This is a genomic window from Pseudomonas sp. LP_7_YM (assembly GCF_004364435.1).
Classification (GTDB): domain Bacteria; phylum Pseudomonadota; class Gammaproteobacteria; order Pseudomonadales; family Pseudomonadaceae; genus Aquipseudomonas.
The window spans coordinates 1-57,671 of the sequence record NZ_SOCT01000015.1 but is presented as its reverse complement, the minus strand read 5'-3'; the positions used below and the strand labels follow the sequence as shown (position 1 = coordinate 57,671).

44 protein-coding genes and 2 pseudogenes (1 of these 46 running past the window's edge) are annotated in these 57,671 nt (G+C 57.7%); 24 read left to right on the top strand and 22 right to left on the bottom strand.

Translation table 11 applies throughout. The features are described 5' to 3' along the window. Positions 1-583, top strand: partial view of a LysR family transcriptional regulator gene (locus tag EC915_RS22685; protein WP_133752745.1) — the 3' portion only. It extends 380 nt beyond the left edge of the window; the window shows 583 of its 963 coding nt (coding positions 381-963); its start codon lies beyond the left edge, outside the window; the stop codon is at positions 581-583. Positions 584-663: 80 nt separating this feature from the next. Here the strand turns inward: EC915_RS22685 and EC915_RS22680 are convergent, their stop codons facing one another. Further along, positions 664-1,572, bottom strand: coding sequence for a LysR family transcriptional regulator (locus EC915_RS22680; RefSeq protein WP_256658814.1), 909 nt, complete (start codon positions 1,570-1,572; stop codon positions 664-666). Between the two features lie 180 nt (positions 1,573-1,752). Here EC915_RS22680 and EC915_RS22675 point away from each other — a divergent pair, with 180 nt between their 5' ends. The 3 genes from EC915_RS22675 (at position 1,753) to EC915_RS22665 (ending at position 5,041) form a co-directional block, all read left to right on the top strand. Then, complete coding sequence (locus EC915_RS22675) at positions 1,753-2,514, top strand: class II aldolase/adducin family protein (RefSeq protein ID WP_133752744.1); 762 nt, start codon at positions 1,753-1,755, stop codon at positions 2,512-2,514. Further along, the gene (locus EC915_RS22670; RefSeq protein ID WP_133752743.1) at positions 2,511-3,437 is read left to right on the top strand and encodes a glyoxylate/hydroxypyruvate reductase A; all 927 of its coding nucleotides are present in this window, start codon (positions 2,511-2,513) and stop codon (positions 3,435-3,437) included. The genes EC915_RS22675 and EC915_RS22670 overlap by 4 nt, the downstream gene beginning before the upstream one ends. A 362-nt stretch (positions 3,438-3,799) precedes the next feature. Continuing rightward, positions 3,800-5,041: an OprD family porin gene (locus EC915_RS22665; RefSeq protein ID WP_133752742.1), complete on the top strand. Its 1,242-nt coding sequence runs from the start codon at positions 3,800-3,802 to the stop codon at positions 5,039-5,041. Between the two features lie 292 nt (positions 5,042-5,333). Here EC915_RS22665 and EC915_RS22660 read toward each other — a convergent pair whose 3' ends face one another. Together EC915_RS22660 and EC915_RS22655 are read right to left on the bottom strand one after the other, a co-directional pair. Further along, on the bottom strand, positions 5,334-5,678 hold the full coding sequence (locus tag EC915_RS22660) for a cupin domain-containing protein (protein ID WP_133752741.1): 345 nt from the start codon (positions 5,676-5,678) through the stop codon (positions 5,334-5,336). Positions 5,679-5,741: 63 nt separating this feature from the next. Beyond that, entirely contained in the window at positions 5,742-6,665 is a 924-nt protein-coding gene (locus EC915_RS22655) for a LysR substrate-binding domain-containing protein (RefSeq protein WP_133752740.1), read from the bottom strand. A 184-nt stretch (positions 6,666-6,849) separates the two neighbouring features. On the opposite strand from EC915_RS22655, the gene EC915_RS22650 reads away from it, so the two are divergent. Further along, positions 6,850-7,614, top strand: a complete 765-nt coding sequence (locus tag EC915_RS22650) for a sulfite exporter TauE/SafE family protein (protein ID WP_133752739.1) — start codon at positions 6,850-6,852, stop codon at positions 7,612-7,614. 53 nt (positions 7,615-7,667) lie between these two features. Here the strand turns inward: EC915_RS22650 and EC915_RS22645 are convergent, their stop codons facing one another. Continuing rightward, a complete protein-coding gene (locus EC915_RS22645) occupies positions 7,668-8,546 on the bottom strand; it encodes a LysR family transcriptional regulator (protein WP_133752738.1) in 879 nt (292 codons plus the stop codon). A gap of 138 nt (positions 8,547-8,684) precedes the next feature. On the opposite strand from EC915_RS22645, the gene EC915_RS22640 reads away from it, so the two are divergent. Together EC915_RS22640 and ggt are read left to right on the top strand one after the other, a co-directional pair. After that, complete coding sequence (locus tag EC915_RS22640) at positions 8,685-9,590, top strand: DMT family transporter (protein WP_133752769.1); 906 nt, start codon at positions 8,685-8,687, stop codon at positions 9,588-9,590. Between the two features lie 149 nt (positions 9,591-9,739). Continuing rightward, positions 9,740-11,407, top strand: a complete 1,668-nt coding sequence (gene ggt, locus EC915_RS22635; RefSeq protein WP_133752737.1) for a gamma-glutamyltransferase — start codon at positions 9,740-9,742, stop codon at positions 11,405-11,407. Positions 11,408-11,588: 181 nt separating this feature from the next. Here ggt and EC915_RS22630 read toward each other — a convergent pair whose 3' ends face one another. After that, entirely contained in the window at positions 11,589-13,172 is a 1,584-nt protein-coding gene (locus EC915_RS22630) for a peptide chain release factor 3 (protein ID WP_133752736.1), read from the bottom strand. A 333-nt stretch (positions 13,173-13,505) separates the two neighbouring features. Here EC915_RS22630 and EC915_RS22620 point away from each other — a divergent pair, with 333 nt between their 5' ends. The 5 genes from EC915_RS22620 to EC915_RS22600 all read left to right on the top strand — a co-directional run bounded on the left by EC915_RS22620 (position 13,506) and on the right by EC915_RS22600 (position 18,708). Continuing rightward, on the top strand, positions 13,506-14,219 hold the full coding sequence (locus EC915_RS22620; protein WP_133752735.1) for an ABC transporter permease: 714 nt from the start codon (positions 13,506-13,508) through the stop codon (positions 14,217-14,219). A 27-nt stretch (positions 14,220-14,246) separates the two neighbouring features. After that, the gene (locus EC915_RS22615; protein WP_133752734.1) at positions 14,247-15,203 is read left to right on the top strand and encodes a glycine betaine ABC transporter substrate-binding protein; all 957 of its coding nucleotides are present in this window, start codon (positions 14,247-14,249) and stop codon (positions 15,201-15,203) included. Continuing rightward, the gene (locus tag EC915_RS22610; RefSeq protein ID WP_133752733.1) at positions 15,200-15,853 is read left to right on the top strand and encodes an ABC transporter permease; all 654 of its coding nucleotides are present in this window, start codon (positions 15,200-15,202) and stop codon (positions 15,851-15,853) included. Before EC915_RS22615 ends, EC915_RS22610 begins: the two co-directional genes overlap by 4 nt. Continuing rightward, positions 15,850-17,016, top strand: a complete 1,167-nt coding sequence (locus EC915_RS22605; RefSeq protein WP_133752732.1) for a betaine/proline/choline family ABC transporter ATP-binding protein — start codon at positions 15,850-15,852, stop codon at positions 17,014-17,016. Before EC915_RS22610 ends, EC915_RS22605 begins: the two co-directional genes overlap by 4 nt. 528 nt (positions 17,017-17,544) lie before the next feature. Next, on the top strand, positions 17,545-18,708 hold the full coding sequence (locus tag EC915_RS22600) for a type III PLP-dependent enzyme (protein ID WP_133752731.1): 1,164 nt from the start codon (positions 17,545-17,547) through the stop codon (positions 18,706-18,708). 61 nt (positions 18,709-18,769) lie between these two features. On the opposite strand, the gene EC915_RS22595 is transcribed toward EC915_RS22600, so the two are convergent. From EC915_RS22595 to EC915_RS22575, 5 genes are all read right to left on the bottom strand, one after another. Further along, complete coding sequence (locus tag EC915_RS22595) at positions 18,770-19,543, bottom strand: hypothetical protein (RefSeq protein ID WP_133752730.1); 774 nt, start codon at positions 19,541-19,543, stop codon at positions 18,770-18,772. Positions 19,544-19,605: 62 nt separating this feature from the next. After that, on the bottom strand, positions 19,606-20,604 hold the full coding sequence (locus EC915_RS22590; protein WP_133752729.1) for an alpha-xenorhabdolysin family binary toxin subunit B: 999 nt from the start codon (positions 20,602-20,604) through the stop codon (positions 19,606-19,608). Position 20,605: 1 nt separating this feature from the next. Beyond that, positions 20,606-21,748, bottom strand: coding sequence for an alpha-xenorhabdolysin family binary toxin subunit A (locus tag EC915_RS22585; RefSeq protein ID WP_166651063.1), 1,143 nt, complete (start codon positions 21,746-21,748; stop codon positions 20,606-20,608). A 169-nt stretch (positions 21,749-21,917) separates the two neighbouring features. Then, positions 21,918-22,721, bottom strand: a complete 804-nt coding sequence (locus EC915_RS22580) for a tetratricopeptide repeat protein (RefSeq protein WP_133752728.1) — start codon at positions 22,719-22,721, stop codon at positions 21,918-21,920. A gap of 3 nt (positions 22,722-22,724) precedes the next feature. After that, positions 22,725-23,405, bottom strand: a complete 681-nt coding sequence (locus EC915_RS22575; protein ID WP_133752727.1) for a Fe2+-dependent dioxygenase — start codon at positions 23,403-23,405, stop codon at positions 22,725-22,727. 196 nt (positions 23,406-23,601) lie between these two features. Between EC915_RS22575 and EC915_RS22570 the strand changes: the two genes are divergently transcribed. The 4 genes from EC915_RS22570 (at position 23,602) to EC915_RS22555 (ending at position 30,702) form a co-directional block, all read left to right on the top strand. Then, positions 23,602-25,878, top strand: coding sequence for a TonB-dependent siderophore receptor (locus EC915_RS22570; protein ID WP_133752726.1), 2,277 nt, complete (start codon positions 23,602-23,604; stop codon positions 25,876-25,878). A 271-nt stretch (positions 25,879-26,149) separates the two neighbouring features. Next, a complete protein-coding gene (locus EC915_RS22565) occupies positions 26,150-28,711 on the top strand; it encodes a sulfite reductase flavoprotein subunit alpha (RefSeq protein ID WP_133752767.1) in 2,562 nt (853 codons plus the stop codon). 310 nt (positions 28,712-29,021) lie between these two features. After that, positions 29,022-30,191, top strand: a complete 1,170-nt coding sequence (locus EC915_RS22560) for an ADP-ribosyltransferase (RefSeq protein ID WP_133752725.1) — start codon at positions 29,022-29,024, stop codon at positions 30,189-30,191. Positions 30,192-30,333: 142 nt separating this feature from the next. Further along, on the top strand, positions 30,334-30,702 hold the full coding sequence (locus EC915_RS22555; protein WP_133752724.1) for a DUF6508 domain-containing protein: 369 nt from the start codon (positions 30,334-30,336) through the stop codon (positions 30,700-30,702). Between the two features lie 72 nt (positions 30,703-30,774). Here the strand turns inward: EC915_RS22555 and EC915_RS22550 are convergent, their stop codons facing one another. From EC915_RS22550 to EC915_RS22500, 11 genes are all read right to left on the bottom strand, one after another. Beyond that, the gene (locus EC915_RS22550; protein ID WP_133752723.1) at positions 30,775-31,749 is read right to left on the bottom strand and encodes a peptide ABC transporter ATP-binding protein; all 975 of its coding nucleotides are present in this window, start codon (positions 31,747-31,749) and stop codon (positions 30,775-30,777) included. Then, positions 31,749-32,717, bottom strand: a complete 969-nt coding sequence (locus EC915_RS22545; RefSeq protein ID WP_133752722.1) for an ABC transporter ATP-binding protein — start codon at positions 32,715-32,717, stop codon at positions 31,749-31,751. The genes EC915_RS22550 and EC915_RS22545 overlap by 1 nt, the downstream gene beginning before the upstream one ends. A gap of 10 nt (positions 32,718-32,727) precedes the next feature. Beyond that, on the bottom strand, positions 32,728-33,639 hold the full coding sequence (locus EC915_RS22540) for an ABC transporter permease subunit (protein WP_133752721.1): 912 nt from the start codon (positions 33,637-33,639) through the stop codon (positions 32,728-32,730). Positions 33,640-33,649: 10 nt separating this feature from the next. Continuing rightward, a complete protein-coding gene (locus tag EC915_RS22535; RefSeq protein WP_133752720.1) occupies positions 33,650-34,660 on the bottom strand; it encodes an ABC transporter permease subunit in 1,011 nt (336 codons plus the stop codon). A 73-nt stretch (positions 34,661-34,733) separates the two neighbouring features. Next, entirely contained in the window at positions 34,734-36,341 is a 1,608-nt protein-coding gene (locus EC915_RS22530; RefSeq protein WP_256658810.1) for an ABC transporter substrate-binding protein, read from the bottom strand. A 101-nt stretch (positions 36,342-36,442) separates the two neighbouring features. Continuing rightward, entirely contained in the window at positions 36,443-37,831 is a 1,389-nt protein-coding gene (locus EC915_RS22525; RefSeq protein ID WP_133752718.1) for an OprD family porin, read from the bottom strand. A gap of 156 nt (positions 37,832-37,987) precedes the next feature. After that, a complete protein-coding gene (locus tag EC915_RS22520; protein WP_133752717.1) occupies positions 37,988-39,589 on the bottom strand; it encodes an ABC transporter substrate-binding protein in 1,602 nt (533 codons plus the stop codon). A gap of 318 nt (positions 39,590-39,907) precedes the next feature. After that, the gene (locus EC915_RS22515; protein ID WP_133752716.1) at positions 39,908-41,536 is read right to left on the bottom strand and encodes an ABC transporter substrate-binding protein; all 1,629 of its coding nucleotides are present in this window, start codon (positions 41,534-41,536) and stop codon (positions 39,908-39,910) included. Between the two features lie 284 nt (positions 41,537-41,820). Continuing rightward, positions 41,821-43,419, bottom strand: a complete 1,599-nt coding sequence (locus EC915_RS22510; RefSeq protein WP_133752715.1) for an ABC transporter substrate-binding protein — start codon at positions 43,417-43,419, stop codon at positions 41,821-41,823. A 105-nt stretch (positions 43,420-43,524) separates the two neighbouring features. Beyond that, entirely contained in the window at positions 43,525-45,687 is a 2,163-nt protein-coding gene (locus tag EC915_RS22505; RefSeq protein ID WP_256658809.1) for a Het-C domain-containing protein, read from the bottom strand. 273 nt (positions 45,688-45,960) lie between these two features. Continuing rightward, on the bottom strand, positions 45,961-46,677 hold the full coding sequence (locus EC915_RS22500) for an SIMPL domain-containing protein (protein WP_133752714.1): 717 nt from the start codon (positions 46,675-46,677) through the stop codon (positions 45,961-45,963). Between the two features lie 262 nt (positions 46,678-46,939). Here EC915_RS22500 and EC915_RS22495 point away from each other — a divergent pair, with 262 nt between their 5' ends. From EC915_RS22495 to garD, 7 genes are all read left to right on the top strand, one after another. Then, positions 46,940-48,199, top strand: a complete 1,260-nt coding sequence (locus EC915_RS22495; protein ID WP_133752713.1) for an ATP-binding protein — start codon at positions 46,940-46,942, stop codon at positions 48,197-48,199. Then, positions 48,196-48,756: a response regulator transcription factor gene (locus tag EC915_RS22490; RefSeq protein WP_133752712.1), complete on the top strand. Its 561-nt coding sequence runs from the start codon at positions 48,196-48,198 to the stop codon at positions 48,754-48,756. Before EC915_RS22495 ends, EC915_RS22490 begins: the two co-directional genes overlap by 4 nt. 100 nt (positions 48,757-48,856) lie before the next feature. Further along, positions 48,857-50,593 (top strand): ABC transporter ATP-binding protein/permease, encoded by a 1,737-nt coding sequence (locus EC915_RS22485; protein WP_133752711.1) that lies wholly within the window; start codon positions 48,857-48,859, stop codon positions 50,591-50,593. A 115-nt stretch (positions 50,594-50,708) separates the two neighbouring features. Then, entirely contained in the window at positions 50,709-51,458 is a 750-nt protein-coding gene (locus EC915_RS22480) for a FadR/GntR family transcriptional regulator (protein WP_133752765.1), read from the top strand. A gap of 357 nt (positions 51,459-51,815) precedes the next feature. Beyond that, positions 51,816-52,727, top strand: a complete 912-nt coding sequence (kdgD, locus tag EC915_RS22475; RefSeq protein ID WP_133752710.1) for a 5-dehydro-4-deoxyglucarate dehydratase — start codon at positions 51,816-51,818, stop codon at positions 52,725-52,727. Between the two features lie 273 nt (positions 52,728-53,000). After that, a complete protein-coding gene (locus tag EC915_RS22470) occupies positions 53,001-54,371 on the top strand; it encodes an MFS transporter (RefSeq protein ID WP_133752709.1) in 1,371 nt (456 codons plus the stop codon). 11 nt (positions 54,372-54,382) lie between these two features. Then, positions 54,383-55,936, top strand: a complete 1,554-nt coding sequence (garD, locus tag EC915_RS22465; RefSeq protein WP_133752708.1) for a galactarate dehydratase — start codon at positions 54,383-54,385, stop codon at positions 55,934-55,936. A 481-nt stretch (positions 55,937-56,417) separates the two neighbouring features. On the opposite strand, the pseudogene EC915_RS25380 reads toward garD, so the two are convergent. Further along, a pseudogene (locus EC915_RS25380) lies at positions 56,418-56,653 on the bottom strand (IS630 family transposase); the annotation flags it as partial. A 683-nt stretch (positions 56,654-57,336) separates the two neighbouring features. Between EC915_RS25380 and EC915_RS22460 the strand changes: the two are divergent. Continuing rightward, positions 57,337-57,671, top strand: a pseudogene (locus EC915_RS22460) (AMP-binding protein); the annotation flags it as partial.

The window sequence follows — 57,671 nt, the reverse complement described above, 5'->3', positions numbered from 1 at the left end:
TTCCGACGCTGGTTCGCCACTGGTTGCAGCCCTCAAAGCCCTGCAGGAAAAGGCTCCGAAGGCTAGGGTCCGGTTGAACGTAGCGCCTCTTGAAGAGATCGAGCAAGGCATTCTGAAAGGCCGTTTTGCGGTCGGAATAGTGCCAGTTTACAGCGCCAGGGACGAGTTCAAGGTGGTGCCGTTATACGAGGAGAAGTCTGAGCTTTATTGTTCAAATACTCATCCTCTTTTCGCCATGGCAGATGAAGATATTGGCGAAAAGTGTTTGGCTGAGGCCCAATTTATCGATCACGCGTATGCCGTGCACAAAGAAAAATTGAAACTATTGGGGTTGCGCAACGTGACCGCTGTGGCAACTCAGGTAGAGGCCGTAGCCATCCTGATTATGACGGGGCGTTACCTGGGCTATTTGCCCACTCATTGGGCAGAAAGTTATGTACAGCGTGACATGATGCGCTCTATAAAGGCGCACGCATTTAGCATTGCGACGCCGGTCAAACTGCTCTGTAAGCCCAATGCGCCGCACAATCCGCTGCTCGAAGTTTTTCTTGAGACGATGCAAGGCCGTACTGAAAAGTTGTAAGGAAGTTACGGATTGTATATTAATGCCCTGTAGGAGGGCGTTACCGGAATTTCCACCGAATCATGCACCTGATTGGCTCATCAGGGCAAAACCTGCACATTCTGATGCACTGATCGCAGCCGTTGAAGGAAAGCAGTCTCAGCCATGGTCAGGCGCTGATCAAGGTGCCAGAGCAGGTTGATATCGACTTCGCAGACTGCGTCATCAGGCGGTAGTCGCCAAAGGCGTCCGGCGCTGATAGCGTCCTTACAGACATGCTCTGGCAGGCAGCCGATCCCGAATCCCGCCAGCACCAGACGCAACACCTCCTGGGTATTGGCCGACGAGGCGACGATGTGCCCGTTGAGGTTGTGGCGATCGCGAAACTCCGCCAGCGCCGACAGCGTTCCTCCCAGCAAATCACCCGTAAAGCTGATCAGGTTTTCCGCACGCAGGTCATTCAAGCTCAATCCGGGACGACCGAAAAGCGGATGCAGGTCACTGCAATAGAAGCCGTAACGCTCTCGGGTCAAACACTGCTGGCCGAGCCATGCATAGGCTGTGCGATTCACTGCCAGGCCAAAGGTGGCGGTTTTTTGTGAAAGCGCACTGATGATGGCATCGCTGGAGTGCACTTCGATTTCCAGCGTAATGCCGGGATAGTCGCGATGCAGCGTGGCCAGAAAATGGTCATAGGCGGTGCACTGAATGCCGCTGACGGTCAACAGGCGTATCTTGCCCACCACCTGGTCGCTGGACTGCTCCAGCGCGGCGTCAAGCTGGGCGAACTGACCGTAAACCTCGGTGGCCACGCGCAAGGTTTCGATACCTGACGGGGTCAGCATGAAGCGCGGTCCGTGGCGCTCTATAAGTGCGGTCCCGATCTGTTCCTCGAGTCGTTTGAGGGCCTGACTCACCGCTGGTTGAGAGAGGTGAAGGCGTACAGCAGCGCGGCTGATGCTGAGCTCCTGTGCCACCACCTGAAAGGTGCGCAGCAGGTTCCAGTCCACCCGCTCGCTCAGTGGGCGTGACGAGGTTCGAGGTGCAGGGGACGACGAGGGAGTCACAGCTTCAGGCCTTTATTGGTCGGAAAAATAATGAATATAAGCAATGGCACATTGAGTTGCTGGCGCGTTGCTCTTAAAAAGACTGCAGAAAACACGCCATGACCTCTTTCGACGGTAACCAAGATGTCTGAACTCCCCCCGGGAATGTGCCCTAAGGAATGGGCTGCGCGCTGCGAACTGGCGGCGCTGTATAGGCTCATCGCGCACTTGCGCATGACCGACTTGATCGACACCCACATTTCGCTACGCCTGGAAGGGCCTGAAGGGCACTTTCTGATCAACCGGTACGGCACGCTGTTCGAGCGCATGAAGGCGAGCACGTTGGTGAAGATCGACGGTGAAGGCAACGTGGTGGATGAGCACTATCCGGATCACCGGGTCAATCGTGCGGGGTTTGTCATTCACTCGGCCATTCATCTTGCCCGCCCCGATCTGCATTGTGTGATTCATACCCATACCGCCGCCGGTATTGCTGTCTCGGCGCAGGCATCAGGCTTGCTACCGCTGAGTCAACATGCACTTAAGTTCTACAACCGCCTTGCGTATCACGGCTACGAAGGTATTGCGACCCGTACCGCCGAGCGCGAGCAACTGGTCAAGGATCTTGGGCCCCGTCATAAGGCGATGATCCTGCGCAACCACGGTCTGTTGGCTGCCGGAGCGAGTGCCGCAGATGCGTTCATGACGATTTATTTTCTGGAACGTGCCTGTCAGGCTCAGGTTCAGGCGATGGCCGCAGGGGTTGAACTGGTCCAGCCGGATCCTGAAACCTGTGAGTTCACCGCGCGTCAGTTCGAAGCCGATGATGACGAGGGCATCGTGGCGCTGGCGTGGGAGGCGGCGCTGGAAATGATTGTCAGCCAGCGCCAGGAATACTGTTCATGACGCCTCTGGTGCTGCTGGGCAGTGGCAATGGTCTGGGCCGGGTGCGCGAAGCGATGCTTGCGCGACGCCCCGGATTGTCGATTGTCCGGGCAGACGAGGACGGTGCCTGCCAGGCGCAGGTCGCGCTGTGCTGGAACCCCTTGCCCGGTAGCCTGGGTGCCTTGCCGAAGCTGCAAATGATTCATTCCATCGCCGCCGGTGCCGATCAGATTTTCAAGGATCCCAGTCGCCCACCGGGCATTCCTGTGTGCCGTATCGTTGATCCCGATCACCGCTTGGGTATGGTTGAGTACGTGCTGTGGGGCGTATTGCACTATCACCGCAGCTTCGACCAGATGCTCGCCAGGCAGGCCCAGGCCATCTGGGACAGACCTGCCCAGCGACCGGCGCGTGATGTACGGATCGGCGTCATGGGGCTAGGTGAACTGGGTCGCGAGGTCGCACACCGATTGGCCAGCCTGGGGTTCTCAACCCGTGGCTGGGCTCGTCGTGCGCAAGCGCTGGAAGGTATCGAAACCTTTGAATACGCTCGTTTGGACGTCTTCCTCGACGGCCTGGATATGCTGGTTTGCCTGTTGCCGTTGACCCCGCAGACCGCCGGTATCCTGAGCGAAAAAACGTTTTCACGGCTCAACCATGGGGCGGTATTGATCAACTGTGGGCGCGGCGAGCATCTGGTCCGCGATGATCTGGTGGCCGCGCTGCGAAGTGGGCAATTACGAGGGGCATTGCTCGATGTATTCGAAGCCGAGCCCCTGCCGCAGGACGACAGCTTCTGGCGCACGCCATACCTGATCGTGACACCGCACATCGCCTCGTCGGCCTCCTATGAGGTCATAGCCGAACAGATTCTGCACAACCTTGATCGCCTGCATGCGGGCACCGAACTGGCCAATCAGGTCAACCCCGAACACGGCTACTGAGTCAGCAACCGAGCGAGCGGCTACCACGCCGGGGCATCAGACCCTCTCTCGCCGAACCTTCGGGCAGCCTGCCTGCCCGCCAGTGAGTGGCCTTCCTTGACAGGACGTCGAGAACGTTATCGCCACCCGCTGCGCCTCCTGTTTGCCTGCCCACGTTTGAACCCCTGAACCTGACCAACGAGATCACGGCCGCGTGCTGCCTGCTCGTCGGCGGCTGCGTGGGTTCACCTTTTTATCGCATGCCCCTAACAAAAACGTATCGCGAGCTGTATCGGCGAAAAGCTGCATTTGAACACTGCCCAATAACCGGGACTGTCGCCCAATGAAGGCGGCAGCCTGCGATCTCACCCAGGAGCAGCAGTATGAACGTGAACACACTCACCGTATTTGCATGGGCGGTTGCCGCCGGTGTCGTACCCACCGCGTTTGCCGATCAGCAATCTGAGGCGACAGGGTTTGTTGAAGGCTCGAAGCTGAAGATCAAGGCCCGTAACATGTACATGAACCGCGACAACCGTGCCGAGTCAGCGACCCAGAGCTATGGAGAGGAATGGGCACAGGGTTTCATCGGCACGTATGAGTCGGGTTTTACCCAAGGCACCGTCGGCTTTGGGCTTGATGCAATCGGCCTGCTGGGTCTCAAGCTCGATACTGGGGGTGGCCGTACCGGCGGTGGTACTGGCCTATTGGAACAGGACCATGATGGCGCTAAGGACAGCCAGTCGACCTTGGGCGCCGCTGTGAAAATGCGTGTATCCAACACCGTATTGAAGTTTGGTGATCAGATCGTCAACAACCCGGTATTCGCCACTTCCGACAGCCGACTGTTGCCGGAAACGGCGCAAGGCCTGTTGATCACCAGCAGCGAGATTGCGGGTCTCAAACTGCAGGGCGGGCACTTTACCGCGCTGAAAAATCGCAACCAGAGCTCCCACGACAGCGCGCGCCTGACCAGCATTGATTTTGGCGGCGGCTCTTACACATTCACCGACAACCTGCTGGCAAGCCTGTACTACTCGGACGTCGAGGACTACTGGCGCAAGTACTACGGCAGTCTGACCTGGGGCGTTCCTCTGAGCGGCAAAGATGGACTGAAGTTGGACTTCAATCTATACGACACCAAAAGTGTGGGTGAAAAGCTGGGTGGGGAGCTGAACAACCGGATCTGGAGCCTGACGGCTGCCTACACCTTTGGCGCTCACACGGTATTGGTTGGTCGCCAGCAGGTCAGCGGCACCGGCGATTACAAATACGGCGTTGATGGCAACAGTACCGTTTTCGTCGGTAACTCGATCCAGTATTCGGACTTTAACTACGCCGACGAAAAATCCTGGCAGGCACGTTACGATCTGAATATGGCGCCCTATGGCGTTCCGGGTCTGGGCTTCATGGCGCGCTACGTCAAAGGCACCGACTTCGACACCGCCACCACCAAAAACGGCAAGGCCTGGGAGCGCAACATCGAAGCCAGATATGTGGTGCAGTCCGGTCAGGCAAAAGACCTGAGCTTTCGTCTGCGACATGCCAGTTATCGCAGCGCCGATCGTGGCGGTGAAATCGATGAAGTGCGCCTGATCGCCGAGTATCCATTCAACATTCTTTAACCCACAACCTGCCCGGAAAAGCGCCTGAGCCTGCTCTCATCACGGGATCAGGCGTGGGGCCCGCGACCGGATTCGGTCGCGGTGTTGTCACGGTCCTGCGGTCCAGTATCACCAGGCATCGACTCTGCACGATGGCAGCCTGAAGAACCTGATTTCGTCGTGAGTCCGGCGCCGCCAATTCCTGGGTACCGACATAAATGCCTTCTCACGGATAAATTCGTCGCTACAGAAAAGCCACATTGCTGCCCGCTCCAGGGGAGAGCCATTGAGCTCGGCGCCAGGCGGTTAACCATCAAGCAAACACGAAGTACTTACGGACGGTTTCCAACACCTCCCACGTGCCTTTCATGCCCGGCTCGACGATAAATTTATCACCGGCCTTCAAGTGAATGGGCTCCTGGCCTTCAGGGGTGATGATGCAATAGCCTTCCTGGAAATCGCAGTATTCCCATTTAACGTATTCGACCAACCATTTGCCCGGCGTGCAGATCCAGGTGCCCATGATCTTTTGACCGTCGGCGCTTGTGTAGGCGTTGAGGTTGACCGTGTGCGGGTCGCCGCCGATACGCTCCCATTTGCAGGCGTCGACGACAGGCAGTGGCGTGGTGTCGCGAAGAACGGTGATCGGGTTGTTCATGACAGCTCCAGAGATCGATGGCGATAGTTAACGCTCGCACACCTTAAGGGCGGCTGCTTGGCGTCAGTTATCTGGGCTCGACATTGGGGTGTCCAGAAACGCGGTTTGTGCGCGCAGATGACGCACCAACACCTTGGCGTATTGGGGCAGTGTGTCGAAGTCCACAGCACACAAAAGCAGCGTCCGGTCGGCCCAGCTGTCGCTCAGTCGCGCTCGTTTCAATCGCCCGGCGTGGTTGAACCGTTCAACTGCCGCCATCGGCACCACGCCTAGCCCGGCGCCACCTGACACCATGCGCAAGACGCCGTCAAAACTTTCCGCCCGCAAGCGGGTTTTGATTCGTCGGCCCAGATGCAGCGCCTGCTCTTCCAGGTAAATGGCCATCGCGCTGTTCATGCCAAGGCCGATGAATTCGTGGTCCAGCGTCTGGCTGAAACGCAGGCTGGTGTGCCCGGCCAGCGGGTGATCGGTCGGCATGATCAAGGTCAGCGGATCGGCGCAGAAGGGCAGGGTCTGTAGGTGGCCGGTCTCCACTGCGTTGGAAATAATGCCCAGGTCTGCCGTACCGTGGCGCACGGCATGCAGGATGCGCAGGCTGGGGTGTTCTTCCAGATGGATATCGATGTTCGGATGGCCGACCAGGAATTCGGCCAGACGCTCGGGCAGGTATTCGCTCAATGCCGAGGTATTGCCCAGCAGGCGTACCTGACCCTTGAAGCCTTGAGCGTAATCGGTGAGGTCCGCTTGCAGGCGTTGAACCTGTTGCAGAATCAGCCGTGCATGTTGCGCCATGGCCTTGCCCGCTGCGGTTGGAGTGACGCCACGTCGGCCGCGATCGAGCAGCGTCATTCCCAGTGACGTTTCCAGCCCGCGAATCCGGGCACTGGCAGACGCTAGCGAAAGATAACTGCGAGCGGCACCGGCCGTGATGTTGCCGGCTTCGGTTACGTTGAGGAAAAGCTTCAGGTCGATCAGGTCGAAGTGCATGGCTGCTCGCTTAATGCGTTCCCGGAATGACTGACTGCACGATGAACCCTCGTGGGAGCGAGCTTGTTCGTTCCCACTGGCAACGGATTCAGCTGATTTTCATCGTTCTGGCTATGTGCAGGCCGAAGGCAGGCTCAATATATCGCAGATTTTCCGTCACGCCGATCCGGGTCAGCATAGGCCCATGACAACCTTCTTTTCGCTGTATCAAACCATCGGATGGCACCTGACTGTGCTGGTCCTGTTTGCCTTTCTGCTGGCCGGAACGGTGAAGGGCGTGATCGGTATGGGCCTGCCTACCATTGCCATGGGCCTGCTGGGCGTGGCTATGTTGCCGACGCAGGCTGCAGCGCTGCTGCTGATTCCATCGACGGTGACCAACTTCTGGCAACTGGCTGCCGGTGGGCATCTGCGCACGGTGTGCAAACGGCTGTGGCCGCTGCTCGCAATGATCGCCATAGGCACCGGGATTGGCTCCTGCATGCTCGGCATGGGGAGTGCGCATGGCATGGGCCGGGCATTGGGTGCTGCGCTCTTTGTCTATGCGCTGTGTGGACTGTTTCTGCCGACGCTCAAGGTGCCGCCTTGCGCGGAAACCTGGTTGGGGCCTTTGTGCGGTTTGATTACCGGGCTGATCACTTCGGCGACCGGGGTTTTCGTGATTCCGGCTGTACCGTATATCCAGGGGTTGGGCCTGGACCGCAACCAACTGGTGCAGGCGCTGGGAATGTCGTTCACCGTTTCCAGCCTGACCTTGGGCGTAGGGCTGTTTTGCAATGGCGCGCTGGGCGAGGCCGAAATGGGTGCCTCATTGCTGGCGGTTATCCCGGCCTTGCTGGGCATGCTGATCGGCCAGTGGTTGCGTCAGCGTATCAGCGCGCCGGTATTCAAACGGCTGTTCTTTATCGGCTTGGCGCTGCTTGGCCTTCACCTGTTGAACGGGGGCTGACAGCACAAGACAAATGCGCTCCCACAGCCCCCATGTTTAATTAGCCAGCGCGCTCATGTCGTCCGAGCGCTATCGAACTCGGCCTTCAACATGTCTACGAATGCCTCCCGCGCCGGATGGTGTTCGGCGTGTTCGTGCCAGTAAAACAAGTTGTCGATGGAGGTCAGCTCCGGGAATTCATAGCCGACCCAACCCGAACCCTTGTGATACTGCTCGAACACACCCTTGGGCACCAGCGACACGCCCGCACCCGCACTGACGCAGCCGACGATCGTGCCATAGCTGGCAATGCTGATGATCGGCTGGCTCTGGCCGTTGCTCAGCAGCCAGCGCTCCAGTGCGGCGCGGTACGGACAGCCTTCGGGCCACATGAAAATCGATTTGCCTTGCAGGTCTGCGGCGCTGCGTATCGGCCCAAGCGATTGGGCTGCGATCAGCACCAGGTCTTCACGGTACATCGAGGTTCGTTTGAGTTTCGGGCGTTTGACATCAATGGCCACAATCGCGCCGTCGAGCTTGTGATTCAGCGTCGCGTCGAGCAGCTGCGGACCGGTGCCGGTGGTCAGTTCCAGCGAAACATCCGGATAGCGCGCATGAAAGCGCGCAAGCAGCCTGGGCAAGCGCGAGGTTGCCGAGGATTCGATGGCGCCGATGCGCAACGGCCCGGATGGCGTGGCATCGGGATGCACCGCGCGCCTGGCTTCCTCGGCCAGGCCAAGCATGCGTCCTGCATACGTCAGAAAGATTTCCCCTGCCGGGCTGATCCTCAAACCACGCCCGTGACGGAAAAACAGCTCGACCTGCAATTCGGCTTCCAACGACTTGATTCGGGCCGTGATGTTCGACGGTACGCAATGCAATACTTCGGCCGCACGGGCAATGCTGCCAGTGTCGGCCACGGTCTTGAACATGCGGATCTGGGCCAGTTCCATGCGTCACCAAAAGTGAATGATTGAGTCAGTATTGTTCGGTTGTGGTGAGCATAGTTTGTTTCGATACTCACGGCCAAGGGTGCAGGCAAAGGTCTGCCGACGGGGGTGGGAATGAGCGTGGCGAACGATCCGGTCCGGATGGGCATTGAGGCACAGGACACCAGGCTGCGTTGGCAGGGCATCAAAGTCGCGTTGGCGACGTTCTTTGTAATCGCCTGCTGGGGCTTCTCACCCACCGGTATTCGCATCGGGCTGCAGGGCTACGACCCGACTCATCTGGCGCTGCTGCGCTTTCTCATCGCGTCGGTGTTCATGGCGCTGATCGCATCCTCCATGCGCATTTCGCTGCCGCGTCTGAAGGATCTGCCCCTGCTGGCGGTGCTCGGTTTCTTCGCGGTCACTTTGCACCACATTGCGCTTAATTTCGGCCAGGCTGGTGTCAGCGCTGGGGCGTCCAGCGTGCTGATTCAGTCGATGCCGCTGTTCAGTGCATTGCTCGCGCATTTCGTATTCAGCGAACGTGTCAGCGCCTGGCGCTGGACATGCGTGGCGTGGGGGTTGATCGGGGTGGCGATCGTCATTACAGGGGATCGCGGTTTAGGCCACATCGATGCCCGAGGGCTGCTGGTGTTGCTCGCTGCCTTCTCGTGGAGCGTGTACTTCTCTTTGCAAAAGCGCTACAGCCACCGCTATGACGGGCTGACCATGGTCTGTTACACCATCTGGGCGGGTACGTTCTTTCTATTGATCTACCTGCCGGGGCTGATAGGCGAAGTGGTCAATGCGCCGTTGCGGGTCAATATCGCCGTGGGCGTGCTGGGCTTCTTTCCCAGTGCGCTGGCTTATCTGGCATGGGCGTATGTGCTCAAACACATGGAGGTCAGTCGTGCCTCCATGAGCCTGTACCTGACCCCGCCGATGGCGATTGTTATTGCTTCGGTGCTGTTGGGGGAGATGCCGTCACAGTGGGTGATCGCAGGTTCCTTGGTGGTGCTGAGCAGCGTGCTGGCGTTGAATCTGCGACGTGAGCGAGCAGCGCCGTGATTGTCAGGCGAGTGTGCAGATAGACAGCGGGCGGTCATTTGCCTTTGTAGGAAGTTTCATCATTAATGAGGCCCTGGACCGTTAGCCTTGTCAGCACTCAGACAGCCAGCCAATAACAAGTTGTTGCATCAGCCCACAAAGGAAGCCCTATGCGAGTCGTGACACTCAAGACCCTCGCCTTGGCGGTGATATTCGCCGCCAGTTCCCCGGTGTATGCCGTCGCACTCGAAGGCGGCGCTGTTGCAGCCCCCGATCAGTATGGCGCAGAAGTCGCTGCGCAGATCCTGAAAAAGGGTGGCAATGCGGTCGACGCAGCCGTCGCCACTGCCTTCACCCTAGCAGTCACGTACCCCGAGGCGGGCAACATCGGTGGCGGCGGCTTCATGACCCTGTTCATGCACGGCAAGCCGTATTTTCTCGACTATCGCGAGACAGCGCCCAAGGCCGCCAGCCGCACTATGTATCTGGACGACAAGGGCGAGGTGGTGCCCGGCATGAGCCTGGTTGGCGCCCGTGCTTCTGGCGTGCCCGGCACCGTTATGGGCCTTTGGGAGGCTCATCGCAAGTTCGGCAAACTGCCGTGGGCGCAGTTGCTGACGCCAGCCATCGGCTACGCGCGAAACGGTTTCAAGGTGGCCGACAAGCAATACATGTACGGCGAAGCAGCGATCAAACAGCTCAACGGCAAGACCAACTTCAGCGACTACTTTGGCAACCTGAAAGCCGGTGAAACCTTCCGCCAGCCGGAGCTGGCCAAGACTCTGCAGCGCATTGCCGACAGGGGCGCCAGCGAGTTCTATCAGGGTCAGACGGCTGACCTGTTGGTGGCGCAGATGCAGCACGATAGCGGGCTGATCACCAAACAGGACCTGGCCGATTACAAGGCTGTGTGGCGCAAACCGCTGCACGTCAATTTCAACGGCAACACCCTGTACACCGCGCCACTGCCCAGCTCTGGCGGCGTCGCCCTGGCGCAGTTGATGGGCATCAAGGAGCAGTTGGGCGATGACTTCAAGGGCGTCGCGCTGAACTCGGCGCGCTACATCCACCTGTTGGCAGAGATCGAAAAACGCGTGTTCGCTGATCGGGCCAACTATTTGGGCGATCCCGATTTCTCACAGGCACCGGTGAATCAACTGACCGACCACGTCTATCTCGCCGGGCGCGCGCATGAGGTCAATCCAACTGCGATATCCCCGACTGAAAACGTCAAGGCCGGTCTTGAGTCGCACCAGACCACGCACTTCTCCATCGTTGATTCAAAGGGCAATGCAGTCAGCAATACCTACACGCTGAACTGGGATTACGGCAGTGGTGTAGTGGTCAAGGGCGCGGGCTTTTTGATGAACGACGAGATGGACGACTTCAGCGCCAAGCCGGGTGTGGCCAATGCCTTTGGCGTGGTCGGTGGGGATGCCAACGCCATCGAGCCGGGCAAGCGCATGTTGTCGTCAATGAGTCCGAGCCTGGTAACGCGCGATGGTGAAGTGACGCTGGTGTTGGGCACGCCGGGTGGCTCGCGGATTTTCACCACCGTGTTTCAGGTGCTGAACGACCTCTATGACTTCCATATGCCGCTCAAGGAAGCGGTGGCGGCAGGGCGGGTTCATCATCAGTTGTTGCCCAAAGACACGATCTATACCGAGAAATTTGCGCCACTGCCGGCAGCCGTCGCCGATGAATTGAAAGCCATGGGCTACACGCTCAAGGATCAGGGTTGGTCGATGGGCAATGTGCAGGCGATCAGCATCAACGGCACCAAGGTCGAAACCGCGTCCGACCCACGTGGGCGGGGAGTGGGGATGGTAGTGAAGTGAGGAGTGGGCACTTGTAGGCGTGAGCTTGCTCGCGATTGCGGCGATGATCGTTCCCACGCTCTGCGTGGGAACGCATCCCGTGACGCTCCGCGTCCGCTATGAATGACGCGCAGCGTCATGAGCGGCATTCCCACGCGGAGCATGGGAACCATCAGCGCTTGGCCATGAACTTCACGGGTCCTTAATGGTGCTCACGCGTTGCGCGGAATTTCACGTCCGGCCAGCGCTCTTCCATCAACGCCAGGTTGACCCGGGTTGGCGCCAGGTAGGTGAGGTGACCGCCGCCATCCACGGCCAGGTTTTCCACCGCCTTGTTCTCGAATTCCTCCAACTTCTTCTTGTCGCTGCAATCGATCCAGCGCGCGGAATACACGGTGATCGGCTCGTAGGAACATTCCACTTTGTATTCTTCCTTCAGGCGGCTGGCGACGACGTCGAACTGCAGCACACCGACGGCGCCAAGAATGATGTCGTTGCTGCGCGTCGGGAAGAACACCTGGGTGGCGCCTTCTTCGGCCAGCTGTTGCAGGCCCTGACGCAGCTGTTTGGATTTCAGCGGATCGCGCAAACGCACCCGGCGGAACAGTTCCGGGGCGAAGTGCGGGATGCCGGTGAAACCCAGCGCTTCGCCTTCGCTGAAGGTGTCGCCGATCTGGATTGTGCCGTGGTTGTGCAGGCCGATGATGTCGCCGGCGTAGGCTTCTTCCAGCTGTTCACGCTCACTGGAGAAGAACGTCAGCGCGTCGCCGATGCGTACGTCCTTGCCGGTGCGCACGTGGCGCATTTTCATGCCCTTGTCGTACTTGCCCGAACAGATGCGCATGAAGGCAATGCGGTCGCGGTGTTTGGGGTCCATGTTTGCCTGAATCTTGAACACGAAGCCGCTGAACTTCTCTTCGATCGGCTCGACCGTGCGCTCGTTGGCGACACGCGCCAGCGGTTTCGGCGCCCAATCGACGACCGCATCGAGTACGTGATCGACGCCGAAGTTACCCAGCGCGGTTCCAAAGAACACCGGGGTCAGTTGACCGTCGAGGAATTCCTGTTGATTGAATTCATGACAGGCGCCTTGCACCAGCTCCAGTTGCTCGACGAAGCGATCGTATTCATCACCCAAGTGGGCGCGGGCTTCGTCGGAGTCCAGCTTCTCGATGATTTTCACATCGGTGCGCTCATGCCCGTGCCCTGCGGTGTAGACGATGATGTAGTCGTCAGCCAGGTGGTACACGCCCTTGAAGTCGCGATAGCAACCGATCGGCCAGGTGATTGGCGCGGCCTTGATCTTCAGGACCGCTTCGATCTCGTCAAGTAGCTCGATCGGGTCACGGATGTCGCGGTCCAGCTTGTTGATGAAACTGACGATCGGCGTGTCGCGCAGGCGGCAGACGTCCATCAGGGCGATGGTCCGTGGCTCGACGCCCTTACCGCCATCGAGCACCATCAGCGCCGAGTCCACTGCGGTCAGGGTGCGATAGGTGTCTTCGGAGAAGTCTTCGTGGCCCGGGGTGTCGAGCAGGTTGATCATGTGTTCGCGATACGGGAATTGCATGACCGAGGTGGTGATGGAAATACCACGCTGCTTTTCCATCTCCATCCAGTCGGAGGTGGCATGACGGTCGGATTTGCGCGACTTCACGGTACCGGCGATGGCAATGGCCTTGCCCATCAGCAGGAGCTTTTCGGTGATGGTGGTCTTGCCGGCATCGGGGTGAGAAATAATGGCGAAAGTGCGGCGTTTCGCGACTTCGGCAGCCTGTCTGGTCATGGGAAATCGCCCGAGAGGTGATTCAAAAAAAGGGCGGCGATTATAGCCCAAACCAAAGCAATATCCGAACCGTTCAGTCAATCAAGGGTGGCCAAATAGCATCCCACGTGGGAACCTTTGCGGTTCTGGAGACGTCCATTCCTGGCTGCACACGTAGCCAAGGATCGCAAAATCAGCAAGTTAGCTTGACGAAGCTGCGCTCATGGCTTGTGTTTTCGCCGAGGTTAAACCCTTTCCGGCGACCCACCCGCTGCTCTTCGCGAACGTTCACAGGCTGCCTGCAAAGGCCAGTCCCGGTGAAACGCGTTCGCCGACTGAATAAGGAGTCCGCCCGTGGCAAATCGCTATGGCAAGGGGCTATTGGGAGGTGTGATTGTCATCGCGCTTCTGGCCCTGCTGGTCCAATGGATCGGCATCGACACACTCAGGCAGTATCAGGATGATCTGCTGTTTTATCTGCAAGCGCATGTGCTGCTTGTGCTGGCATCGATGCTGGCGGCACTGGTAGTCGGAATCCCGACTGGCATTGCGCTTAGCCGACCGAACATGGTTGGCCGCGCCGAACGCTTCATGCAGATCTTCAACATCGGTAACACCGTTCCTCCTCTTGCAGTTCTGGCCATTGCCCTGGGTGTTCTGGGTATTGGCAGCGGACCTGCCATCTTCGCGTTGTTCCTCGCCTCTCTGTTGCCCATCGTGCGCAACACCTACGAAGGCCTGAAAAACGTTCAGGGCTCACTCAAGGAAGCTGCCACCGGCATCGGCATGACACCGCGTCAGGTGCTGTTGCGTGTCGAGCTGCCCAATGCCGTGCCGATCATCGTTGGCGGCGTGCGAGTCGCGCTGGCGATCAACGTCGGTACCGCGCCGCTTGCCTTCCTGATCGGTGCCAACAGCCTTGGCAGCCTGATCTTCCCTGGTATCGCCCTGAACAATCAGCCACAGCTTGTGCTCGGTGCCGCATGCACTGCGTTGCTGGCCCTGTTGCTCGATGGCGCCGTGACCCTGGCAAGTCGTATCTGGCTGGAACGTGGCCTGGCTCGATAACCGGCCGCGCTGATGAAAGGAATATGAATGAAGAAGTTATGCACATTGATCGTGGGCGCTGGCCTGCTGCTGGCAGGATTCGTCCAGGCGGCCGAAATGCCCGTCTTGCGCATTGGCGCACGGGTCTTTACCGAACAGACCATCCTCGCTGAACTGACCGCGCAATATCTGCGCGACAAGGGCTATCAGGTCCAGATCACCGGTGGGCTGGGCAGTAACCTGGCGCGCAGTGCGCAGGAGTCTGGCCAACTTGACATGCTCTGGGAATACACCGGTGTCTCGCTGGTGGCCTACAACCATGTCGACGAAAAACTCGACAGCGAGCAGACCTACCAGCGGGTCAAGGAACTCGACGCGAAAAAGGGCCTGGTCTGGCTCTCGCCATCGAAGTTCAACAATACCTACGCCCTGGCACTGCCGGACAAGATCGCGCAGCAGTATCCGCAGATCAACAACGTTTCCGAACTGACAACCTTGCTCAAGGATGAGGCCAAGGAGGGTCATATCGTCGCGCTCGACACTGAATTCGCCAACCGTTCCGACGGACTGGTGGGCATGGTCAAGCACTACGACATGAACCTGAGCCGTAAAAACACTCGTCAGATGGACGCCGGGCTGGTCTATACCGCGCTGCACAACGGGCAGGTCTTTGCCGGGCTGGTGTACACCACCGACGGGCGCCTCAATGCCTTCAAGCTCAAGGTCCTGGCCGACGACAAACACTATTTCCCGGACTACACCGCAGCGCCAGTGATCCGCAAGGAGTACCTGGACAATCACCCGCAACTGGCCGAGCAGCTCAAGCCGCTGGCCGCGCTGCTGGATGATCAGACGATGATCGCGCTGAACGCCCGCGTCGACGTCGATCATGAAAATCCTACCGTGGTGGCGGCAGATTTCCTGCGCAGCCATCCGATCAATCCTTCCGCGCAAAGTGTGCCGATCAAGCAGACGCCAGCGGAAAAACAGGAGGAGAAACCATGAGCTTCTGGAGCGCTTTCTCCCATCTTGACTGGAACCAGGTGTTTCACCTGACCCTGCAACACATCACGTTGGTTGGCATCGCGGTTTCGCTGGCGATTCTGGTGGGTGTGCCGCTGGGCGTGCTCATGACCCGCTTTCCCACCCTTGCCGGTCCTCTGCAAGCCAGTGCCACGGTGCTGCTGACCATCCCGTCGATTGCTTTGTTCGGCCTGCTGCTGCCGTTCTATTCCAGGTTTGGGCAGGGCTTGGGTCCGATGCCTGCCATCACCGCTGTGTTTCTGTACTCCTTGTTGCCGATCATGCGTAACACCTACCTGGCACTGACCGGTGTCGAGCCTGGCATCCGCGAAGCCGCCAGGGGCATTGGCATGACCTTCGGCCAGCGTCTGCGCATGGTCGAATTGCCAATCGCCGTGCCGGTGATCCTCGCTGGTGTACGCACGGCCGTGGTCATGAATATCGGCGTCATGACCATTGCTGCGACCATCGGTGCCGGTGGTCTTGGCGTACTCATCCTCGCTTCCATCAGCCGCAGCGACATGTCGATGCTGATCGTCGGCGCCGTACTGGTCAGCATTCTGGCCATCTTCGCTGACCTGCTTCTGCAATGGCTGCAACGCTCGCTGACTCCAAAAGGATTGCTCAAATGATCGAACTTCAAAACCTCACCAAGACTTTCCAAAGCAACGGCAAAGAAGTGAAGGCCGTCGATTCAGTGAGCCTGACCGTCAACGAGGGCGAGATCTGCGTTTTCCTGGGTCCGTCCGGTTGCGGCAAGAGCACGACACTGAAAATGATCAACCGCCTGATCATGCCGACCTCGGGCAAGGTGCTGATCAACGGTGAAGACACCACCGGCCTTGATGAAGTGACCCTGCGCCGTAACATTGGTTATGTGATCCAGCAGATCGGCCTGTTCCCTAACATGACCATCGAAGAAAATATCGTGGTTGTGCCCAAGCTGCTCGGCTGGGACAAACAGAAGTGCCACGACCGCGCTCGCGAGTTGATGAGCATGATCAAGCTCGAGCCCAAGCAATATCTGCATCGTTATCCGCGCGAATTATCCGGTGGCCAGCAGCAGCGCATCGGCGTGATCCGTGCGCTGGCAGCCGATGCCCCCTTGCTGTTGATGGACGAGCCATTCGGCGCCGTGGACCCGATCAACCGCGAGATGATCCAGAACGAATTCTTCGAAATGCAGCGTGCGCTGAACAAGACCGTGATCATGGTCAGCCACGACATCGACGAAGCCATCAAGCTGGGCGACAAGATCGCTATTTTCCGCGCTGGCAAACTGCTGCAGATCGACCACCCGGACACGCTGCTGGCGCACCCGGCAGACGACTTCGTCAGTAACTTTGTCGGCCAGGACAGCACCCTCAAACGCTTGTTGCTGGTCAAGGCCGAAGACGCCGCTGACAACGCGCCGTCCGTTAGTCCGGAAACCCCGGTGGCCGACGCGCTGGAAATCATGGATGAAAACGACCGCCGCTACGTCGTTGTCACCGATGGCAGCAACAAGGCCATGGGCTACGTCCGCCGCCGCGACCTGCACCGCCAGAGCGGCACCTGCGAGCAATACCTGCGGCCGTTCAACGCCACTGCGGCCTACGACGAACACCTGCGCATCCTGCTGTCGCGCATGTACGAATTCAACCGCGCCTGGCTGCCGGTGCTGGATGCGGAGAACGTGTTCCTGGGCGAGGTGACTCAAGAGTCGATTGCTGCGTACCTGAGTTCGGGGCAGTCGCGTGGGAAGAAGACCAGCATTGTTTCGCCAGCTGAGGTGGCGGAGCAGGCGGCTGGCTGAGGCGTGTGATTCTGGCCGTAGGAGCCTTGCCTGCAGGCGATCTGGCGCGACGCGGCAGTAAGACCAGGCTGCATGGTTGTGTCAGGCACACCACATTTCTTCGAATCTACTGCCCTTCGGTCGGTCGTGACCTGGGGCAGATCGGTGGCTAGCCAAGCTCGCCACCTTCGGGCAGAAGCAGGGCAGCAGTCACTGTGCGGGAACATCGTCCTGTCACGTCTGTCGGTTACTACAGGGTGATTGAACGAGCGCGGATGCCCGTCTGGCAAAAACGGGTAGAAACGCGACAGTTTTTGTTGATCTCCAGCCCTTCTGGTCCTACAGTTCGCGCCGAACGTCCATGCTGGAAACGATCCATCCGGCTCAAGTACTGACGACGAGACAGCAAGGCCAACCGGGGGGGCACCACCGGATGGCCTTTTTGCTTTCGGCGAACAGCCTTGGGAAGCAGGCGAACCAACGTGGGGATACGGAGGACGTTCATTTGCACCCATTGATTTTTACCGTTTGCCAACAGGAGTCCCCCGCATGTCGATCCAGGTCGAAGACTATTTCGAGAAAAGCACCTTCGATAAAATGAAGGCGTTCGCCGACAAGCAAGAAACCCCGTTCGTGGTCATCGACACCGCGATGATCAGCAAGGCCTATGACGACCTGCGTGCCGGTTTTGAATTCGCTAAGGTGTATTACGCGGTCAAGGCCAACCCGGCTGTCGAGATTATCGATCTGCTTAAAGACAAGGGGTCGAACTTCGACATCGCCTCTATCTACGAGCTGGATAAAGTGATGAATCAGGGCGTTGGCCCGGATCGCATCAGTTACGGCAACACCATCAAGAAATCCAGGGACATTCGCTACTTCTACGACAAGGGCGTGCGTCTGTACGCGACCGATTCGGAAGCCGACCTGCGCAACATCGCCAAGGCCGCGCCGGGCTCCAAAGTCTATGTGCGTATCCTTACCGAAGGCTCAACCACGGCCGATTGGCCGCTGTCACGCAAATTCGGTTGCCAGACCGATATGGCCATGGATCTGCTGATCCTGGCTCGTGACCTGGGCCTGGTGCCTTACGGCATTTCCTTCCACGTTGGTTCGCAACAACGCGATATCAGCGTGTGGGATGCGGCGATCGCCAAAGTGAAGGTGATCTTCGAGCGGTTGAAAGAAGAAGACGGCATCGAGCTCAAACTGATCAACATGGGTGGCGGCTTCCCGGCCAACTACATCACCCGTACCAACAGCCTCGAAACCTACGCTGAAGAAATCATTCGCTTCCTCAAGGAAGACTTCGGCGATGATCTGCCGGAAATCATTTTGGAACCAGGCCGTTCGTTGATCGCCAACGCCGGTATTTTGGTTAGCGAAGTGGTATTGGTGGCGCGCAAGTCCCGTACCGCCGTCGAGCGTTGGGTGTACACCGATGTAGGCAAGTTCTCCGGCCTGATCGAAACCATGGACGAAGCCATCAAGTTTCCGATCTGGACCGAAAAAAAAGGCGAAATGGAAGAAGTCGTCATCGCTGGCCCGACCTGTGACAGCGCGGACATCATGTATGAGAACTACAAATACGGTCTGCCACTGAATCTGGCTATCGGTGACCGCCTGTACTGGCTGTCTACCGGGGCGTACACCACCAGCTACAGTGCGGTGGAATTCAACGGCTTCCCGCCACTGAAGTCGTTCTACGTTTAAGCTTCGGCTAAGCGAACTGAAAAAAACGGCATCCAATTGGATGCCGTTTTCGTTTCTGAGTCTACAAGCGGAAGCGCAGGATCCGGTCAAACGTCCGTTCGATGAGGCGCAGTGCTTCGTGCGCCGATGCGACGGCCAGCCGGCAAGACAGTCGGTAGCGCCTGGGCGACTGCATCGCGTCCAGGGCTGCCAATGGTTGCACGGTGTTGCTCAAAAGAAGTGACAGGCGTCCGCAATAGGCGGCCATGTTCCCGGCAGAGAGCAGTGCAGTGCTGTAGCAGCGGTAGTTCCACTGCACTGTACGAGTCGCCGATACCAGGTTTTCGTCCGGGGTAAGGCGTCTGTGCAACGTATTTGATGCCTCGCCTCGTGCTCTGCCAGCGAGAAGCCCATGACGTGCGGCGTATTGCACAATCCTTAGATTCATGAAGTCGATGAATCGGGGAATGACCGAAGCGCATTCGATGATGCGTAAGCACTCGGCCCGTTGACGGCTGAATTTCGCTTGGTGGTGTTTAAGCGTTACGATCACTCGCTTCAGGGCCTCGGCCGAAGGCACAGCATTTGTTTGCTCGATTGCCTCGGTGAGCGTGCTGCGTGCCTCCAGATGGAGCGAGCGCAACCGGGTAGCGCTGGAACCCCACATTTTGCTGCCGTCGAGGGCCTGGGCTACCACGCTATTCAGGGCAGTTTCCAGGTATTTGCCGTAGTCGGCAGCAGGCACCAGGCCGAGCTTGATCTTGAAGGCCTCGATACGCCTTGGAAGATCCCGCAGATAGCCCATGTGGAAATCCAGATATGCCGCGTCGTTGTAGTCGATGAAGTGATTGGTCATTAAGTGGCTTCCCTGCCGAAGGGGCCTTGCGAGCAAAGCCCCGGATTCGCTAAACAGATTGCTCAGGAAAGGCCGCCGACGTAATGGGCCAATGCACGCAGCGTCTGTATGATTTCCTCCAGTTTGGCGCCTTCCTTGACGTCGAGGCGCCCGGCATGAACGAGCACGTTATCCAGGGTGGCAAGCACGTTGGTTGCCTCTGCCACAGCTTGCCCACGGCATTCGTCGAACTGATAAACCCCTTTGATCAACTCGATGAACCTCTCGTTGGCTGCCGTCTGGTCTTCGAGAGCCCTTACATCGCGGGTGAACGTGCTCAGGCGATTGGTCATCGAATCGCGCTGCTCGATCAGGTTGAGCAATGTGAAGCCTTTTTCGGCTTCGCCGATCAGTTTGCGGATGACTTCGATGGCGGCCTCGACCTTGGCGGTTTGGGGGGCATCCATCCCGGACTTCAGCAGGTTCTCCGCAGTTAACAGTGTGTCGTTGGCGATGCTGGCGAAATCCGGGCTTTGGATCAGATTGATCGCACTGCTGACTTCGTCTCGACTGGCGCGCAATGCCGTGATTTGGGCCTGGGTCGCTTCGATCTGTTTGCGTTGAAATTGGTTGTCACTTTCGAACGTACCGAGGTAACCGTTCGTTGTCAGGCGGTCAAGAGCGTGCGCGACCGGTGCCAGCGCAGCGTTCAGTTGTTCTGCCTGATGCTTTATCGTGCTGCGGATCGCGGTCATTTCACTCTCAAGGTCTTCAGCAATCTCTTGCAGATCTGCATCGTTAGCGTTGATCTGTTCTTTCTGCAGTTGCTCGAACGACCTCAGCGAAACATCCAGAGAGATGGGCATGACCGTGGCGATCTCTCGTACGCGGGTTTCCAGCTCGACGAGCCTGCGAGCGGCAATGTTTTGGTTACCCACCAGGGAGGGCAGGTACTGAGTGGCGCTGAACAGCGCCTGCGTTGAAGCATTGGCAATTCCGGACAGACGGATGGCATGTCTCATGGCGGAGATATTGCCTGGTTTGAACAAGTTGCCGTCGGTGATATAGGTAATGTTATTCATGTTATTGATGTCCATATTCTGCTCTGTATTCGTCATCGGCTTGTTTGAACACCTCAAGCAACTTTCCCGAATCGCGCTGGATTGTTTTCCAAGGGGCAGCGACCAGATTGAATCCGTTCATCAGTCGACGCAGGGAAAGCGAATCATTGATTTTCTCGGCCTGTCGTACTGACTCCCCGACATAGGTATGCAGAGCGTTCCATACCGTCGTCAGGTTCTTGGTGGCGATGTCGGCATCCAGCACGATAAGTTCCATATCCTGCAAGTGTCTGCGTACACGCTGTAGCGAGCCTTGAATCGTGTTTTTAAGTTCCAGCTCACGAACACTTTTTTCCTGAGCTTGACGCAGCGCATTGAGTTCCTTGCGGACTTTTTCTGCCTCGACGCCAAAGTAAATGCCCAGACCAAGAAGTAAAATACCTGTGGCAACAGCAGTGCCGACCAGCTTCTTGTATTCGCTTTGCTTTTCTTCAATCCGGGTTGCGCGGTCATTTATATCCGTGTTCAGGCGTTGAATATCGGCCGGTAGATTGTTGTTTTTGATGCTTGCCAGCTTGATCTGCACGGTCGGCAAGACTTGGGTGGCCAGGTCTTGCGCAAAGCTGTCCAGCTCGTCCTTTAGACGGTTTGTAGCGTGACTGCGCTGCTCGACCAAATCCGCAATATCGCGGATGTTATCCAGAAAATCGGCGTGGTCGGCTTCGCTGACGGCACCCGGGGGCTGTCTGCGCAGGTCGTCGTAGATTTCTTTTATGCTGTCCTGATAGGTCAGCATCTGGCCGCCGAATACACTTAACTCACTGCTGATATTCAACAGCTGGGTGCGAATCGGGTCCCAGCGCAATGCATGGTTGCGAATGATAGTGAAGCTCTTTTGGAAGTCCGTGGCCTCAAGATTTGGCCCTGCTCCCGTTTCATAACCCAGATACGCGACGACATCCTTGATGGTGACTGGAAGCGCAAGGCCACTTACTTCATAACGTTTGAGATTGATCAACTGTTCTTTTGTAAGTATTAAACCAGGCTCCCGTAATACGTCCGGGGCCGTCCCCGCCGATGCGGAGAAAATCTGGAGGGGGATCTTTTCAGCTGCAAGGAAATTGTCAGTTAGATCGGGCGCATCTTGTATAGCTGCGTTTCTCATATTCATTAGTCCGTTAATGAATGGTAGATGCAGAGGAGATTCCTCTGTTGTGCTGTTTCTGAAGTGAAGAGTAGGCGAGTTTGTTTGGATAATCAAAAGCAACTAGGGCACGCGATGCGTAGGAGTTTTCATCGGCGTTTATGCGAATAAGTTGGCTGTGAAAGTTTGTCTATATTTCACTGGTTTCAGCGAGCAAGATGCTCAGAGCGTCATTATCGTCTCGGTCACCCACTTGGGCTGCTCGTCGATGGTAGTCCAGTGCCAGCGCACGGATGTCGGCGTGGCGGGAGGTCAGCAAGGTTTTGCGGCTGACGCGCAGAAAGCTGAGATTGCCGATGCTCAACGCAGTCCGTAACCAGGACACTGCATCGCCGATCCTGCCTGCATCTGCCAACACTGCGGCATGGCTGAACTGCCCACGGAAGTCCCCGCCTTCAGCCGAGCGCCGATACCAGTCATGGGCCGCCGGCAAATCCTGCTGGCAACACAGGCCTTCTTCCAGATAACGCCCGAGCAGGTTCATCGACTTGGCGTGACCCATTTGCGCGGCCTTTCGGTAGCAGGCCCGGGCCCGGGCTTGATCCTTGTTGACGCCGCGCCCGGTGGCCAGCAGGTTGCCATAATTGTAGAAACCCCAATCAAGCCCGCTCTCGGCGGCCAGGCGATAATACTCGGCGGCTTTGGCGGTGTCGGGCTCACAGCCCCAGCCATGTTCATGGCAACGTCCGGCCATGTTGTTGGCCATTGCGTGGCCGTTACGGGCGGCGATCTGAAACCAGACCAGGGCCAGCGCCGCGTCCTGTTCGATGCCCGTGCCGTCCAGCAGGATCTGCCCGAGCAGGGCCTGGGCGTCGAGCATGTTGGCCTGGGCGGCAATGAGGATGGCTTTCGCAGCATTGGCGGGATTGTCCTGCAGCATGGCACGCAGTTGATCGTCATCGAGCACTTCCTGACGCCGCAGATTCCAGCTCATAACCTACACCTCGACCCATTGGCGCAGCAGGTTATGGTAAGTGCCAGTGAGTTGAATCAGTGAAGGATGATCCGGCACGTCACGGCTCAGTTGCTGGATCGCGCTGTCCATTTCGAACAGCAGGGTGCGATGCCCGTCGTCGCGCACCAGGCTTTGGGTCCAGAAGAATGATGCGTAGCGGGCCCCCCGAGTCACGGCATTGACCTTGTGCAGGCTGGTGGCGGGGTAGAGCAGCATGTCGCCAGCGGGCAGTTTGATCTGACGGGTACCGAAAGTGTGCTGAATCACCAGTTCGCCGCCGTCGTAATCGTCGGGATCGCTGAAGAACAGGGTTGAAGACAGGTCGGTGCGCACGCGCTCGATGCTGCCCTTGGCCTGGCGCACTGAATTGTCGATGTGAAAGTCGAAACTGCCGCCCCCGGTGTAGCAGTTCACCAACGGCGCAAACACTTTGTGCGGCAAGGCGGCGGACATGAACAGCGGGTTCTGCCACAAGCGTTCGAGCATGGCCGCGCCGATTTCCTTGGCCAGTGGATGAGCTTCGGGCAGTTGCAGGTTGTGTTTGGCTTTCGCCGACTGATGCCCGGCGGTGATTTTGCCGTCCGCCCATTCGGCCTGCTCCAGGGCCTGGCGCACACGCAGCACTTCCTCACGGGTAAACAGACCGGGGATGTGTAGAAGCATGGCAGTGCCACTCTGGATCGAAAGAGGAAACGAATGGTAGTGATTCTTATTGTCTGTGTAAAACCCGCGAGCACACGTAGACGGATGACGGTGAAAAACCGTAAAGCGAAATTGTAAAAAATGTAATTTTTCTGCGAATAGCAATCAGTCTCAACTATACTCCGCGACCTCATCGATCCTTGGGAAGGAAACCACCATGTCGCGCCTCACTTTACATCCGTCAGTCAGTTCGCCTCGGCTTCTCGCTTCGGCAATTGGCATGGCCGTCACTGCAATGTCCGCATCGCAGATGGCCCACGCCGCCGAAGAGTCCGAAAAGTCCAACGCGGGCGCAATTTCGCTGGGCGCGACCAGCATCAACGGTGAAGCCCAGTCCACCGACTACAAAACCGAAAAAGGTTCTTCGCCCAAGTACACCGCACCGCTGATCGATACTGCTCGTTCGATCACCGTAGTGCCTCAGCAGGTATTGAAAGACACTGCCGCCGTCTCGCTGCAGGACGCACTGCGTACCGTACCCGGCATTACGTTCGGTGCAGGCGAGGGCGGTAACCCGCAAGGCGACCGTCCGTTCATTCGCGGTTTCGATGCTCAGGGCGACACTTACATCGACGGCGTGCGCGATACCGGTGCGCAGACGCGTGAGATCTTCGACATCGAATCGATCGAAGTCAGCAAGGGGCCGAACTCGGCCATGGGCGGTCGTGGCTCGGCCGGTGGCAGCTTGAATCTGGTCACCAAAATGCCGAAAGCCAACGATTTCACCGATGGCAGCTTCACCTATGGCACCGATCAGACCCGCCGCTACACCCTCGACGTGAACCGCAAGTTCCTCGACGACGCCGCATTCCGTCTGAACCTGATGAGCCACGAACAAAACGTCGCCGGTCGTGACGCGATCAACTATGACCGTTGGGGTGTCGCGCCGTCGCTGACCTTCGGGCTGGGCACCGAAAACCGTTTGAACCTCAGTTATTACCACATGCAGAGCGACGACCTGCCGGATTCGGGCATTCCGTACGGTTACGCCTCGCCGACCGCGACCGCCCACGTGCATGACAAGCCGGACGATGGCGGCAACAGCAACAACTTCTATGGCCTCAAGGACCGGGACTTCCGCAAGACCCGTACTGACATCGCCACCATCAGCTTCGAGCATGACTTCAACGAAGACATGACGCTGAAGAATACTTTCCGCCACGGCAACTCGGGCCAGGATTACATCCTCACTCAACCGGACGACAGCCAGCGCAACGTCAACCGCTACGGCACCGTCTGGCGCCGTGCCAACACTCGCGTCTCCAATACCGATACCACCACCAACCAGACCGATCTGTTCGGTTCGTTCCAGACGCTGGGATTGAAGAACAACTATTCGACCGGTATCGAATTGACCCGCGAGAAGAGTCGCGTCAGCGGCTACACCTACAGCACCAGCGGCCTGCAGAACTGTTCGCCGACCGGTATCGGCAACAGCGTTTCGGGCAACTGCACCTCGCTGGCCAATCCGAACCCGGACGATTTTTACGGTGGCACTACGGCGCGCAACTACACGACAACAGAGACAGCCGCCAACACGCGCTCGATCTATGCATTCGACACCCTGGAATTGACGCCGCAGTGGCTGATCAACGGCGGCGTGCGTTACGACAGCTTCGACGTCACGGCCAATTCGCCAACCGTGCACGCCAGTAGCGACAACAATTTCTGGAACTGGCAGGCGGGCATCACCTACAAACCGGCTGATAACGGCAGCATCTATGCCTCGTTCGCCACCTCAGCCACCCCACCGGGCGGTCTGGTAGGAGAAGGTTCGGACGGCAACCCGCTGACTGCCGGCACGGCGACCAGCGAGCTGGAGCCGGAAACCACCAAGAACTACGAAATCGGCACCAAGTGGGATCTGCTCAACGAGCGCCTTTCGCTGACCGCTGCGGTATTTCGCACCGAGAAAGAAAACACTCGCGTACTGGTCAGCAGCGGTACCTATCAGAACGCCGGTAAGTCCCGCGTCGACGGGGTCGAACTGTCTGCCAGTGGCAAGATCACCGACAAATGGCAGGTATTCGCTGGTTACAGCTACCTCGATAGCGAGTTGGTCAAATCGGGTCTGGTTGGACGTAACGGCGCGGTCAGCGCAGGGGCTGCCTCACAGGACGGCAACGAGATGCCGAACACGCCTAAACACAGCGCCAGCCTGTGGACCACCTATCAAGTCTTGCCGAAGCTGACCATCGGCGGCGGCGCGTTCTATGTCGATGACGTCTGGGGCGACACCGGCAACGCCGTGTATGTACCGTCCTACACCCGTTACGACGCGATGGCGGCGTACAAGCTGACCAAGAACATCGACCTGCAATTGAACGTGCAGAATCTGACCGACAAGACCTATTACGACAAAGCGTATGCCGCGCACTTCGCGACCCAGGCAGCCGGTCGTACGGCCCTGCTGACCACCAGCTTCCACTTCTAACAAAGGCGGAACCGGCAAGCCCTACTCGCCATTGGTGAGTGGGGCTTTTTGTGTATGAAGCAAGCAGGGCTCTTTGTACGAGCGCAGCGTGTCGACAGTGGTGTCCGCAACATCCCTGCCGCCGGCAAGCCCGACGGCTATTAGCGTTGGCGTGTGGCTGATGACGAAGCGTTTTTGTCTGCGAACGAAGAAGAATCAGTCACGGATGAGAATACCTTCCGTTTGTGCGCATAATGCGCGTCGCAGCGGGTTAACGAGGTGATCGAGGGTGTTGAAGAAGGTCCTGTTTCAAGTGCATTGGTTCTTCGGAATCACGGCGGGTCTGGTGTTGGCCGTGATGGGTATCACCGGCGCGTTGTATTCGTTCGAAGACGAAATCACGGACGTACTCAATCCCGAGACGTTATTGGTGCAACCCCGTCAGCACCCATTGCCCCTGGCCGAAATGGTGAACAAACTCCAGGCAAGGTCCAACGACACGGTCTCGATGCTCCGCATTGAAGTCCAAGGCAATCGGGTCGCTCAGGTCTGGTTCAAGCCCCCACCGGGCGAGCGTCGGGGGCAGATGCATAACTTCGATCCGTACACCGGCGAATTCACTAAGGATGCGGTCGGTCAGGATTTTTTCGGCTTTATGCTCAATTTGCACCGGTATCTGGCGGCAGGCGAGTTCGGCAAGCAGATGACTGCGGCCTGCACGCTGATGCTGGTGTTCTTCTGCCTGTCCGGCCTGTACTTGCGCTGGCCCCGTCAAGCACTGAACTGGCGCGCCTGGCTGACTCTGGACTGGGCGAAGAAAGGACGCAGTTTCAATTGGGATCTGCATTCGGTGTTCGGCACCTGGTGCCTGATCATCTATCTGTTGCTGGCGGTCACCGGCCTGATGTGGTCCTACGACTGGTTCAGCAATGGCATGAACAAGCTGATCGGCGACCCGCCAGTGGCTGGCGAACAACGCCGCCGTGGTGGCGGCCCTGTTACGGGAGCGGGTCCCAAGCTCATGGCGCCTGTCGAAGCGCCTGCCGCCGATTACGTGGACATCTGGGACACGATCCAGAAGGCCGCCGGTCCCGACCTCAAAGCCTACAACTTGCGTATGCCACAGGCGCCGGGGCAGATGGCGACGGTTTATTACCTGCTTAAGAACGCGCCACACCCCCGCGCGCTGAACCAGCTCACCCTGGACCCGGCTAACGGTCAGCTCAAGGCCAACTCGCTGTACGCCGACAAGGGCTATGGCGCGCAACTGCTGGTCAGCAACTACGCACTGCATACCGGCAGTTATTGGGGGTTGCCCGGGCGCATTGTGATCACCGTCGCGGCGCTGCTGATGCCGCTGTTCTTCATTACCGGCTGGCTGCTGTATCTGGATCGTCGGCGCAAGAAACGCCAAGTTCGTGCTGCACGTTGGGAAGTCACGTCGGCCGCGGGTGCTCATGGTAATCCGGGACCTGCCTGGTTGATCGGTTTCGCCAGCCAGAGCGGTTTCGCTGAGCAACTGGCCTGGCAGACTGCCGGACAGCTGCAATCGGCGGGTTTGCCCGTGCGTGTGCAGCGTCTGGCGGACATGACCGAACAGGACCTGCATCAGAGCCGCCATGCATTGTTCGTCGTCAGCACGTTCGGTGAGGGTGAAGCCCCGGACAGCGCCCGCGGTTTCGAACGCACGCTGCTGGGCCGTCCATTGTCACTGGAAAACCTGAGTTACGCGGTGTTGGGGTTGGGCGATCGTCAGTATCAGCACTTTTGCGGTTTCGCCCAGCGACTGCATGGCTGGCTGGCTGAACGCGGCGGCAGCACGCTGTTTGCGCCGGTTGAAGTGGACAGTGGTGACAGGACGGCGTTGCAACACTGGCAGCAGCAGCTCGGAGAGCTGACGGGGTCGACATCCGCGAACTCCTGGAAAGCCCCTGATTATGAGAACTGGACATTGACCCAGCGTCAGTGGCTAAACAAAGGAAGCGTCGGGTCGAAAGTGTTTTTGCTGAGCTTGAGCCCAGCCTGCTATGTGCCTTGGGAAGCTGGAGATCTGGTCGAGGTATTGCCGCGCAATGCTGGGCAGGCGGTCGAAGCGTTCCTCGCCGGGCTGGGTATTGCGGCGGATACGCAGGTGGTGGTCGATGGCCTGAACGAAAGCCTCGGTCAGGCGCTGGGCAGTCGTCAGCTGCCTGCCAATCGCAGCCACCTTGTCGGCCTGCATGCGCACGCGTTGGTGGATGCGCTGGTGCCCCTGGCGATGCGTGAATATTCGATTGCGTCCATACCAGAGGACGGTTCGTTGCAGTTGATCGTGCGTCAGGAGTTGCACGCCGATGGCAGTCTCGGCCTGGGTTCGGGCTGGCTGACCGAGCATGCTGTGGTGGGCGACGCGATCAGCCTGAGGGTTCGACGTAACAGCGGTTTTCATTTGCCGAGTGAGCCGCTGCCGATGATTCTGATGGGTAATGGAACGGGGCTCGCGGGGCTACGCAGCTTGCTCAAAGCGCGGATCGCTCAGGGCGAACGGCGTAACTGGCTGCTGTTTGGCGAGCGCAACGTGGCGCATGATTTCCATTGTGCCGAGGAGCTGCGTGGCTGGTTGGCGTCGGGTGATCTGGCGCGTATGGATCTGGCCTTTTCACGGGATCAGGCACAGAAGGTTTACGTGCAGGATCGGCTGCGTGAGGCGGCTGATGAGCTGCGTCGCTGGCTTGCGGACGGGGCGGCGATTTATATCTGCGGCAGTCTGGAGGGTATGGCGACTGGGGTCGATGAGACGCTTAGGGTGCTGCTGGGTGAGGAGGGGGTTCAGGCGCTGATCGAGCAGGGGCGGTATCGACGGGATGTTTATTGATGCATCGGATAGCGCAATGTCAGGCGGCTTGTTTGTAGCTGCCACACCGCGTTCGCTGCCGTCGTAACCTCCGACGTCTGCTACAAAGATCGTGTCGGGCGCTGCAAAGTGCGCGTTCGCCCCCGAACCTGTGGGAGCTGCTGGCGCTGTGCGACAGCGAATGTGCAGTGTCAGACGGCCTGTTTTTTGACGAGTCTAACGAAAATTTTTTGATAGCGAATATATCTAACCTACTGTCAAAACTGACAGTAGACGATGATTATAAAGTCCCTTAGTTTCGTTCGACGTGTTCACTGGTCGAGGGTTAAATATGGACGTTCTTGAAAGTCTGGATATTGATCATGTCGAAGATGACCTGCGTCAGTTATTACTCAGTCGCGGACGGATGAGCGAACTGGCCGGCGTCGATTATTTACTCATATCGAGCCGCGCAAGAGACTACGATCCTCAGCAGGGCGGCCTGGTAGGGGAACTGGCAGAAGCGGGTATTTCTGTTGAGGAACTTGAACAGGACTGTGCACTGGACCTGCGCCCTCTGCTTCCTTGCTGGATTTCCAAGGTTGTCCAGGGACAGCAAGGGCCGGGTTTTAAACGGCTGGTTGTATTTGAACCCGTTAATTCTACCCAGAACGCTCCGTATGAAGTCTGGACGGTATTTCAAGCACTGCGCCTGTTTGCTGGAGAGAAAGCAGGAGCTGACGCCGACATCCAGATCGCTCTGCCGGTGCTGAGCAGTGCGTCTGGTGAAGCCGACTTTTCCGTCATGCTGCGGATGATTTTCTTTGCAGCAGCCAGTTTTGCGTCGAAAGGAAAGTGGGGACGAATCAATATCATGACTTCCAACGACTCGAGTGCATTGGCACAAGCCGAGTTTCAAAAGCATAAGGCTAGCTACTTGTCTCCCCCCCGTGAACCTGAACGTATGAAGGAAGTCGTGGCCTCCATAGCCCGCCAATTTCCGGCCGTAAAAGCTGATAGGCCTGATCCTTCAGAGCTGGGTCTGACCCCTCGCCAGTTCCAGGCCATCAGCAATTACACGCTGGCCTCGTATACCTATTTCAACAGGGCGTTGCGTGCGAATGATGTAAGCGACCCGGAATATATTTATTTTCAGGCGTCACTGGAGGCCTTGAGTTCTGGTCTGGCGAAACTTGAAAACTGTTCTTCCGAGATCCAGCTCAACCGGTTTATAAACAGTTTTGACGGCGTTGAAGATATCTACAAGGTTTCCAACGTTGTTCGCGAGGCAGCCTTTACGAGTACCACTCGCAGAGATAACCTGCCTTGGGGCGGAGAGTACAAGTTGGAGTTGATCGGGCATATTGGTAAGGATATTCAGTCCATATCGGAAAATTTCAACGAGCAGGAGGTACTGTTTGATAGCGCCATGCGTCATTTGATCAGCCGTATAGAGACTGCGGAATACAATGAACGGCTCATCCATATAGTTACGACCCGCGAGTGTGCTATCTCAAAATAAACTTTCCCGGCGGGCGCCTATATCCAGCTGATTTTCATAGAGAAAGTGCTGGTAATCAAAAAAACTTCATTTTGAGACTGCACACGAGGTATTACCTAATACAACCAATATTAATTTTTCACATCTCTGAGGGATTGATGCCATGACGACTTTATCTGCACCCTCCCGAAACGCTGTGGACCACATCCTTGAAAAAGCGCCGGATTTTACACGGTTCCGGACATTATCCGCAGATAAAAGGCAGCAGCTGCTCAGCGACTTTATTGCTGTGATTTATGCTACGGACTTTGTGGCTTCGTTTGACTGGATGACCGAGTTTCCCACGGACGATCCCAGATGGGATGACATTAATTTATTGAAAAAAGCCGACGCCGCACAGGTCAGGGAGTTGCTGATCGCACACTTGAGGCTTGACCGTTTCAGTCACGGGCATCTGGAGCGGGTTATGACTTCGGGTTTTCTTGGGGCTGCTTTGAGTCGGCTGCGCGCCTTGTTCGCTGCTACGCCTTAAAAAACAAAGCCCTCTGCTTCCGAGAGGCAGAGGGCTTTGAATGTTGTTACCGCAGCGTTGCGATGGACTCAATCAAACCACAAACTGCTCCGCATAATGACAAGCCACCTGCCGGTTATCCACTGTGCGCAGCTCTGGAACCTCTACAACACACCGCTCGGTGGCATACGGGCAACGCTTGTGGAAAGCACACCCCGACGGCGGATTCAGCGGGTTGGGCAGTTCCCCGACAATCTTGATCTTCGGCTTCGACGGATCCGGATGAATCGTCGGCGTCGCTGACAGCAAGGCCTGGGTGTAAGGGTGCAACGGCCGGTTGTAGATTTCCTCCTTGGGCCCCATCTCTGCCGGGCGCCCCAGATACATCACCAGCACCGTATCGGCCACATGACGCACTACCGCCAGGTTGTGCGAAATGAACACATAACCGGTGTTGAATTCCTGCTGCAGATCCATGAACAGGTTCAGCACCTGGGCCTGAATCGACACGTCCAGCGCCGACGTGGGTTCGTCCGCCACCAGCACTTTAGGTTGCAGCATCATCGCGCGAGCCAGGGCGATACGCTGACGTTGACCACCCGAAAACATATGCGGATAACGCTGATAATGCTCAGGACGCAAGCCCACCTGCTTCATCATCGCCTGCACTTTCTCGCGACGCTCGGCCGCAGACAGCTTGGTGTTGATCAGCAGCGGCTCGCCCAGTTGATCACCAACTTTCTGGCGTGGGTTGAGCGAGGCGTACGGGCTTTGAAACACCATCTGCACGTCTTTACGCAGCTGCTTGCGTTGAGCCTTGGTTGCGCCATTGACTTCCTGCCCGGCGATTTTCAGTGAGCCGGACGAAGGCTCTTCAATCAGCGTCAGGGCACGGGCGAGGGTGGACTTGCCGCAGCCGGATTCCCCGACCACTGCCAGGGTCTTGCCCGCTTCGAGCTCGAACGAAACGCCGTTGAGGGCGCGCACCGTGGCGTGGGGCTTGAACAGACCCTGGGATACATCGTAGTGACGGGTCAGGTCACGGGCGGTCAATACGATTTCGCTCATTACGCCACCTCCTGATTCAGCGGAAAGAAACAACGCGCCAGACTGTGGGCTTTCGGGTCAAGCGCCGGGCGTTGCTGGCGGCATTTTTCCTGGACGTAGGGGCAGCGCGGCGATAGCAGGCATCCGCTGGGGCGATCGTAGCGACCGGGCACGATGCCCGGCAGCGTCGACAGTCGCGCGGCGCCCATGCTGTGCTCCGGGATCGCGGCCAGCAGAGCTTCGCTGTACGGGTGCGCAGGCACATCGAATAGCCTGGGGACCTGACCGACTTCCACCGCTTGACCGGCGTACATCACGCAAACCCGCTGTGCGGTTTCAGCCACCACGGCCAGGTCGTGAGTAATGAGCACCAATGCCATGTCCTGCTCTTTCTGCAGAGCCAGCAGCAGGTCCATGATCTGCGCCTGAATGGTCACGTCGAGGGCGGTGGTCGGTTCGTCGGCGATCAGCAGCTTCGGCTCGCCGGCAATTGCCATGGCAATCGCAACGCGCTGGCTCATGCCGCCGGACAGTTGATGCGGATAGGCGTCCAGGCGCTGTTCGGCGCCGGGAATCTCGACTTTCTTGAGCAGTTCCAGGGCACGCTGGCGCGCCGCGCGCCCCGACATGCCCAGGTGCGCGCGCAGCACTTCCTGGATCTGGAAGCCTACGGTGTAGCTGGGGTTAAGCGCGGTCATCGGGTCCTGGAAAACCATCGACAGGTCCTTGCCAACGATCTGCCGACGCTGGCGGCCGCTGAGCTTGAGCATGTCCTTGCCGTCAAAGTTCAGGGCGTCGGCGGTGACGATGCCGGGGGGATCGATCAGGCCCATCAGCGCCATCATGGTCACGGATTTACCCGAGCCCGATTCGCCGACGATCGCCAGGACTTCGCCTTTGTCCACGGCCAGGTCCAGGCCGTCGACGACCGGGGTAGCAGTGGCGTCGCCAAAGCGAACGTTGAGGTTCTTGATTTCTAGAAGTGGCATGCGGACGTCCTCAGGCGGCGTTCTTGAGTTTCGGGTCCAGCGCATCGCGCAGACCGTCGCCCATCAGGTTGATTGCCAGCACGCTGAGCAAGATGGTCAGACCGGGGAGGCTTACCACCCACCAGGCGCGTTCGATGTAATCGCGGGCTGAAGCGAGCATGGTGCCCCACTCAGGCGTCGGCGGTTGTACACCCAGACCTAGAAAGCCCAGCGCCGCAGCGTCGAGGATGGCCGAGGAGAAGCTCAAGGTGGCCTGAACGATCAGCGGCGCCATGCAGTTGGGCAGCACGGTGATGAACATCAGGCGCGGCAAGGTGGCACCGGCCAGGCGAGCAGCGGTGACGTAGTCGCGGTTCAGCTCTCCCATCACGGCGGCGCGGGTCAGGCGCACGTAGGACGGCAGCGAAACGATGGCGATGGCGATCACGGTGTTGATCAGGCCAGGGCCGAGGATCGCGACGATGGCAACTGCCAGCAGCAGCGAAGGCAGGGCCAGCATGATGTCCATCAGGCGCATGATGGTCGGCCCGAGGATTTTCGGGAAGAAACCGGCCAGTAGACCCATGAGGATCCCCGGAATCAGCGACATGACCACCGACGACAAACCGATCAGCAACGACAGGCGCGAACCCTGAATCAGGCGCGACAGCAGGTCGCGTCCCAGCTCGTCGGTGCCCAGCAGGAACTGCCATTGGCCGCCCTCGAGCCAGACCGGCGGGGTCAGCAGGAAGTCGCGGTATTGCTCGCTCGGATCATGGGGCGCGACCCAGGGGGCGAAGAGGGCGCAGAAAACGATCAGCAGCATGAACGCCAGGCCTGCGACGGCGCCTTTGTTCTTGGAAAAGTGCTGCCAGAACTCTTTGTAGACGGACGGGTAGAGCAGGCTTTGATCGACTGCTACTACGGGAGTGGATGTGCTCATAAAAGTGATCTCAGCGCTGGTGACGAATGCGTGGATTGGCAAAACCGTAGAGGATGTCCACTACGAAGTTGACCAGAATCACCAGGCAGGCGATTAACAGGATGCCGTTTTGCACGACAGGGTAGTCGCGGGCGCCAATGGCTTCGATCAGCCATTTGCCGATACCCGGCCAGGAGAAGATCGTTTCGGTCAGGACGGCACCGGCGAGCAATGTGCCCACCTGCAAACCGAACACGGTCAGTACTGGAATCAGCGCGTTACGCAAGCCATGGACGAACACCACGCGAGCAGGCGACAGGCCTTTGGCCCGTGCAGTGCGCACGTAATCTTCACGCAGCACTTCGAGCATTGAGGAGCGGGTCATCCGCGCGATCACCGCCAGCGGAATAGTGCCCAGCACGATGGCCGGCAGAATCAGGTGACGCAGTGCGTCGATAAACGAGCCTTCTTCATCGCTGAGCAGGGTGTCGATCAGCATGAATCCGGTTTTTGGAGGAATGTCATACAAAAGGTCGATACGACCCGATACCGGAGTCCAGCCCAGCGATACCGAGAAGAACATGATCAGGATCAGGCCCCACCAGAAGATCGGCATCGAGTATCCCGCAAGCGAGATACCCATGACTCCATGATCGAACAGGGACCCTCGTTTGAGGGCCGCAATAACCCCGGCCAGAAGCCCGAGAATGCCAGCGAATATCAGCGCCGCAATCGACAGTTCCAGGGTGGCCGGGAACAGCGAGGTGAATTCGGTCCACACGCTCGTGCGCGTCCGCAGCGATTCGCCCAGGTCGCCATGGGCGAGCTTGCCGACGTAATCGATGTATTGCGCATAAAGGGGCTTGTTCAGGCCAAGACGTTCCATGGCTTGGGCGTGCATTTCCGGATCGACCCGGCGTTCACCCATCATGACTTCGACCGGGTCGCCCGGAATCAGGCGAATCAATGCGAAGGTCAGCAAGGTGATGCCGAAGAAGGTGGGTATCAGTAACCCCACTCGGCGGGCGATAAAACTAAACATCTTTTCGTGTACCTCATCAGCCGGTCAGGCGTGTTCCGGCGGGTCTCAAGTAAGAGCCCGCCAGATTCTTCTTCTACTTCACTTGGGTGGTAGCGAAGTTATTAGTGGTGAGAGGGCTAATGTAATAACCCTCCACGTTTTTGCGCATTGCAGTGAACATCTTGTTGTGCGCCATGCTTATCCATGGCAGATCCTGATTGAAGATAACCTGCGCCTGCTCATAGAGTGAGGCCCGTTCGGCCGGGTCGGTTTTTTCCCGGGCCTGATCGATCAGCGTCTGGAACTTCGGGTTGCACCAGCGCGCGTAGTTTTCACCATTTTTGGCGGCTTCGCAGCTGAGGTTCGGCGTCAGAAAGTTATCAGGGTCGCCATTGTCGCCTGACCAGCCGGCCGACACCATGTCGTGCTCGCCGTTTCTGGCCCGTTTGAGCATTTCGCCCCATTCCATGACGCGAATATCTAAGTTAATGCCGACTTTCGCTAGATCGGCCTGCATCATTTGTGCACCCAGCATCGGATTCGGGTTGGTTGGCCCGCCGCCGTTGCGGGTGAACAAGGTAAACACGGTGTTCTCTGGTACGCCCGCTTCCTTAAGCAAGGCACGTGCCTTGTCCAGGTCGTGCGCAGGGTTCTTCAGGGCCTTGTTATAGCCCAGCAGCGTATCAGGGTAAGGGTTAACCCCGACGGTAGCATTGCCTTTGCCGAACAGGGCGTTGACGTAGGCCTCTTTGTCGAAGGCGATTTCAATGGCCTTACGCACGCGTACGTCACTCATGTACTTGTGTGTTGTGTTCATGGCGATGTAGGCGGTCGTCATCGCGTTCAGCTCATCGACCTTCAGGTTTGGGTCTTTCTTGGTGTTCGGGATGTCATCGGGCTTGGGGTACAACGCGACCTGACATTCGTTGGCCTTGAGCTTCTGCATGCGTACGTTGTTATCGGTGGCGATGGCCAAAATGAGCGTGTCAGCCGGCGGCTTGCCACGGAAGTAGTCCGGGTTGGCCTTGAAGCGCACCTGGGCGTCCTTGGCGTAGCGCTGGAAGATGAATGGGCCGGTACCGATAGGCTGACTGTTCAGGTTGTCAGTCTTGTTGGCCTTGAGCAATTGATCGGCATACTCGGCCGGGTAGATCGATGCAAAGGCCATGGCCATGTCGACGAGGAACGGTGCTTCGCGGCGGGTGAGGGTGAATTTGACAGTGTTGTCGTCAACCTTCTCGACGTTCTTGAGCAGTTCCTTAAAGCCCATGCTCTCGAAGTATGGATAGCCCACGGCCGATTGTTTATGCCAAGGATGATTCGGGTCCAACTGGCGCTGGAAACTCCAGACCACGTCGTCGGCATTCATGTCGCGGGTTGGTTTGAAGTACTCGGTGGTGTGGAACTTGACGCCTTTGCGCAGATGGAACGTGTAATTGAGCCCGTCTTCACTGATCTCCCACGACTCGGCCAGCGCGGGCTGGATCTCGGTGGTGCCGGGCTTGAAATCCACTAGACGGTTAAAGACGGTTTCCGCTGCCGCGTCGGCAGTGACGGCGGTGGTGTAAAGCACCGGATCGAACCCCTCCGGGCTGGCTTCGGTGCAGACTACCAGTGGCTTGGCCGAGACGCCGACCGCGACGCTGAACAGTGCCAGTGCGACTGCGTTTCGCAATGTTGCGAGTTTGAATGTCGATTTCAAGAAAACGCCCTCCGCAAGTGATGAAGCCATTACTGAGTGGGCGTTTCAAGGCATTAAGTTCTGTCTGGGAACGGCCTCGAAACAGCCCACGGTTGTGGTGATTACAGGATGTTGAACGGAATGGTGGTCACCAGACGGAATTCGTTTATGTTGCCGTCAATTTGCGCGTCAGAGTTTGCGCGGTGGGTTGTGTAGGTCGCGCGCATAGTCGAAGCCTTCAAGGGGCCGGACTGCAGGGTGTATGACGTACCGATGCCGTATTCATAGTGGGCAACAGTGCCGTCCAGACCGGTTTCGTTGTAGGCAGTGCCTTTGTAACCCGAACCGTCGATACCAAAACCGCGAGCCTGATAGATGTTGAATTTCAGCCCCGGCACGCCGTAGTCCGCCATGTTCAACAGGTAGCCCAACTGCACCGACTTCTCGTTCGGGCCGTTGAAGTCCGAGAGCAGGGAGTTGGCCAGGAAGATGGCGTTGGTGTCGTGGAGGTAGTCGAAGTAAGTATCGCCGAAGACTTGCTGGTACGCGATGCTGAAGCTGTGCGCCTTGTGGGTAGCGGTCAACGACAGGCTGTAGGTGTCGTTGTCGATCGGGCCCATCTTCTTCTGCCCGGAATCTTTGGTTTTGTAGTAGTTCAGGTTGGTGCTCAGGCCCAGTACATCGGTGTCGCCCAGCTCATGCAGGAACGAGAAGTAGTACTGGTGCCAGAAGTCCTGAACGTTGGAGACGTAAAAGCTGGTGGTCAGACTCTTGAGCGGCTTGTAGTCCACACCGGCCATGTCCACGCGATCGGCTTCGACATTCGCGTTTGCAGTGTACTCGGAGCGGAATTTGGTCAGGCTCTGTTCGGAGCGCGGTGAAACGCGATCAAAGCTGCCGGCCTGGAATGACAGGTTGTTGAATTCCTCGCTCAGGATGCTCACGCCTTCGAAGCTCGATGGCAGCGCGCGGTTGCCGATATAGGCGATTACCGGCGTGTTCACAGACTGGCGGCCCGCAGTCAGGGTTGTGTTGGAGATACGAGCCTTGACGTTGCCCAGGCCCAGCTTGCTCCACTGACCGACCGCATCACCGTTGTTCCTGGTCAGGGTACGGTTGGCGCCGCCCATCAGGTCGTCTTTGTCGCGATCCAGCGCGACGGCGTTGTAGACCGCCATTTGGGTCGCAAAACCGATAGGACCCTGGGTAAAGCCCGAGCTGTAGTCAACGATGGTGCCCTGCACCCAGTTGATCCGGCGTGGATCACGGTCGACCACGGCGCCGTTCTCGCTACGGCTGAATGTGCCGCCTCGACGCAGCAACTCATTGGCGTACCAGTTCTTGGTCGAACCGGTCACTTTCGAGTCTTCCAGAAAGCCTTTGGCTTCGCTCTGGGCGTTACTTGTTGCCAGGGAGGTCGGTACGAACTCCTGGCTGGTTGGCTCTGCCTGAACCGCGACGCTCAAAGCGAGTGCGGACAGGGCGAATACAGCAGTGCTGGCTTTTTTCACGTTCTTAAGCTCCCGTTTACATCTTTTATAGAGGCCGGTTTTATGAGTGGGCCGGCTTGGGTGAAACGGCCTCGTGGGCCTTTTTGCGCTTGCTCCGCAGATTGCGGATAAAGCAGTGCCAAAGGCGAAGATCACCTGTGGCACGGTTGCCTGGGTCTATTCGGCGATGCTGACGCCCGAGAAGCTGTTGCGTCCGAAGGGGCTGACCAGAAAGTCCTGGACCTGCGTGCGCATAGGCTGGATGACAGTTGAGTGAGCTATCGGCGTGATCGGCACCTGACTTTTCAGGTAGTGCTGGGCCTGCTGGTAGAGACCGATGCGTTGGTCCTTGTTTGCCGTGGAGACAGCGGCCTTGATCAACGCATCGTATTTCTCGTCGCACCACATCGAGTAGTTATTACCACCGATAGAGGCGCAGCTGTAGAGCGTGCCCAGCCAGTTGTCCGGGTCACCGTTGTCGCCGGTCCAGCCGATCAGCGAGATATCGTGCTCGCCGTTCTTGGTGCGCTTGAGGTACTCGCCCCATTCGTAACTGACGATGGTGACCTTGATGCCGACCTTGGCCCAATCTGCCTGGAGCATCTGTGCCATCAGCTTGGCATTGGGGTTGTAGGGCCGCTGCACGGGCATGGCCCAGAGCGTCAGTTCTGTGCCTTCCTTGACCCCTGCGGCGCGCAGCAACTGGCGTGCCTTGTCCGGGTCATACGGCGCGTCCTTGACCGTATCGTCATAGGACCACTGGGTCGGCGGCATGGCGTTCTGCGCTAACTGGCCTGCGCCCTGATACACGGCATCGATGATGGCTTTCTTGTCGACTGCCATGTCCAGCGCCTGACGCACCTGCACGTTGTCCAGCGGTGCGTGACGGACGTTGTAGGCGATGTAGCCAAGGTTGAAGCCAGGCTTGTCGATGACGTTCAATTGTTTGTCCGCCTTGATCGACGCAACATCGGCCGGGCGCGGATTGAGGGTGACCTGGCACTCGTTTTTCTTGAGTTTTTGCACCCGTACCGATGCGTCGGTATTGATGGCAAATATCAGTTGATCGATCTTTACCCGACTCGGGTCCCAAAAGTGTTTATTGGCAACATAGCGGATTTGCGAATCTTTCTGATAACGCTGAAAAACAAAAGGGCCGGTACCAATCGGTGACTGGTTTATTTCACGAACATCGCCCGATGCCATCAGTTTGGCAGCATATTCCGCGGAGAGAATTGAAGCGAAGTTCATTGCGATATTCTGGATAAACGCCGCGTCTACCTTGTTCAAAGTAAACACGACAGTCATTGGCCCGGTTTTTTCGACAGACTTGATGTTCTTGTCCAGCCCCATGCTGGTGAAATAAGGAAACTCGGTTGGATAAGCGAGCCGGAACGGATGATCTTTTTGCAGCATGCGATTGAAGGTAAACAGCACATCGTCAGCATCGAAATCGCGCGTAGGAGTGAACAGCTTGTTGCTATGGAATTTCACCCCTTCGCGCAGGTGAAAAGTGTAGCTCAGGCCGTCCGCAGATACCTCCCAACCTGTGGCCAGGGCAGGGACCACGCTGGTCTGGCCGCGTTCGAACTCAGCGAGACGGTTATAAATCGGCTCGGCTGCATCGTTATCAGTGCCCGATGTGTATTGCGCGATGTCAAAACCGGCAGGGCTGCCCTCGGAGCAGAAGACCAGACTCTTCGTGGCAGCGTGGGACACAGAAACAGCGGCCAGTAGCCCGGCGGTCAATAGCGAATTCAGAACAATGTGCTTAGGCATGACAATCCTTATCGTCTGGAACCTTTAATGATGAAAATTCCAGGGCAATCGTTTGCGCAAATGGACTTTGCGATCAGCAAACCCGATCAACAGATGGACGGCAAATACCAAATGCGGGGGACTGAGACGGTATGTCCGTCAAGCCGCACAGTAAATACTTCTGATTACTTAAAAACTTGTAGGAAAAGTGAATATCGTTAGTAGGAAAATTCTTTCTCGTACTCATCTAACGATATTCATTTTCATTCAGCAGGCACGCACATAACGACACGGTCGCGACACCTGAAGGGATCGCGACCATGAAGTCATGTAGAAGTGTTACTTACCGCTGACGCTCACGCCGTAGAACGAGTTCAGACCGAATGGGCTGATCTTGAAGTCCTGAACTTCCTTGCGCATTGGCTGATAAACAGTGGAGTGCGCAATCGGAGTCATTGGTACGGCATCCTTGAGCAAGTGCTGAGCCTGTTCGTACAGCTCGGTGCGCTTGGCCTGGTCGGTGGTTTCCTTGGCTTCGTGGATCAGCTTGTCGAAAGGTTTGTCACACCATTTGGCGAAGTTGTTGCCGTTCATTGCGTCACAGCCGAACAGGGTGCCCAGCCAGTTGTCCGGGTCACCGTTGTCGCCGCTCCAGCCAATCAGCATGGCGCCGTTTTCACCCGCCTTGGCGCGCTTGATGTACTCGCCCCACTCATAGGAGACGATCTTGGCGTTGATGCCGATCTTCTTCCAGTCGTTCTGCAGCATCTCGGCCATCAGCTTGGCGTTCGGGTTATACGGACGCTGAACCGGCATCGCCCACAGGGTGATTTCGGTACCTTCCTTCACGCCGGCTTTCTTGAGCAGGTCCTTGGCTTTGACGACATCGTATGGCGCGTCCTTGATGGTTTTGTCGTAAGACCACTGAGTCGGCGGCATGGCGTTGACAGCCAGTTGGCCTGCGCCCTGATACACCGCCTCGATGATGGCTTTCTTGTCGACGGCCATGTCCAGTGCCTGACGCACTTTCAGGTCTGCCAGCGGGTTCGGCTTATCGTCACCCTTGATTTTCGGCATCACGTTGTAGGCGATGTAACCCAGGTTGAAGCCTGCCTGATCAGGCATCTTCAGCGCAGGGTCGGCCTTCAACGGCGCCAGATCGGCAGGACGCGGGTAATCGGTGACCTGGCATTCGTTCTTCTTCAGCTTCTGCATGCGAACCGAAGCGTCGGTGGTGATGGCGAAAATCAGATTGTCGACTTTGACGTCTTCAGGCTTCCAGTAGTCCTTGTTTCCGGTGAAACGGATGTTGGAGTCTTTCTGGTAGCTCTTGAATACGAAAGGACCGGTGCCGATCGGCTTCTGGTTGATTTCTTCCGGCTTGCCTTGCTTGAGCAATTGGGCGGCGTATTCAGCTGACTGAATCGAGGCAAAGCTCATGGCCAGGTTCTGAATGAACGCTGCGTCCACCACGCCCAGGGTCATCTTGACCGTGTGATCGTCAATCTTCTCGATCTTGGTGATGTTGGTGTCCATCGCCATGTCGGTGAAGTACGGGAATTCGGTCGGGTACGCCTTACGGAACGGATCGTCCTTGTTGATCATGCGGTTGAACGTAAACAACACGTCGTCGGCATTGAAGGCACGGGTGGGTTTGAAATAGGGCGTGGTGTGGAACTTGACACCTTCACGCAGGTGGAAAGTGTAGCTCAGGCCGTCCGGGGAGACGTCCCAGCTGGTGGCCAGGCCTGGAATAACAGCGGTGCCGCCTCGTTCGAACTGGCTCAAACGGTTGAAAACGGTTTCGGCCGAAGCGTCGAAGTCGGTGCCGGTGGTGTATTGACCTGGGTCGAAACCAGCGGGGCTGCCTTCAGAACAGAACACCAGGTTCGATGCTGCTTGAGCGAAGGGAGCGCTGGCGATCAAACCTGCGCCGAGTAGAAACGGAATGACCGCTTTTTTGAGCATGGTGGCCTCAGTTGTTGTCATTTTTTGGTTGAGGGTACGACCTTATAGGTCGTTCCCGCGGATACTTATGCAGGCGCCATACCCAAAGCAAGATGCTGACGTCTCTCAAGTGTCAAAGAGTGGCACGAACGTACAGGAATGTCGCAAAAGTATAAGTTCTGACGCTGTTGAACGTTTGCGTGTCGCATATCGATATCTTTGTTGCGCTTTTAAGGTGCATCGCAACGTTGCGAATGCACCCGTTTGTATCGTGAGTGTTACTTTGCTGTTGCTTTTCAGTGGGGCTATTTGGCCACGCTCACCCCATAAAAGGGCGTCAGGCCAAACGGACTGAGCTTGAAGTCATGCACCTCTTTACGCATGGGCTGGAACACCTTGGAATTGGCAATCGGAGTGATCGGTACGTCGTTTTTCAGAATGATCTGCGCCTGCTGATACAGCTTGATGCGCTCATCACGGTTGCTGGTCAGCTTGGCCTGGGTGACCAGCTTGTCGTACGCCGGGTTGCACCATTTCGCATAGTTGCTGCCCTTGACCGCCGCGCAGCTGTAGAGCACGCCGAGCCAGTTGTCCGGATCCCCATTGTCACCGGTCCAGCCATAGATCATCACATCGTGTTCGCCGGCCTTGGCGCGCTTGATGTACTCGCCCCATTCGTAGCTGACGATGTTGGCCTTGATGCCAATCTTCGCCCAGTCGGACTGGATCATTTGTGCCGACATGCGCGCATTCGGGTTGGAAGCGCGCTGCACGGTCATCGCCCACAGGTTGATCTGCGTGCCCGGTGCTACGCCAGCTTCCTTGAGCAGTTGTTTGGCTTTTGTGGGGTCATAAGGTGCGTCCTTGATGTTCGGATCATAGCCCCATTGCGCAGGTGGTAAGGCGTTTTGTGCGAGTTGACCTGCGCCCTGGTAGACCGCCTTTATAATGGCCGGCTTGTCGATGGCCATGTCCAGCGCCTGACGCACCTTGAGCTGGTCAAGCGGCGGGTGGGTCACGTTGTAGGCCAAAAAGCCCAGGTTAAAGCCAGCCTGACTCAACACCTTCAGGTTCGGATCTTTCTGTGCTTCGGCGATGTCCTCCGGCCGTGGGTAGCCGCTGATCTGGCACTCGTTGGCCTTGAGTTTCTGCAAGCGTGTGGCGGCGTCGGTATTGATCGAGAAGATTAGGTTGTCGAGCTTCACATCCTCTGGTTTCCAGTAGTCCTTGTTGCCGACGAAGCGGATCTGTGCGTCTTTTTGATAGCGTTTGAACACGAACGGGCCGGTGCCAACGGGCTTTTGATTGATCTCCTCGGCCTTGCCTTCCTTAAGCAGTTGCGCGGCGTATTCGGCGGACTGAATCGAGGCGAAGCTCATGGCCAGGTTCTGAATGAATGCAGCGTCGATATTGTTCAGATGGAACCTGACTGTCTGCTCATCGACCTTCTCCACCTGCTTGATGGTTTTGTTCATGTCCATGTCGGTGAAGTACGGCGATTCGGACGGATAGGCCTTTCGGAACGAATCGTCGGCGTTGAGCAGGCGGTTGAAGGTGAACAGCACGTCGTCAGCGTTGAATTCGCGCGAGGGCTTGAAGTAGTCGGTGGTGTGGAACTTCACGCCTTGGCGCAAATGGAACGTATAAGTCAGGCCGTCTTCGGAAACCTCCCATTGGGTGGCCAGCCCCGGTTCCACTTCAGTGCCGCCGCGCTTGAACTGGGTCAGGCGGTTGAAAACAGTTTCGGCTGAAGCATCGAACTCGGTGCCGCTGGTGTACTGGCTCGGATCGAAACCAGCGGGGCTCGCTTCGGAGCAATACACCAGGGTGCTGGCGGCATGCACCGATGGCACACAGAGGGCCATTGCAGCAGCCAGAAGCAAGGGTTTGACGGTGTTCTCCATGTAGACCTCATAAAAATGCGGCATTCGTGCCTGAAAATCATCGAGTGATGAACGACAGCGCAGAATGCCGTACCCATGAGAGGCCGTACAAGAAGCCCGATAGATCTATTTAATAATGCCCAATAACAGAAGCAGCGTTTTCAACCCGCCGCCGCCGGGGGTCAGGTTGATCAGCGCCCAGAGAGGAGAGTCCTTGTCGAGAAACTCACCACGCATGAAGTTAAGGTAAGCGATGCTGTCTCTCCTCATCTGTTCCAGCGCGTTGCTGCCTGTCATCGCCAGCTGCCTGTTGATCTCGAAAAGTTCGGTTTTTGAGGTGCTGCGTCGCACCTCCCGTGGATTTTCTGCAGCCCAGGTTTCAACCCGTTCATCCTGCCACTCAGTGTCTTGAGGGTGCTTGAAGTAGGACCGGGCCACGGCGATTGGGTCGGCATCTGCATTGCCGGCCCAATATTCCACCATGGCATCGCCTACATCCCTGACGGCGTGGGCGGCCAGCGATGCTGCCAGCAAATGCAGGGGGTGTTCGGCGTGATCCTTGGCCAGTTGCGAATGAGTTGGATCAGTCGAACCATTGTCGTGAGGGTCCTGCCCATACCGAGTCTGCCATTCATCAACGTTTTCCCCGAACAGCATGAGGACATCTTTCATGACAATACCCACGGCATTACCCGGCACAGCGGCAGCGCCTTGCAAGTAAGCCGCACAGCGCTGCAGAAAGGCGGCAAATGGCAGATCGATCCAGGCATCGCGGGCACTCAGGAACTCCTCGAAGATTTGCAGATAGCGTGGATTGTGATGTTCCTGAAGCAGGATCAGCAGTATTTGCTCACGAGGGCTGCGGTCACCAGGTTTCAAAGGCATGTAAGTGACGTCTTCGAGCGAGAAGAGGATCTTGCCCAAGGGGCCCGCCAGGCTCGCCAGCACGTCTGTCGATCCGAACATTCCGGTCACAAGCGGCAGCCCGGCCTTGCAGTCAGCCGGCGAGGTCCAGGGCAGCACGTCGGAATAACCGTTCTTGATCAGAGCCAGCTCGACGAAGTTAGAGTGAGCGAAGAAGTCTTCGAGTACGTGGAGCGCTGAACCGAATGCGCGCAAGCCTGTGTGGCTGTGCTGCTCATTGAGGGTTGTGCGCAGTTCACGTTCCATGAAGTCCACGGAGCGCTCGATGTAGCGTTTCATTGAGGTTTGGTAGTCGACCTCCAGCAGTGGATCGCCCTGCAGCACTACCGGTTCGAAATCAGGGTCGCGTGTAGCAGGGTCCAACTCGTGTGAATCCGTATTTTTCGGATTGTCGATGTGCTCGCTTGGGCGGTACACCCCCAGGAGTTCGGGGGTGACGGTGAACAGGTTGGGTGCGCGTTGACGCAGTTCACCAAACCGTTTGATCGACAGGATGTCGACGATTTTGGTCAGTGCCTCGCGAGACAAGACATCGGGGAAGTTCTTGGGCATGTCCACGGAGCGAACGATCTTTGGGTCGAGCAGCTGCGAGTAGTCCCGCAGCCAGTTGCCGAAATACACCGCTTTGCGCTCGCTCTGTGAAAAGCTGCTTCTGGCCAGAACCTCCTCGATCTCGAGGTGGGTCATATGGTGGTCGTCCCCATCGCCTGCTTCGAAGGCTTCGCGGTCGGGGTGGCTGTGATAGTGCTCGGTATTGCCCAGGCCAGCGTCGTAACGCGTAATGATGGTTTTGTGCGCGGTTTCCCAGTTCACCGTGATGTCCTGAGCCTGGTTGTGTTCCTGGCGCTGGAGGGTGGCAATACGGATATAGATGCTGTCGAACTTGCCCTGCCATGCCATCCAGAATGAGAAACGCGCCCCTTCTTCGCCCGGGGCGTCTTCACTCAGCGGCATTGATTCATCGGCCAGGTGCTCGCTGAAATCATGGCGCAGCACGTTGTCAAGATGGTGGCCGAACTCATGCAGAAGGATGTTCAGAAATTCGGTGGTTCGAACATTGTGAACAACGTTCTCAATCACCGAAGAGTGAATCCGGATCACGCGTTCACGGTTGTCATAATCTGCGAGGTAGTCGCCTTCTCCGATCAGAATGGCCGGGTTTTCGATTTCTCCCGCAATCAGGCGTTTCTGCAACGCCCTATAGATGCTCGCGGGAATCGCCTCGTCAAAGATACGCGCCATGCTCTGACTGAAATCATCGCCTGAAAGATCGGTTGCGATCTGGGTTAGCAGGTCGAGAGCAAAGGTGCTCTGTACGTTTTGTGGCAGGTCATGGGAGCGTAACGTCGCGGATTGGAAAGCCATGGTGGATTCTTCCTTGAATCATTGATAAGCGCTTGGGCTGGCGTCGTTGATCAGCGTGAGCTTGAACAACGGACGCTCCAGACACGCAGTGGTATTGAGTGGTTCGGGGGTTGATTCTATGTATTGCGGGGGACGTGAATATCAGCCACGGCTTCGCCAGACGTAGGACTCGCTGACCCGTCAGGAAAGAAGGCGCTATGTGGTAAGGCTAAACGCGGGGGGGGGGCGAGGGGGCTGGTATCAGCGGCAGCCTCGGCTGCCGCTGGTGTTGGATCAGGGGATGGAAACTTCAATGACGCCATCTGCGGTAACGCTGACCTGGCTGGTGCCCGCTTCGACATCAGGCGTGGGCGCGGCATCGGCGCGGGCGGCTTTCATCATCATGACCGGCGCACGCAAGTAAGGCTGCGGGTAGCCCGATGTATTGAGGTTGAGGTTGACCAGTTTGTAGCCGCTGCCGCCGAGGGCATCGGTGACCAGTTGTGCGCGGGCCTTAAAGGCTGTGACGGCGTCCTTGAGCAAGGTGTCTTCGCTCGCTTTGCGTGCCGGGTTGGAGATGGAGAAGTCCATGCCGCCCATTTTCATGTCGCTGCCCAGCAGTTCGCCGGTCAACTTGGACAGGGCGGCGAAGTTGGGGCTTTCGAGGCGAATCTCGGCACGCTCGCGCCAACCGGTGATCTTCTGGCCCTTGTCGTCGTAGACCGGATAGCTGTTGCGGCTGCCCTGGCGAATGGTGACATCCTTGATCTGACGCGCCTGGTCCAATGCCTTGTTGAGGGTTTCGGTAACCCCCGCGGCCAGTTTGGCCGGGTCGGTATCCTGCGACTCGGTGTAGACGGTGACGGTCATGAGGTCCCGTTGGACCTCCTGATTGACCTCGGCGCGTACGGAGATCTGATTGTAATGAACGTCGTCGGCCATGACGCAGGCACTGGCAAGCGTCGCAGCGCCAAGGGTAAGTAATGTGGCGGTGGAGCGAAGGCTGGACATGTGAAACTCCTTGTTTGGCGAGCCGTTGGACGTGGCTGCACGGCATGGTGGCTGCGCGAGGCATGCCGGACGGATGCCCATGAGACTGTATTTCAAGGGGCTTGTTCCAGGCGAGAATCCACCTCATGGGGCTGGCCTTAGGCGGGGGCATTCTACGCTAACGCTGTGGCGCTTTGACGCACTTTGCCGCTCTTTAACGGAAAGCCGCGTCGCATTGGTTATACTCCCTGCGATTCGCCTGGAGCGCTCATCAGGAGAGCTCATGCTCGCCCCCGTACAACTACTCTCTGCCACGCGCCAGAACCTCTGGCGACTGACGTTCGTCCGCATTCTGGTACTGGGCGCCCAGGCCGGTTCGGTCGGGTTCGCCTATCTGTTCAACCTGCTGCCGCTGCCCTGGCTGCAACTGGACATCACGCTTGGATGTTCCGCAATCGTGTGCCTGTTGACGGCGATCAGGCTGCGCACGTCGTGGCCGGTCACTGAGCTCGAATATGCTGTCCAGCTGGCATTCGACCTGTTTATCCACAGCGCGCTACTGTACTTTTCCGGCGGGTCGACCAACCCGTTCGTTTCCTATTATCTGGTGCCGTTAACCATCGCTGCGGTGACCTTGCCATGGCGCTATTCGCTGATCCTGTCCGGCATCGCCCTGGCGCTGTACACCCTGATGCTCGCCAATTTCTATCCGCTGGAACCCTTCGCCATTGCACGCGAGAAGATGCAGATCTACGGGATGTGGCTGAGCTTCGCGCTGGCTGCCGGGGTCATTACCTTCTTTGCCGCACGTATGGCCGAAGAACTGCGCCGTCAGGAACAGATGCGCGCGTTACGCCGGGAAGAGGGCGCCCGGGATCAGCAACTGCTGGCCGTGGCTACCGAAGCCGCGGGTGCTGCCCACGAACTGGGCACGCCGCTTGCGACCATGAGCGTGCTGCTCAAGGAGATGCAGCAGGACCATAAGGACCCCGCGCTGCAGGAAGACCTCTCGGTGCTGCAGGATCAGGTCAAGCTGTGCAAGGAAACCCTGCAGCAGCTGGTGCGTGCCGCCGAGGCCAATCGACGTCTGTCCGTGCAGGAGCAGACAGTCACCCGCTGGCTTGATCAGGCGCTCAATCGCTGGCACCTCATGCGGCCTGAAGCCAGTTATCGCTTCCAGCGTGTGGGCCAGGGCGAAGTACCGATGGTCGCTCCACCTCCCGATCTGACCCAGGCCCTGCTCAACTTGCTGAACAATGCTGCCGATGCCTGCCCTGAGGGGCTGGAAGTCAACTTGGACTGGAGCGTTGCGGAGATCAGCATCAGCATCCGCGACCACGGCGCAGGCGTACCGTTGGCCGTGGCGGAACAGATCGGCAAACCGTTTTTTACCACCAAGGGCAAGGGCTTCGGCCTGGGCCTGTTCCTGAGCAAAGCCAGCGTTACCCGCGCGGGCGGCTCGGTAAGACTCTATCCTCACGAGGAAGGCGGCACGCTCACCGAGCTGCGCCTGCCACGTAACGCAACAGGAGATGAAGTATGACTGATGAAATCCAGGCCGAAGGCGAAGAGTTGCCGCACCTGTTGCTGGTGGATGACGATGCCACCTTCACCCGCGTCATGGCCAGGGCCATGGCCCGTCGCGGTTTTCGCGTCAGCACCGCCAGTTCCGCCGAAGCAGGCTTGAAGCTGGCCCAGGACGATCTTCCTGACTACGCCGCGGTCGATCTGAAAATGGAGGGCGACTCCGGTCTGGTGCTGTTGCCCAAGCTGCTGGAACTGGACCCTGAAATGCGTGTCCTGATACTGACCGGTTATTCGAGCATCGCCACTGCGGTCGAAGCCATCAAGCGCGGCGCCTGCAATTACCTGTGCAAGCCAGCCGACGCCGACGATGTGCTGGCCGCATTGCTCTCCGAGCATGCCGATCTGGATACGCTGGTGCCGGAAAACCCGATGTCCGTGGATCGCTTGCAGTGGGAACACATTCAGCGGGTGCTCACCGAGCACGAGGGCAACATTTCGGCGACAGCGCGGGCGTTGGGTATGCATCGCAGAACGCTTCAGCGCAAGTTGCAGAAGCGACCGGTCCGTCGTTAATCAGGGATCGCCACATTAAAGATTTCTTCATGGAAGACCGTGTGTGGGGTCTGGCACATTGGTGCCAGCGCCCTTAAATGCCTGCCTCCGAGCCTTTGCCATGAATGTTGATGTCGATGAATCCAGGGTCAATGATGCTGTAACCGGGAGTTTCTTCTCCAGGGTCTGGAAGCTGGTTACGCCGTACTGGCGCAGCGAAGAAAAGGGCATGGCCTGGATACTGCTCGTTGCGGTAATTGCGCTTTCGTTGTTCAGCGTTTTCATCTCTGTGCTGGTCAACAGCTGGTACCGGGACTTTTATAACGCGCTGGAAAAGAAGGATCTGGGCGCCTTCACTCACCTGATCCTGTATTTCTGCGCGATTGCCGCCATTGCCATCCTGGGCGCGGTTTACCGCCTCTACCTGACGCAGATGCTGACCATCCGCTGGCGTCGCTGGCTCACCGAAAAGCATTTCGCCAAGTGGCTGGCCTACAAGAACTATTACCGGCTGGAGCAGGGCGGCTACACCGATAACCCGGACCAGCGTCTGTCCGAAGACCTCAATAACTTCACTTCCGATACGCTGAGCCTGAGCCTTGGCCTGCTGCGTACGCTGGTCAGTCTGGTGTCGTTTTCGGTGATCCTGTGGGGCGTGTCCGGCAGCATCGAGTTGTATGGCGTCACTGTCCCGGGCTACATGTTCTGGGCCGCGCTGCTGTATGCCGCAGTAGGCAGCTGGTTAACCCACCTGATCGGCAAACGCCTGATCTCGCTCAGCAACCAGCAACAGCGCTACGAAGCCGACCTGCGTTTCTCGCTGGTCCGGGTCCGCGAAAACGCTGAAAGCATTGCCTTGTCGGACGGTGAGGCCAATGAAAATCAACGACTGAGCGCACGGTTCGGCATGGTCTGGAGTAACTTCTGGACCATCATGAAAGTACAGAAGCGCCTGACGTTCTTCACCGCAGGCTACTCGCAGATCGCTATCGTGTTTGCCTTCGTCGTCGCTGCACCGCGCTATTTCGCCGGCAAGATCGAACTGGGCGAGCTGATGCAGATCAACTCTGCATTCGGCAATGTGCAGGAGAACTTCAGCTGGTTCATCGATGCGTACACCCAACTGGCATCGTGGCGTGCAACCTGTGATCGTTTGCTCAGCTTCCGTCAGGCCATGGACGAAAACGAAGCTCGCGTGCCAGCGATCAATGTCCGCCATGAGAGCGATGCGCTGCATGTGCAGGGGCTGGATCTTTCGTTGATCGGTGGTCGTCAGCTGCTGAATAACGCCAGCGTGGACATCGCCGCTGGCGAGAAAGTCATGCTCAGCGGTCGCTCCGGCAGCGGCAAAAGTACCTTGCTGCGCGCTATGGGCGGGTTGTGGAACGAGGGGCACGGCGCGGTCAGGTTGCCGGCCAAGCGTGCGTTCTTCCTGCCGCAGAAACCCTATCTGCCCATTGGCACCCTGCGCGAAGCCTTGAGTTATCCACAAGCGCCCGAGGTGTACCCGGCCGAGCGCTTCACTCAAGTGCTGGAGGCCTGCCGTCTAAGCCATCTGGTACCGCGTCTGGATGAGAGCAATCACTGGCAACGCATGTTGTCGCCAGGCGAGCAGCAACGGGTTGCGTTTGCCCGTGCCCTCTTGTTTGCGCCGCACTGGCTGTATCTGGACGAAGCCACCTCGGCGATGGACGAAGAAGACGAGGCTGCGCTTTATCAAACCCTGCTCAACGAACTGCCGGGCGTGACCCTGCTGAGCATTGGGCATCGCAGCAGTCTCAAGCGCTTTCACAGCCGTCATCTGCGGATCGAGGACGGCCAGTTGCGAGAGCAGCCGCATCCACAACCGGCGATTTGAGCACCCGTCGGACAACATGCCGCAAAAACCTACGACCTTGCCGGGTTTGTGATGTGATCGTACAACTCGGTGAGCTATGATTAGCCTTTCGCCGTATTAGAGATCCCTGTTGGATATGGAAAATCAGAGCGCTCCGCCTCGCGCGCGCAGAAAGCACCGCAGTCTTGCGCAGGAACTGGTAACCGAACTCTCCGAGCGCATTCGCAGCGGTCAGCTCAAGCGCGGCGATAAATTGCCCACCGAGTCCGCGATCATGGAAGAGCAGGGCGTGAGCCGCACCGTGGTTCGCGAAGCCATTTCGCGGCTGCAGGCCTCAGGTCTGGTCGAGACCCGTCATGGTATCGGCACCTTTGTGCTCGATACGCCCAGCCCCAGCGGGTTTCGTATTGATCCGGCGACCATCGTCACACTGCGCGATGTCTTGGCGATTCTGGAATTGCGCATCAGTCTTGAAGTCGAATCGGCAGGCCTGGCCGCACACCGCCGCTCGCCGGAACAGCTGGCTGACATGCGCGCCGCACTCGACGCACTCAATGAAAGCGCGGCCCATGCCAGTGACGCCGTAGGCGCCGATTTCCAGTTCCACATGGCAATTGCGCTATCTACCGGTAACCGTTACTTCACCGATATCATGAATCACCTGGGCACCAGCATCATTCCGCGGACTCGATTGAACTCGGCCCGTCTGGCTCACGACGATCATCAGCACTACATGAACCGTCTGAGTCGTGAACACGAAGAAATCTATGACGCTATCGCCCGCCAGGACTCCGATGCTGCCCGCGCCGCGATGCGCCTGCACCTGACCAACAGCCGTGAGCGGTTGCGTCATGCCCATGAACAAGCGGAATCGCAAAGGGCTTGAGGTCGTATGACTTGTCCTGATGAGCGGGACATCTCGGGGTATTCCTGTCCGGTTATACAACCCGTGGCGGTGAGCTTGGTCACAAAGACGTGCTGAAAGCCGCCACCTGATTCGCAAATGGCGGGCTGTTTGTGAGTAGGCTCACTCCCCAAGTGGCCCAGCGTTTACAGACCATCGGTAGTGTGCCGACAGGCTCAACGCCTGCCTCGGCGCTGGCGCGTCACCGTTTATCCCGGCCATCATAAATAATTCCATGTCCCTATTGAGAGATATCATTCCTAGTTGTACGATGACTTACGACATCAGCGCTGGTCTGATGGTCCATTCACGCAATCAGCTCCCCAGGGTGTTCGAATAATGAATCCACAAGAACTTAAGTCCATCCTCTCCCACGGTCTGCTTTCCTTCCCTGTTACCGATTTCAATGCTCAGGGCGATTTCCATCGCGCGGGCTACATCAAGCGTCTGGAGTGGCTGGCCCCCTACGGCGCCTCGGCGTTGTTCGCCGCAGGTGGTACAGGCGAATTCTTCTCCCTGACCGGCGACGAATATTCCGAAATCATCAAGACTGCCGTTGATACCTGCGAAAACTCCGTGCCTATTCTGGCCGGCGTGGGTGGTCCGACCCGTCAAGCCATTCAGATGGCCCAGCAAGCCGAACGCCTGGGTGCCAAAGGCCTGCTGCTGCTGCCGCACTACCTGACCGAAGCCAGCCAGGACGGCGTTGCTGCCCACGTCGAAGCGGTGTGCAAATCGGTCAAGATCGGCGTGGTCGTCTACAACCGCAACGTTTGCCGCCTGACCCCTGTGCTGCTGGAGCGTCTGGGCGAGCGTTGCCCTAACCTGATCGGCTACAAGGACGGTCTGGGCGATATCGAGCTGATGGTTTCGATCCGTCGGCGTCTGGGTGATCGTTTCTCTTATCTGGGCGGTCTGCCGACTGCCGAAGTCTATGCCGCCGCCTACAAGGCGCTGGGCGTGCCGGTTTACTCATCGGCGGTTTTCAACTTCGTACCGAAGCTGGCGATGGACTTCTACCACGCCATTGCCAAAGACGATCACCAAACCGTTGGCAAGCTGATCGACGACTTCTTCCTGCCTTATCTGGACATCCGTAACCGTAAAGCCGGCTACGCCGTCAGCATCGTCAAAGCGGGCGCGAAAATCGCTGGCTACGACGCAGGCCCGGTCCGCGCGCCGCTGACCGACCTCACCGCAGAAGAGGTCGACATGCTTGCCGCGTTGATGGACAAGCAAGGCCGACAGTAATCGCCGACCTGCCGCAAAGCCGCTGAGAGATCAGCGGCTTTTGCCGTAAGGGCTCGGTTTCAGCGTTTGACAGCAATACCGTTTCCGTTTGAACCGTTCGCGCAGGCAGGGCTGCCGCGCTTGAGTTTTACCCCAAGTATCACCGTGACCGCTTGGCTACACCTTTGAAGCACCGCTTCAACGCATCTGGATTCAGCCGCAGCTGCGAACAGCACACACACATAAAAAATCGTTTAACCCGCGCAAAAAAATAATTAGTGGGAGTTTTCGAATATGCAAAAAACCAAGCCGACTCACGTCCGCTATTTGATTCTGCTCATGCTGTTTCTGGTGACCACGATCAACTATGCCGACCGTGCAACCATCGCCATCGCGGGCTCCAGCCTGCAAAAAAGCCTCGGCATCGACGCCGTCACCCTCGGTTATATCTTCTCCGCTTTTGGTTGGGCCTACGTGGCTGGTCAGATCCCTGGCGGCTGGCTACTTGATCGCTTCGGCTCCAAGAAGGTCTACGCCCTGAGCATCTTTACCTGGTCGCTGTTCACCGTGCTGCAAGGCTATGTCGGTGAGTTTGGGCTCTCCACTGCCATCGTTGCGTTGTTCATGCTGCGCTTTCTGGTGGGCCTGGCCGAAGCACCATCCTTCCCCGGTAACGCACGCATCGTCGCGGCCTGGTTTCCGACCTCCGAGCGCGGCACCGCCTCGGCAATCTTCAACTCGGCGCAATACTTCGCCACGGTTCTGTTTGCCCCGATCATGGGCTGGATCGTCTTCACTTTCGGCTGGCAGCATGTGTTCGTGGTCATGGGCGGTGCCGGCGTCGTGTTCTCGCTGGTCTGGCTGAAGGTCATCCACAGCCCGCGTAACCACCCAAAGATCAATCAGGCCGAACTCGATCACATCGCTAACAACGGCGGGATGATCGACATTGATCAGGACGGGAAGGGCAAAAGCGGCGGTCCGAAATGGGACTATGTTCGTCAACTGCTGACCAATCGCATGATGCTGGGGATATACCTGGCCCAGTACTGCATCAACGCCATCACTTATTTCTTCCTGACCTGGTTCCCCGTTTACCTGGTGCAGGAGCGCGGCATGACCATTCTCAAGGCCGGTATTATCGCCTCGCTGCCCGCGATCTGCGGCTTCATTGGTGGCGTGCTCGGCGGGATCATCTCCGATTATCTGCTGCGTCGCGGCAAATCACTGACCTTCGCCCGCAAGGCGCCGATCATTGGTGGTCTGCTGCTGTCGACCTCAATCGTGACCTGCAACTACGTCGATATCGAATGGGTCGTCGTGGGTTTCATGGCCCTGGCCTTCTTCGGCAAGGGTGTCGGTGCGCTGGGCTGGGCAGTGATGTCCGACGCATCACCGAAGCAGATCGCAGGTCTGTCCGGCGCGCTGTTCAACATGTTCGGTAATATCGCTTCGATCACCACCCCCATCGTGATCGGCTACATCATCAGTACCACCGGCTCGTTCAAATGGGCGCTGGTGTTCGTCGGCGCCAACGCCTTGGTGGCGGTGATCAGCTACGTCTTCATCGTGGGCGAGATCAAACGAGTGGAATTGAAGGACACCCCCATGCAGGGTGATCTGCGGGCCAGCGAAGCCAGCAAGCTTTCCCGAGCGAACATCTGAGGAAGATCGTGATGAACTTGATTCAACATGCCGACTCGCCACGTTACATTCGCCTGCACGAGCGCGATAACGTTGTCGTCGTGGTCAACGACCAAGGCGTACCGGCGGGAACAGAATTCGACAATGGTCTGGTGACCCTCGATAACGTGCCGCAAAGCCACAAAGTCAACACCGTGGATATTCCCGAGGGCGGCGCGGTGATTCGTTACGGGCAAGCCATCGGTTATGCCCTGCAGCCGATTCCCCGAGGCAGCTGGGTCAAGGAAGATCAACTGCGCATGCCAAGCGCGCCACCGCTGGACAGCCTGCCGCTCTCCACCGAAGTTCCAGGCAAGGGCGAGCCGCTTGAGGGCTTTACGTTCGAGGGCTATCGCAACGCCGACGGCACGGTCGGTACGCGCAACATCCTCGGTATCACCACCACCGTGCAATGCGTCACCGGCGTGCTGGATTTTGCGGTAAAGCGGATTCGCGAGCAGCTGCTGCCCAAATACCCCAACGTCGATGACGTGGTCGCGATCACCCACACCTATGGTTGTGGCGTGGCGATCACGGCCAGGGACGCCTATATCCCCATCCGCACCGTACGCAATCTGGCGCGCAACCCGAATCTGGGCGGCGAGGCGCTGGTGATCGGTCTGGGGTGCGAAAAACTGCAGGCCGAACAAGTGATGCACCCGAACGATCCGTCGGTCGATCTCAGCGATGAGTGGATGTATCGCTTGCAGGATTCCAAACACGGTTTCAATGAAATGATCGAACAGATCATGGCGCTGGCCGAATCCCGTCTGAAAAAACTCGATCAACGCCGTCGCGAAACCGTACCAGCGTCCGAGCTGATTCTGGGCATGCAATGCGGCGGCAGCGATGCGTTTTCCGGCATCACAGCCAATCCGGCGTTGGGCTATGCTTCTGACCTGCTGCTGCGCGCAGGTGCAACGGTGATGTTCTCCGAAGTCACCGAAGTGCGTGATGCGATCTACTTGCTGACGTCCCGCGCTGAGACCACGCAAGTGGCCGAAGAGTTGGTGCGCGAGATGGATTGGTACGATCGCTATCTGGCCAAAGGCGAAGCCGACCGCAGCGCCAACACGACGCCCGGCAACAAGAAGGGCGGGCTGTCGAACATTGTCGAGAAGTCCCTGGGCTCCATCGTCAAATCCGGCAACAGCGCGATTAACGGCGTGTTGGGACCGGGTGAGCGGGTCAATCGCAAAGGCCTGATCTTCTGCGCAACGCCAGCCAGCGATTTCGTGTGTGGAACGCTGCAACTGGCCGCCGGGATGAACCTCCATGTGTTCACCACTGGACGCGGAACGCCCTACGGGCTGGCGATGTCACCGGTGGTCAAGGTGTCGACACGAACCGAACTGGCACAGCGCTGGCCGGACTTGATCGACATCGACGCCGGACGTATCGCCACGGGCCGCGCCAGCATCGAGGAACTGGGTTGGGAGCTGTTCCATTTCTATCTGGATGTCGCCAGCGGCAGAAAGAAGACCTGGACCGAGCACTATCGTTTGCACAACGACATCACGTTGTTCAACCCTGCGCCCATTACCTGATTAGAGGTGATACGTCCCAGAACCCACTTCAGATTTAGTGCTCAACGCCCCGCTCACAATGAGCGGGTCTCTGGCGTATTAAGATTTGAGATGCCGATAGGAGCGTTTGTCCGCAACGACGATGTGGCGTCAACCCATGCTGTTGCGGACACGCAGTTTTACAGTGCCAATGCACAACGCTGGAACGCCACGCTGCTCAGCGGTGTACTCGTCTTTATTTTAAGTGGAAATTTTCAGTCTCCCGGTTTGTGCTGAAGGAGCCCACTCGGTGTCTTTTACCCTAATTGAACTTAGTCAAGATGTATCTCGGACAAAAGTACCGCTGTTTATAAATTTATAGGTATAAAACGCGAACGTATAACTGCATTAAACATCAAGCCTGCGCGGGCAGTCCCGTCCCCAGCGTCATGGTGTTCGATAACATCGCGCATTCGTTCCCAAAAAGTCATCAGGCGGCCTAGAGTGCTGTTTTCGAAATAATTCACTCATGAACCTGTGAGACCCGCGCCTCACAGGCTGGCTGCATCGTGTTCAAAATAATCCTCCTTTCGAATTTCAGGCGTAGCGCGTCAGCTGAGGATTTCGCAGTGTCAGGCATAGGGTAATCGAACTCTCTAATTTGCGAACCGAGCTGAAAAGGTGCTCACTTCAATACACCGTGATGTCGCGAAAGAAGTGCTCGACTATATTCATCCAAAAAGCGAAAGTCAGGGTGAAACGTCCTGTCGGGCGGGTCGAGATACAGCCCGATCACATCCCATAACTTCTCTTCGAATTGCAGAGCAGTGGACAGTTTTAAAGTGCAGGTCGGTGCGGTTCAACGGGGCTGAGGGCGATTTAGAGGGTGTTCACAACCGCTTCGCCGGATGCTGGATGACGTTGGAGTATAGCCAGGTCGCGGAAATGATATTTTGAGAGCAGCACATCAGGGTGCCAGTTTTCAGCCGGTATTGACTTTGATGTGTCAGGGGTAGACTCTTGGATTCTATGGGGTTCATAGCTGTAATCGGTTCGGAAATTGTTTTTCTGAAGATGCTCAAAGCGTAATTTTATTTCTGTCGCAAAAAAACATTGGTTTGTCTTGCAGTACATATTGCTTTTCATAACCGGAAAATAACAAGATTTTTAGCTGCAATCTGTCTGCAGTTATCAGCAGATGTGAATATTGGTCATGTGTAATGGCCGTGGCAAGATGATTTCGGATCATACGCCTGACTTTTATAATTGATAGTGATTGGTGATCGATAACTTGCCGTTGGTATGGTTCGAGACAAATGGCAGAAGGGGTCAATAGAGAGTGTTTCATGAACATGCACTTGCCTGATGTAGGTGCAATCAATTGATAGAAGTGACCTTGTTCACTTCTGGAGGCAAGGATGCACGACCAAGTTATTTCTGAATACGCTATTCATCTGTGTATTCATCAGCTGTTTGAGGCGCAGGTTGCGCGCAATTCTGAGGCGACGGCGCTGGTCTTCGAAGGCCAGGTGCTCAGCTATGGCGAACTCAACGCCAGAGCGAATCGGTTGGCGCATCAGCTGATTGCTTTGGGTGTCAGGCCTGACCAGCGAGTAGCGATTTGTGTCGAACGCTCCCCGGCGATGGTTATTGGCCTGATGGCGATCCTGAAGGCGGGTGGTGCCTATGTACCGCTCGACCCTGAGTACTCCGGCGAGCGACTGACGTTCATTCTGGGCGATACAGCGCCGGCTCTGGTGCTGGCTGATGCGGCCGG

Bases quoted from the DNA above. Each gene is read 5' to 3' on its own strand.
- EC915_RS22555 (WP_133752724.1), top strand. From the start codon at position 30,334: ATGACGACTTTATCTGCACCCTCCCGAAACGCTGTGGACCACATCCTT.
- EC915_RS22670 (WP_133752743.1), top strand. From the start codon at position 2,511: ATGACGCCTCTGGTGCTGCTGGGCAGTGGCAATGGTCTGGGCCGGGTG.
- EC915_RS22650 (WP_133752739.1), top strand. From the start codon at position 6,850: ATGACAACCTTCTTTTCGCTGTATCAAACCATCGGATGGCACCTGACT.
- EC915_RS22480 (WP_133752765.1), top strand. From the start codon at position 50,709: ATGGAAAATCAGAGCGCTCCGCCTCGCGCGCGCAGAAAGCACCGCAGT.
- EC915_RS22490 (WP_133752712.1), top strand. From the start codon at position 48,196: ATGACTGATGAAATCCAGGCCGAAGGCGAAGAGTTGCCGCACCTGTTG.
- EC915_RS22585 (WP_166651063.1), bottom strand. From the start codon at position 21,748: ATGAGAAACGCAGCTATACAAGATGCGCCCGATCTAACTGACAATTTC.
- EC915_RS22580 (WP_133752728.1), bottom strand. From the start codon at position 22,721: ATGAGCTGGAATCTGCGGCGTCAGGAAGTGCTCGATGACGATCAACTG.
- EC915_RS22545 (WP_133752722.1), bottom strand. From the start codon at position 32,717: ATGCCACTTCTAGAAATCAAGAACCTCAACGTTCGCTTTGGCGACGCC.
- EC915_RS22470 (WP_133752709.1), top strand. From the start codon at position 53,001: ATGCAAAAAACCAAGCCGACTCACGTCCGCTATTTGATTCTGCTCATG.
- EC915_RS22570 (WP_133752726.1), top strand. From the start codon at position 23,602: ATGTCGCGCCTCACTTTACATCCGTCAGTCAGTTCGCCTCGGCTTCTC.
- EC915_RS22535 (WP_133752720.1), bottom strand. From the start codon at position 34,660: ATGTTTAGTTTTATCGCCCGCCGAGTGGGGTTACTGATACCCACCTTC.
- EC915_RS22520 (WP_133752717.1), bottom strand. From the start codon at position 39,589: ATGCCTAAGCACATTGTTCTGAATTCGCTATTGACCGCCGGGCTACTG.
- ggt (WP_133752737.1), top strand. From the start codon at position 9,740: ATGCGAGTCGTGACACTCAAGACCCTCGCCTTGGCGGTGATATTCGCC.
- EC915_RS22485 (WP_133752711.1), top strand. From the start codon at position 48,857: ATGAATGTTGATGTCGATGAATCCAGGGTCAATGATGCTGTAACCGGG.
- EC915_RS22510 (WP_133752715.1), bottom strand. From the start codon at position 43,419: ATGGAGAACACCGTCAAACCCTTGCTTCTGGCTGCTGCAATGGCCCTC.
- EC915_RS22655 (WP_133752740.1), bottom strand. From the start codon at position 6,665: ATGCACTTCGACCTGATCGACCTGAAGCTTTTCCTCAACGTAACCGAA.
- EC915_RS22550 (WP_133752723.1), bottom strand. From the start codon at position 31,749: ATGAGCGAAATCGTATTGACCGCCCGTGACCTGACCCGTCACTACGAT.
- EC915_RS22660 (WP_133752741.1), bottom strand. From the start codon at position 5,678: ATGAACAACCCGATCACCGTTCTTCGCGACACCACGCCACTGCCTGTC.
- EC915_RS22615 (WP_133752734.1), top strand. From the start codon at position 14,247: ATGAAGAAGTTATGCACATTGATCGTGGGCGCTGGCCTGCTGCTGGCA.
- EC915_RS22665 (WP_133752742.1), top strand. From the start codon at position 3,800: ATGAACGTGAACACACTCACCGTATTTGCATGGGCGGTTGCCGCCGGT.
- garD (WP_133752708.1), top strand. From the start codon at position 54,383: ATGAACTTGATTCAACATGCCGACTCGCCACGTTACATTCGCCTGCAC.
- EC915_RS22515 (WP_133752716.1), bottom strand. From the start codon at position 41,536: ATGCTCAAAAAAGCGGTCATTCCGTTTCTACTCGGCGCAGGTTTGATC.
- EC915_RS22630 (WP_133752736.1), bottom strand. From the start codon at position 13,172: ATGACCAGACAGGCTGCCGAAGTCGCGAAACGCCGCACTTTCGCCATT.
- EC915_RS22590 (WP_133752729.1), bottom strand. From the start codon at position 20,604: ATGAATAACATTACCTATATCACCGACGGCAACTTGTTCAAACCAGGC.
- EC915_RS22540 (WP_133752721.1), bottom strand. From the start codon at position 33,639: ATGAGCACATCCACTCCCGTAGTAGCAGTCGATCAAAGCCTGCTCTAC.
- EC915_RS22640 (WP_133752769.1), top strand. From the start codon at position 8,685: ATGGGCATTGAGGCACAGGACACCAGGCTGCGTTGGCAGGGCATCAAA.
- EC915_RS22495 (WP_133752713.1), top strand. From the start codon at position 46,940: ATGCTCGCCCCCGTACAACTACTCTCTGCCACGCGCCAGAACCTCTGG.
- EC915_RS22595 (WP_133752730.1), bottom strand. From the start codon at position 19,543: ATGACCAATCACTTCATCGACTACAACGACGCGGCATATCTGGATTTC.
- EC915_RS22675 (WP_133752744.1), top strand. From the start codon at position 1,753: ATGTCTGAACTCCCCCCGGGAATGTGCCCTAAGGAATGGGCTGCGCGC.
- EC915_RS22600 (WP_133752731.1), top strand. From the start codon at position 17,545: ATGTCGATCCAGGTCGAAGACTATTTCGAGAAAAGCACCTTCGATAAA.
- EC915_RS22575 (WP_133752727.1), bottom strand. From the start codon at position 23,405: ATGCTTCTACACATCCCCGGTCTGTTTACCCGTGAGGAAGTGCTGCGT.
- EC915_RS22560 (WP_133752725.1), top strand. From the start codon at position 29,022: ATGGACGTTCTTGAAAGTCTGGATATTGATCATGTCGAAGATGACCTG.
- EC915_RS22500 (WP_133752714.1), bottom strand. From the start codon at position 46,677: ATGTCCAGCCTTCGCTCCACCGCCACATTACTTACCCTTGGCGCTGCG.
- EC915_RS22605 (WP_133752732.1), top strand. From the start codon at position 15,850: ATGATCGAACTTCAAAACCTCACCAAGACTTTCCAAAGCAACGGCAAA.
- EC915_RS22505 (WP_256658809.1), bottom strand. From the start codon at position 45,687: ATGGCTTTCCAATCCGCGACGTTACGCTCCCATGACCTGCCACAAAAC.
- kdgD (WP_133752710.1), top strand. From the start codon at position 51,816: ATGAATCCACAAGAACTTAAGTCCATCCTCTCCCACGGTCTGCTTTCC.
- EC915_RS22610 (WP_133752733.1), top strand. From the start codon at position 15,200: ATGAGCTTCTGGAGCGCTTTCTCCCATCTTGACTGGAACCAGGTGTTT.
- EC915_RS22645 (WP_133752738.1), bottom strand. From the start codon at position 8,546: ATGGAACTGGCCCAGATCCGCATGTTCAAGACCGTGGCCGACACTGGC.